The organism is Vibrio sp. Vb0598, assembly GCF_033338935.1.
Classification (GTDB): domain Bacteria; phylum Pseudomonadota; class Gammaproteobacteria; order Enterobacterales; family Vibrionaceae; genus Vibrio; species Vibrio alginolyticus.
Genome location: NZ_JAWOTP010000011.1, coordinates 73250 through 130920, shown reverse-complemented (window position 1 = coordinate 130920; position 57671 = coordinate 73250). Strand labels below are relative to the sequence as shown.

The 57671-nt window shown below is 45.2% G+C and carries 54 protein-coding genes, 4 tRNA genes and 1 other RNA gene (1 of these 59 cut by a window edge); 46 read left to right on the top strand and 13 right to left on the bottom strand.

Annotation, left to right across the window (positions count from 1 at the left end; all coding sequences use genetic code 11):
* The 5 genes from R7Q38_RS13185 to mscS form a co-directional block, all read left to right on the top strand.
* Positions 1–455, top strand: partial view of a ligand-gated channel protein gene (locus R7Q38_RS13185; protein ID WP_318114248.1) — the 3' end only. 1504 nt of this gene lie to the left of the window's left edge; the window shows 455 of its 1959 coding nt (coding positions 1505–1959); its start codon lies beyond the left edge, outside the window; its stop codon occupies positions 453–455.
* A gap of 135 nt (positions 456–590) precedes the next feature.
* Positions 591–1628 carry an erythrose-4-phosphate dehydrogenase gene (epd, locus tag R7Q38_RS13180; RefSeq protein ID WP_005384545.1) on the top strand — a complete coding sequence of 346 codons (1038 nt, stop codon included), beginning with the start codon at positions 591–593 and terminating at the stop codon, positions 1626–1628.
* A gap of 151 nt (positions 1629–1779) precedes the next feature.
* The gene (locus tag R7Q38_RS13175; RefSeq protein WP_005384547.1) at positions 1780–2940 is read left to right on the top strand and encodes a phosphoglycerate kinase; all 1161 of its coding nucleotides are present in this window, start codon (positions 1780–1782) and stop codon (positions 2938–2940) included.
* A gap of 154 nt (positions 2941–3094) precedes the next feature.
* Entirely contained in the window at positions 3095–4171 is a 1077-nt protein-coding gene (fbaA, locus tag R7Q38_RS13170; RefSeq protein WP_005380996.1) for a class II fructose-bisphosphate aldolase, read from the top strand.
* A 425-nt stretch (positions 4172–4596) separates the two neighbouring features.
* Complete coding sequence (mscS, locus tag R7Q38_RS13165; RefSeq protein WP_005384548.1) at positions 4597–5463, top strand: small-conductance mechanosensitive channel MscS; 867 nt, start codon at positions 4597–4599, stop codon at positions 5461–5463.
* Between the two features lie 47 nt (positions 5464–5510).
* On the opposite strand, the gene R7Q38_RS13160 is transcribed toward mscS, so the two are convergent.
* Together R7Q38_RS13160 and R7Q38_RS13155 are read right to left on the bottom strand one after the other, a co-directional pair.
* Complete coding sequence (locus R7Q38_RS13160) at positions 5511–5993, bottom strand: YbaK/EbsC family protein (RefSeq protein ID WP_042521288.1); 483 nt, start codon at positions 5991–5993, stop codon at positions 5511–5513.
* A gap of 26 nt (positions 5994–6019) precedes the next feature.
* On the bottom strand, positions 6020–6649 hold the full coding sequence (locus R7Q38_RS13155) for a LysE/ArgO family amino acid transporter (protein ID WP_031780897.1): 630 nt from the start codon (positions 6647–6649) through the stop codon (positions 6020–6022).
* 147 nt (positions 6650–6796) lie between these two features.
* On the opposite strand from R7Q38_RS13155, the gene R7Q38_RS13150 reads away from it, so the two are divergent.
* Positions 6797–7693 carry a LysR family transcriptional regulator ArgP gene (locus tag R7Q38_RS13150; protein WP_005380990.1) on the top strand — a complete coding sequence of 299 codons (897 nt, stop codon included), beginning with the start codon at positions 6797–6799 and terminating at the stop codon, positions 7691–7693.
* Positions 7694–7900: 207 nt separating this feature from the next.
* Positions 7901–8593, top strand: a complete 693-nt coding sequence (locus R7Q38_RS13145) for an oxidative stress defense protein (protein ID WP_042521284.1) — start codon at positions 7901–7903, stop codon at positions 8591–8593.
* A 71-nt stretch (positions 8594–8664) separates the two neighbouring features.
* On the opposite strand, the gene serA is transcribed toward R7Q38_RS13145, so the two are convergent.
* From serA to R7Q38_RS13120, 5 genes are all read right to left on the bottom strand, one after another.
* On the bottom strand, positions 8665–9897 hold the full coding sequence (gene serA, locus R7Q38_RS13140; protein ID WP_017821632.1) for a phosphoglycerate dehydrogenase: 1233 nt from the start codon (positions 9895–9897) through the stop codon (positions 8665–8667).
* Positions 9898–10171: 274 nt separating this feature from the next.
* Positions 10172–10828 (bottom strand): ribose-5-phosphate isomerase RpiA, encoded by a 657-nt coding sequence (gene rpiA / locus R7Q38_RS13135; protein ID WP_005380982.1) that lies wholly within the window; start codon positions 10826–10828, stop codon positions 10172–10174.
* Positions 10829–10881: 53 nt separating this feature from the next.
* On the bottom strand, positions 10882–11481 hold the full coding sequence (locus tag R7Q38_RS13130) for a 5-formyltetrahydrofolate cyclo-ligase (RefSeq protein ID WP_005384552.1): 600 nt from the start codon (positions 11479–11481) through the stop codon (positions 10882–10884).
* A 5-nt stretch (positions 11482–11486) separates the two neighbouring features.
* Positions 11487–11671: non-coding RNA, 6S RNA (gene ssrS, locus R7Q38_RS13125), on the bottom strand.
* 8 nt (positions 11672–11679) lie between these two features.
* Complete coding sequence (locus R7Q38_RS13120; protein ID WP_005384553.1) at positions 11680–11988, bottom strand: cell division protein ZapA; 309 nt, start codon at positions 11986–11988, stop codon at positions 11680–11682.
* 249 nt (positions 11989–12237) lie between these two features.
* On the opposite strand from R7Q38_RS13120, the gene R7Q38_RS13115 reads away from it, so the two are divergent.
* The 3 genes from R7Q38_RS13115 to R7Q38_RS13105 are packed head-to-tail and all read left to right on the top strand — an operon-like array spanning position 12238 to position 15258.
* Complete coding sequence (locus R7Q38_RS13115; RefSeq protein WP_005380976.1) at positions 12238–12816, top strand: YecA family protein; 579 nt, start codon at positions 12238–12240, stop codon at positions 12814–12816.
* Between the two features lie 23 nt (positions 12817–12839).
* On the top strand, positions 12840–14018 hold the full coding sequence (gene ubiH / locus R7Q38_RS13110) for a 2-octaprenyl-6-methoxyphenyl hydroxylase (protein ID WP_054575404.1): 1179 nt from the start codon (positions 12840–12842) through the stop codon (positions 14016–14018).
* A gap of 31 nt (positions 14019–14049) precedes the next feature.
* Complete coding sequence (locus R7Q38_RS13105) at positions 14050–15258, top strand: FAD-dependent 2-octaprenylphenol hydroxylase (protein WP_033907445.1); 1209 nt, start codon at positions 14050–14052, stop codon at positions 15256–15258.
* Between the two features lie 65 nt (positions 15259–15323).
* On the opposite strand, the gene R7Q38_RS13100 is transcribed toward R7Q38_RS13105, so the two are convergent.
* The 3 genes from R7Q38_RS13100 to ygfZ all read right to left on the bottom strand — a co-directional run bounded on the left by R7Q38_RS13100 (position 15324) and on the right by ygfZ (position 17604).
* A complete protein-coding gene (locus tag R7Q38_RS13100) occupies positions 15324–15530 on the bottom strand; it encodes a DUF1107 domain-containing protein (RefSeq protein ID WP_005380970.1) in 207 nt (68 codons plus the stop codon).
* A 639-nt stretch (positions 15531–16169) separates the two neighbouring features.
* Positions 16170–16643, bottom strand: coding sequence for an aminoacyl-tRNA deacylase (locus tag R7Q38_RS13095; protein WP_213867361.1), 474 nt, complete (start codon positions 16641–16643; stop codon positions 16170–16172).
* Complete coding sequence (gene ygfZ / locus R7Q38_RS13090; RefSeq protein ID WP_054577171.1) at positions 16636–17604, bottom strand: tRNA-modifying protein YgfZ; 969 nt, start codon at positions 17602–17604, stop codon at positions 16636–16638. Before ygfZ ends, R7Q38_RS13095 begins: the two co-directional genes overlap by 8 nt.
* Positions 17605–17793: 189 nt before the next feature.
* On the opposite strand from ygfZ, the gene R7Q38_RS13085 reads away from it, so the two are divergent.
* Both R7Q38_RS13085 and R7Q38_RS13080 read left to right on the top strand, forming a co-directional pair.
* Entirely contained in the window at positions 17794–18054 is a 261-nt protein-coding gene (locus R7Q38_RS13085; protein ID WP_005380951.1) for a succinate dehydrogenase assembly factor 2, read from the top strand.
* Positions 18023–18484 (top strand): protein YgfX, encoded by a 462-nt coding sequence (locus R7Q38_RS13080; RefSeq protein WP_224721353.1) that lies wholly within the window; start codon positions 18023–18025, stop codon positions 18482–18484. The genes R7Q38_RS13085 and R7Q38_RS13080 overlap by 32 nt, the downstream gene beginning before the upstream one ends.
* A 22-nt stretch (positions 18485–18506) precedes the next feature.
* Here the strand turns inward: R7Q38_RS13080 and nadB are convergent, their stop codons facing one another.
* Positions 18507–20120 carry an L-aspartate oxidase gene (gene nadB, locus R7Q38_RS13075; protein ID WP_005380947.1) on the bottom strand — a complete coding sequence of 538 codons (1614 nt, stop codon included), beginning with the start codon at positions 20118–20120 and terminating at the stop codon, positions 18507–18509.
* Between the two features lie 547 nt (positions 20121–20667).
* On the opposite strand from nadB, the gene rpoE reads away from it, so the two are divergent.
* From rpoE to acpS, 11 genes are all read left to right on the top strand, one after another.
* Complete coding sequence (rpoE, locus tag R7Q38_RS13070; protein WP_005380946.1) at positions 20668–21246, top strand: RNA polymerase sigma factor RpoE; 579 nt, start codon at positions 20668–20670, stop codon at positions 21244–21246.
* Between the two features lie 26 nt (positions 21247–21272).
* The gene (locus R7Q38_RS13065) at positions 21273–21899 is read left to right on the top strand and encodes a sigma-E factor negative regulatory protein (RefSeq protein WP_213969007.1); all 627 of its coding nucleotides are present in this window, start codon (positions 21273–21275) and stop codon (positions 21897–21899) included.
* Positions 21896–22855 (top strand): sigma-E factor regulatory protein RseB, encoded by a 960-nt coding sequence (gene rseB, locus R7Q38_RS13060; protein WP_005380941.1) that lies wholly within the window; start codon positions 21896–21898, stop codon positions 22853–22855. Before R7Q38_RS13065 ends, rseB begins: the two co-directional genes overlap by 4 nt.
* A gap of 2 nt (positions 22856–22857) precedes the next feature.
* On the top strand, positions 22858–23328 hold the full coding sequence (locus R7Q38_RS13055) for a SoxR reducing system RseC family protein (protein ID WP_005384575.1): 471 nt from the start codon (positions 22858–22860) through the stop codon (positions 23326–23328).
* A gap of 158 nt (positions 23329–23486) precedes the next feature.
* Positions 23487–25280 (top strand): translation elongation factor 4, encoded by a 1794-nt coding sequence (gene lepA / locus R7Q38_RS13050; protein WP_005380934.1) that lies wholly within the window; start codon positions 23487–23489, stop codon positions 25278–25280.
* Positions 25281–25384: 104 nt separating this feature from the next.
* A complete protein-coding gene (gene lepB, locus R7Q38_RS13045) occupies positions 25385–26284 on the top strand; it encodes a signal peptidase I (RefSeq protein WP_005380933.1) in 900 nt (299 codons plus the stop codon).
* Positions 26285–26305: 21 nt separating this feature from the next.
* On the top strand, positions 26306–26983 hold the full coding sequence (gene rnc / locus R7Q38_RS13040; protein ID WP_005380932.1) for a ribonuclease III: 678 nt from the start codon (positions 26306–26308) through the stop codon (positions 26981–26983).
* Complete coding sequence (gene era / locus R7Q38_RS13035; protein ID WP_239938374.1) at positions 26976–27938, top strand: GTPase Era; 963 nt, start codon at positions 26976–26978, stop codon at positions 27936–27938. Before rnc ends, era begins: the two co-directional genes overlap by 8 nt.
* A gap of 115 nt (positions 27939–28053) precedes the next feature.
* Positions 28054–28785, top strand: a complete 732-nt coding sequence (gene recO, locus R7Q38_RS13030; protein ID WP_005384578.1) for a DNA repair protein RecO — start codon at positions 28054–28056, stop codon at positions 28783–28785.
* Positions 28782–29516 carry a pyridoxine 5'-phosphate synthase gene (gene pdxJ / locus R7Q38_RS13025; protein WP_005384579.1) on the top strand — a complete coding sequence of 245 codons (735 nt, stop codon included), beginning with the start codon at positions 28782–28784 and terminating at the stop codon, positions 29514–29516. Before recO ends, pdxJ begins: the two co-directional genes overlap by 4 nt.
* A gap of 10 nt (positions 29517–29526) precedes the next feature.
* The gene (gene acpS / locus R7Q38_RS13020; RefSeq protein WP_005380927.1) at positions 29527–29907 is read left to right on the top strand and encodes a holo-ACP synthase; all 381 of its coding nucleotides are present in this window, start codon (positions 29527–29529) and stop codon (positions 29905–29907) included.
* A 69-nt stretch (positions 29908–29976) separates the two neighbouring features.
* Here the strand turns inward: acpS and barA are convergent, their stop codons facing one another.
* Positions 29977–32775 (bottom strand): two-component sensor histidine kinase BarA, encoded by a 2799-nt coding sequence (barA, locus tag R7Q38_RS13015; RefSeq protein ID WP_005383774.1) that lies wholly within the window; start codon positions 32773–32775, stop codon positions 29977–29979.
* A gap of 192 nt (positions 32776–32967) precedes the next feature.
* Between barA and rlmD the strand changes: the two genes are divergently transcribed.
* The 13 genes from rlmD to rpoS all read left to right on the top strand — a co-directional run bounded on the left by rlmD (position 32968) and on the right by rpoS (position 47393).
* The gene (rlmD, locus tag R7Q38_RS13010; protein WP_239938375.1) at positions 32968–34287 is read left to right on the top strand and encodes a 23S rRNA (uracil(1939)-C(5))-methyltransferase RlmD; all 1320 of its coding nucleotides are present in this window, start codon (positions 32968–32970) and stop codon (positions 34285–34287) included.
* Between the two features lie 123 nt (positions 34288–34410).
* Complete coding sequence (gene relA / locus R7Q38_RS13005; RefSeq protein WP_005380915.1) at positions 34411–36630, top strand: GTP diphosphokinase; 2220 nt, start codon at positions 34411–34413, stop codon at positions 36628–36630.
* Positions 36631–36838: 208 nt separating this feature from the next.
* Positions 36839–37642, top strand: coding sequence for a nucleoside triphosphate pyrophosphohydrolase (gene mazG / locus R7Q38_RS13000; protein ID WP_005383780.1), 804 nt, complete (start codon positions 36839–36841; stop codon positions 37640–37642).
* A gap of 205 nt (positions 37643–37847) precedes the next feature.
* Positions 37848–39488, top strand: a complete 1641-nt coding sequence (locus R7Q38_RS12995) for a CTP synthase (protein ID WP_021034029.1) — start codon at positions 37848–37850, stop codon at positions 39486–39488.
* A gap of 78 nt (positions 39489–39566) precedes the next feature.
* Positions 39567–40868 carry a phosphopyruvate hydratase gene (gene eno, locus R7Q38_RS12990; RefSeq protein ID WP_005383785.1) on the top strand — a complete coding sequence of 434 codons (1302 nt, stop codon included), beginning with the start codon at positions 39567–39569 and terminating at the stop codon, positions 40866–40868.
* A 549-nt stretch (positions 40869–41417) separates the two neighbouring features.
* Entirely contained in the window at positions 41418–41699 is a 282-nt protein-coding gene (gene ftsB, locus R7Q38_RS12985; RefSeq protein ID WP_005380907.1) for a cell division protein FtsB, read from the top strand.
* Between the two features lies 1 nt (position 41700).
* On the top strand, positions 41701–42408 hold the full coding sequence (ispD, locus tag R7Q38_RS12980; RefSeq protein WP_137282365.1) for a 2-C-methyl-D-erythritol 4-phosphate cytidylyltransferase: 708 nt from the start codon (positions 41701–41703) through the stop codon (positions 42406–42408).
* Between the two features lie 13 nt (positions 42409–42421).
* Positions 42422–42898, top strand: coding sequence for a 2-C-methyl-D-erythritol 2,4-cyclodiphosphate synthase (gene ispF / locus R7Q38_RS12975; RefSeq protein ID WP_005380896.1), 477 nt, complete (start codon positions 42422–42424; stop codon positions 42896–42898).
* 45 nt (positions 42899–42943) lie between these two features.
* On the top strand, positions 42944–43987 hold the full coding sequence (gene truD, locus R7Q38_RS12970; RefSeq protein ID WP_137282364.1) for a tRNA pseudouridine(13) synthase TruD: 1044 nt from the start codon (positions 42944–42946) through the stop codon (positions 43985–43987).
* The gene (surE, locus tag R7Q38_RS12965) at positions 43987–44763 is read left to right on the top strand and encodes a 5'/3'-nucleotidase SurE (RefSeq protein WP_005380894.1); all 777 of its coding nucleotides are present in this window, start codon (positions 43987–43989) and stop codon (positions 44761–44763) included. Before truD ends, surE begins: the two co-directional genes overlap by 1 nt.
* Positions 44763–45389, top strand: coding sequence for a protein-L-isoaspartate(D-aspartate) O-methyltransferase (locus R7Q38_RS12960; protein ID WP_005380892.1), 627 nt, complete (start codon positions 44763–44765; stop codon positions 45387–45389). Before surE ends, R7Q38_RS12960 begins: the two co-directional genes overlap by 1 nt.
* Before the next feature lie 13 nt (positions 45390–45402).
* A complete protein-coding gene (locus R7Q38_RS12955; RefSeq protein ID WP_005380889.1) occupies positions 45403–46326 on the top strand; it encodes a peptidoglycan DD-metalloendopeptidase family protein in 924 nt (307 codons plus the stop codon).
* Positions 46327–46406: 80 nt separating this feature from the next.
* A complete protein-coding gene (rpoS, locus tag R7Q38_RS12950) occupies positions 46407–47393 on the top strand; it encodes an RNA polymerase sigma factor RpoS (protein ID WP_005380887.1) in 987 nt (328 codons plus the stop codon).
* Positions 47394–47475: 82 nt separating this feature from the next.
* Here rpoS and mutS read toward each other — a convergent pair whose 3' ends face one another.
* Complete coding sequence (gene mutS / locus R7Q38_RS12945) at positions 47476–50037, bottom strand: DNA mismatch repair protein MutS (RefSeq protein WP_017633545.1); 2562 nt, start codon at positions 50035–50037, stop codon at positions 47476–47478.
* Positions 50038–50121: 84 nt separating this feature from the next.
* Here mutS and pncC point away from each other — a divergent pair, with 84 nt between their 5' ends.
* The 10 genes from pncC (at position 50122) to R7Q38_RS12895 (ending at position 57671) form a co-directional block, all read left to right on the top strand.
* Entirely contained in the window at positions 50122–50604 is a 483-nt protein-coding gene (gene pncC, locus R7Q38_RS12940) for a nicotinamide-nucleotide amidase (RefSeq protein ID WP_151515113.1), read from the top strand.
* Between the two features lie 200 nt (positions 50605–50804).
* Complete coding sequence (gene recA, locus R7Q38_RS12935; RefSeq protein ID WP_005380874.1) at positions 50805–51848, top strand: recombinase RecA; 1044 nt, start codon at positions 50805–50807, stop codon at positions 51846–51848.
* Positions 51849–51975: 127 nt separating this feature from the next.
* Positions 51976–52443 carry a recombination regulator RecX gene (gene recX, locus R7Q38_RS12930; RefSeq protein ID WP_005383799.1) on the top strand — a complete coding sequence of 156 codons (468 nt, stop codon included), beginning with the start codon at positions 51976–51978 and terminating at the stop codon, positions 52441–52443.
* 142 nt (positions 52444–52585) lie between these two features.
* Positions 52586–55168 carry an alanine--tRNA ligase gene (alaS, locus tag R7Q38_RS12925; RefSeq protein WP_318114247.1) on the top strand — a complete coding sequence of 861 codons (2583 nt, stop codon included), beginning with the start codon at positions 52586–52588 and terminating at the stop codon, positions 55166–55168.
* A gap of 212 nt (positions 55169–55380) precedes the next feature.
* On the top strand, positions 55381–56568 hold the full coding sequence (locus R7Q38_RS12920; protein WP_005383803.1) for an aspartate kinase: 1188 nt from the start codon (positions 55381–55383) through the stop codon (positions 56566–56568).
* A gap of 92 nt (positions 56569–56660) precedes the next feature.
* Positions 56661–56858 carry a carbon storage regulator CsrA gene (gene csrA, locus R7Q38_RS12915; RefSeq protein ID WP_004415691.1) on the top strand — a complete coding sequence of 66 codons (198 nt, stop codon included), beginning with the start codon at positions 56661–56663 and terminating at the stop codon, positions 56856–56858.
* Positions 56859–57192: 334 nt separating this feature from the next.
* Positions 57193–57284 (top strand) — tRNA-Ser (locus R7Q38_RS12910).
* A 31-nt stretch (positions 57285–57315) separates the two neighbouring features.
* Positions 57316–57392, top strand: a tRNA-Arg gene (locus R7Q38_RS12905).
* Positions 57393–57421: 29 nt separating this feature from the next.
* Positions 57422–57513 (top strand) — tRNA-Ser (locus R7Q38_RS12900).
* Positions 57514–57598: 85 nt separating this feature from the next.
* Positions 57599–57671 (top strand) — tRNA-Arg (locus R7Q38_RS12895).

Genomic DNA, 57671 nt, shown 5'->3' with positions numbered 1-57671 from the left:
ATCCAACGTACCGTATTAACGTGGATGAAGCCGTCACACAAGGTATTGAAGCGACCTTAGCATCGCCGTTAACGGAAACCATTTACCTTAGCTCGAGCTACACATTTACCGACTCAGAGCAAAAAACAGGTGAATACAAAGGCATGCCGCTGCAGCAGTTACCAAAGCATCTGTTTAATGTGGATGTGACTTGGCAAACGACAACAGATCTAGAGAGCTGGGCGAAAGTCACGTACCGAGGTAAAGAAATGGATCCGGTTACTGGCCCATCAAGAAACAGTATTGTAGAACCAGCTTATACCTTTGTGGACGCCGGTGTGACATACCAGTTAACCGACAATACTCGTATTAAAGGCGCTATCTATAACTTGCTAGACGAGGAAATCAGTTACGAAGAATACGGATATATTGAAGATGGTCGTCGCTACTGGTTAGGTTTAGACGTCGCATTTTAATTATCTATCGTTGTAATAAGGTCGAGCATAGTCTCGACCTTTTTTAATCCTGCTTTACTGTGATTCAACAGGTGCGTTTGTCAGCCTGATCAGGTAGTATCTGTGACACGAAATTTTTGGTAGGGCGAAGGATAAATGCTAAAGGTTGCGATCAATGGATTTGGACGTATAGGTCGTAATGTTCTGCGAGCGGTGTATGAAAGCGGAAAACACCAGCAGATCAAGGTTGTGGCGGTTAACGAACTAGCACAGCCAGAGGCGATGGCACACCTACTGCAATATGACACCAGTCATGGTCGCTTTGGTAAAAAAATTTCCCATGACCAAGAACATTTGCATGTTCATCATGACAGCGGTGAATATGATTCCATTCGCATTCTCCACCTCTCCGAAATCGAATTACTTCCTTGGCGTGATTTAGAAGTTGATATCGTCTTGGATTGCACTGGCGTATTTGGTTCGCAAGCGGATGGGCAAGCGCATATAGAAGCTGGCGCGAAGAAAGTACTGTTTTCGCACCCGGGCGCAAACGACCTAGATAATACGATTATCTATGGCGTGAACCACGAAACTCTGAAAGACGAGCACCGTGTTGTCTCCAATGGCTCTTGCACCACCAACTGTATCGTTCCCATCATTAAAGTATTAGACGAAGCCTTCGGCATAGAGTCTGGCACCATTACCACAATTCATTCGTCCATGAACGATCAACAAGTAATTGATGCGTATCATAACGACTTACGCCGTACCCGCGCTGCAAGCCAATCTATTATTCCGGTGGACACTAAGTTGCATAAGGGGATTGAAAGAATCTTCCCGAAATTTTCCAACAAATTCGAAGCAATTTCTGTTCGTGTTCCAACGGTTAACGTCACTGCAATGGATTTAAGTGTCACAATTAGTACAAATGTGAAAGTTAATGACGTAAATCAAACCATTGTTAACGCATCTCAGTGTACATTACGTAACATTGTTGACTATACTGAATCGCCACTCGTTTCCATCGACTTTAACCACGACCCCCATAGTGCGATTGTGGATGGAAGCCAGACTAGAGTGAGTAACGGGCAACTCGTAAAAATGCTCGTTTGGTGCGACAACGAATGGGGCTTTGCTAACCGGATGCTGGATACTGCCTTAGCAATGCAAGCTTCTTCGCAAGTGGAACAGTAATGACGAAGAAGTGATGGAGAATTTTTATTTCAAGCCTTGAAATAAATCCATAATATCTCCATATCTATAACCAGTTTGAAGAATTAACAGGCTTGGCAGGGTTGCCGAGTTTTCAAAAACTTTAATTATTAAATATTTGAGAGGACACATCATGTCTGTAATCAAGATGACTGACCTGGATCTTGCAGGTAAACGTGTATTTATCCGTGCTGACCTAAACGTGCCAGTAAAAGACGGTAAAGTAACTTCGGATGCACGTATCATCGCATCTCTTCCAACTATTAAGCACTGCCTAGAAGCAGGCGCTAAAGTAATGGTTACGTCTCACCTAGGTCGCCCAACTGAAGGTGAATACGCTGAAGAGTTCTCTCTACAACCAGTTGTTAACTACCTAAACGACGCACTAGATTGCGAAGTGAAGCTAGCAAAAGACTACCTAGATGGCCTAGAGCTAAATGCGGGTGAACTTGTTGTTCTTGAAAACGTTCGCTTCAACAAAGGCGAAAAGAAAAACGACGAAGAGCTATCTAAGAAATACGCAGCACTATGTGACGTATTCGTAATGGACGCATTCGGTACGGCTCACCGTGCTCAAGCATCTACTCACGGCGTTGGTATGCACGCAGACGTAGCATGTGCTGGTCCTCTACTAGCGAACGAACTAGAAGCGCTAGGCAAAGCAATGGACAAGCCAGCTCGTCCAATGGTTGCTATCGTAGGTGGTTCAAAAGTTTCTACTAAGCTAACGGTTCTTGAGTCTCTATCTAAAATCGCTGACCAACTCGTTGTTGGTGGTGGTATTGCTAACACATTCATCGCAGCTGCTGGCCACAACGTTGGTAAGTCTCTATACGAAGCAGACCTAGTTGAAACAGCTAAGAAGCTAATGGACGAGTGTGCAATTCCAGTAGCAACTGACGTTGCATGTGCGAAAGCATTCGACGAGAACGCAGAAGCTGAAATTAAGCACGTTTCTGAAGTACAAGACGACGACATGATCTTCGACCTTGGTCCAGATTCAACAGCTGAACTAGCTGAAATCCTTAAAAACGCTAAGACTATCCTATGGAATGGTCCAGTAGGCGTATTCGAATTCAAGAACTTCGAAGCAGGTACTAAAGGTATCTCTGAAGCTATCGCAGCTTCTGAAGGCTTCTCTGTTGCAGGCGGTGGTGACACGCTAGCAGCTATCGACAAGTTCGGTATCAAAGCGGATGTATCTTACATCTCTACTGGCGGTGGCGCTTTCCTTGAGTTCGTAGAAGGTAAAGTTCTTCCAGCAGTAGAAATGCTAGAAGCACGCGCTAAGTAATTAAAGCAAAGCGGGGGAGTGATTCTCCCGCTTTCTTGTTTGCTGCAACGTGTGAGGAACTCTGCTAGAATAGCCTCAGTTGTGAGCAAACGTTTGCAAGATTTTCAACTTAACAAGTTTTGTTTAAAAACGACAGATAAATAGGATTACATCCATGTCTAAGATCTTCGACTTCGTAAAACCAGGTGTTATCTCTGGCGATGACGTTCAGAAAGTATTTGAAGTTGCAAAAGAAAACAGCTTTGCACTTCCAGCAGTAAACTGTGTGGGTACTGACTCTGTAAACGCAGTACTTGAAGCAGCTGCAAAAGTTAAAGCTCCAGTTATCGTTCAGTTCTCTAACGGTGGCGCTGCTTTCTTTGCTGGTAAAGGTCTAAAACTTGAAGGTCAAGAAGCTCAAATCCTAGGTGCTGTTGCTGGTGCGAAATACGTTCACGCTGTAGCTGAAGCTTACGGTGTTCCAGTAATCCTACACACTGACCACGCAGCTAAGAAACTACTTCCTTGGATCGACGGTCTACTAGACGCTGGTGAAGAGTACTTCGCGCAAACTGGTAAGCCACTATTCTCTTCTCACATGATCGACCTTTCTGAAGAGTCTCTAGAAGAGAACATCGAAATTTCTGCTAAGTACCTAGAGCGCATGGCTAAAATGAACATGACTCTAGAAATCGAACTAGGTTGTACTGGTGGTGAAGAAGACGGCGTTGACAACTCTGATATGGATGCGTCTGAGCTATACACTTCTCCAGAAGACGTTGCATACGCATACGAGAAACTAAGCGCAATCAGCCACCGTTTCACTATCGCAGCATCTTTCGGTAACGTACACGGCGTATACAAGCCAGGTAACGTTGTACTAACTCCAACTATCCTACGTGATTCTCAAGCGCACGTTTCTGAGAAATTCGGTCTTCCAGCGAACTCTCTAAACTTCGTATTCCACGGCGGTTCAGGTTCTTCTCTAGAAGAAATTCGTGAATCTATCGGCTACGGTGTAATCAAAATGAACATCGATACTGATACACAGTGGGCTACTTGGGATGGTATCCGTAAGTTCGAAGCTGAAAACCACGATTACCTACAAGGCCAGATCGGTAACCCAACTGGTGAAGATGCACCAAACAAGAAGTACTACGATCCACGCGTATGGCTACGTGCAGGCCAAGCTTCAATGGTTACTCGTCTAGAGCAAGCATTTGCTGACCTTAACGCAGTTGACGTACTATAATCGTTACTGATTAAGTTACTTAAAAACCCGCTCTTTGAGCGGGTTTTTTTATGTCTATCATTTTCTTCCCCTCTGCTTTCTCCCGATATTTTTATGCGTTAGGTTGTATTTGCTAGTGAGATATCTCACCTTTAACGTTTTTTTTAAAGAAAACATGGGAATATCAGTCTTAAGAGTGGCGAAATCAGAGTGCATTGCGTAACCTGTAACAAGTCAGTGTCAGAAAGCTCTGATAAAGTCTTGTTTTGCATATCTTTGCGAAACTCTGACTTTGAAAAAAGTCAGAGTTGGGATATTGTGCCAAAAATCTGACACTGTTCAGTGGAGCAATAGGGATGTTGTTTTAGAAAAGAGCCTTTAAAAAACAAGGTTCATAAATTAACGGCAATTGGATTTATATCTCTTTATTTTTGAGGATAAGAATTATGGCAGGTGAATCGGTGGGTATCGATACCACTTTAACGGATGGTCTAACTCAGGCTGAAACTTGGCTGACAAACAATTCAGATCTACTGGTTCAGTACGGTGTGAACATTATCTCTGCGGTGCTTATTCTGTTTATCGGTAATCTTATCGTTAAGGCAGTCGCTGGTAGTGTTTCTAAAGTACTAGAAAAGAAAAACATGGATAAGGCCGTCGTTGAATTTATTCACGGTCTTGTTCGTTACTTGCTATTTGTAATCGTGCTAATCGCGGCTCTTGGTCGATTAGGAGTTCAAACCGCTTCTGTTGTTGCTGTGATTGGTGCGGCAGGTCTTGCTGTTGGTCTTGCACTACAAGGTTCACTATCAAACTTTGCAGCAGGCGTACTTATTGTTGCGTTCCGTCCATTCAAATCAGGCGACTACGTAGAAATCGGTGGTGTAGCGGGTAGTGTTGAAGCAATTCAAATCTTCCAAACCGTTCTAAAAACACCAGACAACAAAATGGTTGTTGTGCCTAACTCTTCAGTTATCGGCGGTGCCATTACTAACTACTCTCGCCATGCGACACGACGTGTCGACCTAGTGATTGGTGTTTCATACAAAGCAGACCTTAAACTAACGAAGAAAGTGATTCGTGAGACGCTAGAGAAAGATCCACGTATCTTGAAAGACCCAGATATCACAATTGGTGTACTTACGTTAGCAGACTCTTCAGTTAACTTTGTGGTTCGTCCATGGGTGAAAACTGCAGATTACTGGGGCGTATACTTTGATGCAATGCAAGGTATTAAAGAAGCATTGGATGAAAATGGTATCGAGATTCCATTCCCACAAATGGATGTTCACCTGAACAAAGTCGACGCTTAATCAAAAGCAGTCGATATTCAAAAGCGAGGCCAATAGGCCTCGCTTTTTTATATTTCGTAAAGGGTGTGATGACCAGCAAGTAAGAGGCGTTTTAGATGTTTACCTGCAAATCCAAATGTGAACTCAGGTAAGCCAGGCGTATAGAGCAACTCTTGATGTTGATAGAGATTGGTATCAACAATGATAGTGATGTATTCCGGTAAGCCTATTGGGCAAACCGCGCCGGGTACGCAACCTAACACTTCGACCATTTCATCATCATTACAAATAGAGGGACGTTTACCTGTAATCGCTTTAATCTGCTTGGCATCGAGGCGCGAGTCCTTATCTGTCAGATAAACCGCGTAACCTTGTCCTTTGAGTGTTAAAAAGAGGCTTTTGGTATGCGTACCCGTCCAACCAAGCTCTCTCGCAATGCGTATATCTGTCTCAAAGTCTAAGATGGCTTCGTGCTGCCATTCCCGAAAAGGAATAGAGAGCGCGTTGAATCGCTCTCTATTGTTGTTATAAATATGTTTTAGTGACTCCATGTCTTTGCTGCCTTACTACCTGGTGATTACCAATACTTATCAATAAGCTCACTCGCTAAGATATACGCTATTGTGAACATCATCATTGCGATTGCAATGTCGATGGTTTTTTTCACTTTTGGTTGAGAGAGTGTTGGACCTAGTTTGGCTGCTCCTATCGATAAAGTGTAGAACCAAACAAAGGAAGCCATAATCGTACCTAGTGCAAAAGCAATGCGATCATGGCCTTCAAATTGTCCACCGATCGAACCTAGAATAACGACTGTATCTAAATATAAGTGCGGATTAAGCACAGTGACAGCTAACGCACCTAGAATAACCGTTCGACGACCTCGAGCTACGATCTCCCCTTTTGATTCCGATTCACTCTCTGGCTTAAAAGCACTTTTTAGCGAGAGCAGTCCATAGAAGCTCAAGAAAGCAATACCACCAAGTGTCACCGACGTCAGTAAGATTTCATTTTGAGACAGAATTGCACCACCACCAAAGATACCTAGAGAGATGAAAATCATATCTAGCACGCTACAAATAGTGGCGGTTGTTAGGTGGTGGTTACGCTTTATGCCTTGATTCAAAACATACGCATTTTGCGCCCCGATCGGAATGATCATTGATGCTCCTAAACCAAAACCTTGCAATAGAACCCACAAGCTCACACTTCACCTCACTTCAAAATAACAAATACATTTACAGAAAGGGGAAAGATAAAGTGTTTATCTAAATAAGTGTAATTAATGATTTTAATCTTACATTAGATAGACTAATTTAACGGGAGGCGTTTGATCTGGAGTGAGAGGGAAGGTATGCGAGGGTTAGATTACAAATGGATTGAGGCATTAGACGCTATAGTTTATCAGGGTAGCTTTGAGCGTGCTGCTGAGCATTTATTTGTTTCTCAATCCGCCATTTCTCAACGTATCAAGCAGTTAGAGAAGTTTCTCGCGCAGCCTGTTTTAATTCGAAGCCAGCCACCTAAGCCAACGCCAATTGGTAAAAAATTGTTGGGTCTTTATCGGCGAGTACGCTTGCTAGAGCATGAAATTCTCCCCGAACTAAAGAATGATACCAGTACGCGACCTGTGCAACTCTCTTTAGCGACTAATGCAGATAGCCTTGCAACATGGCTACTGCCAGCGCTGCAAAATGTTATGAAGCAGCGTCAAGTTGAACTAAAACTGACTATCTATGGTGAATACCGCTCTATTGAAAAACTCAAAAGTGGCGAAGTGACAGGAGCGATCAGCTTGGAGTCCCAGCCAATCCCCGGATGCAGAGCAGACTATTTAGGTCGCATCGATTATGTTTGTGTCGCGAGCCCAGAGTTCTATCAGCGTTATTTTTCTAAAGGCGTAAATAATCAGACATTGGCAAAAGCACCGGCCGTTTCATATGACCAATATGATGATCTACATAAAACATTTCTTACCGAGCATTTTAACGTCAATCCTGACAGCGTTATTCATCACAACATCAGTAGTTCTGAAGCGTTTCTAAAAGTGGCGTTAGCTGGTGTTGCTTATTGCTTGATCCCCCGCTTGCAAATTACCGACGAATTAGACAGAGGTGTGTTGGTTGATGTGACTCCAGGTTTTTTAATGTCCCATCGGATTTATTGGCACCACTGGCAGTTAGAAACTGGGGTATTACAAGAAATCTCACACGCAATAGTGGGGTATGCGCAGCAGCATCTACCTCAATAAGTTTGTCAGAGCTGCATATCGTTAACTTAGTGTGTTTTGTTTAAAAATTACGCCAATGTTACATAGTCAAAGTTGTGTTAGAAGTCACTATGGGTGCTTGGATAATCGGCGGAAGTTTCTATTATGAAACCACACGCTTTCTCAGCCATGATAGTGATGTTGGAATCTGAGATTAAGTACTTAATTTTGTATGGATGGATTTATTGAATGAAATTGTATTCATTTTTGCTGGCTTCAGCACTCAGCCTTACCAGTGCTTCAGTTTTGGCGAATACGCCAGAGTTTGCTCATGTTACGACAACGGGGTATGGCGAAGTGACGGCCACACCTGATATGGCTACGTTTTCTGTAAAAGTAGTCGATACGACAATGACGGCCGAACAAGCGAAATTGTCCGTAGATAAAACCGTTGAAGAGTTTCTAAAAAGCTTGTCGGATGCCGGCTTGTCAAAAGACAATATTACTAGCTCGAATTTATACCTTGCTCCTCAGTACCATTACCCTAAATCAGGAAAAGCAGAACTTGTTGGGTATCGAGCATCTCGCAGTATTGATGTCACGGTGACGGATCTGAAAAACCTTAACCAATACCTAGATATGGCGTTAGAAGCGGGAATTAATCAGGTTGATAATATTCAACTTAAGGTAAGCAACCAAGTCGAGTATCAGCAAAAGGCACGAATGGCTGCGATTAAGGACGCAAGAGAAAAAGCAGGGTCATTAGCGACTGGTTTTGAGAAAAAGTTGGGCGATGTATGGCAGATCAATTACAGACAGATGCACGTTCAGCCTGTGTTAATGCGTTCAATGGCGATGGATAGTAAAGAAGGAGCGAATAGCTACCAAGATTCAACTATGATCATTCGCGATCAAGTCGATGTCATTTATAAGCTAAAGTAAGGCTTAGCAAACAGTAAAAAGCAAAAGGCAGGGAGTCATAACCCCTGCCTTTGTCGTTTCTGTTTCACTGTTTAGTGAAGGATACGAGCACGGATTGTGCCTTCAATGTTTTTGAGCTTTGTTAGAGCTTCTTCTGCTCGTTCAGTTTCAACGTCGATCACTACGTAGCCTATTTCAGCGGCTGTTTGTAGGTACTGCGCGGCAATGTTAATGCCTTCTTCAGCAAAGATGGTGTTGATCTGAGTTAGGATACCAGGACGGTTCTTGTGGATATGAAGCAGACGAGAGCACTCACCACTGTGTTCTGGCAATGACACTTCAGGGAAGTTTACGCTTGAAAGTGTCGATCCGTTATCAGAGTACTTAGCCAGTTTGCCCGCCACTTCTAAGCCGATATTCTCTTGTGCTTCTTGCGTTGAACCACCAACGTGTGGAGTGAGAATGACGTTATCGAATTTTTGTAAAGGAGACTCGAACGGGTCAGCATTTGTTTTTGGTTCAGTTGGGAATACATCAATTGCAGCGCCGGCAAGGTGACCAGCTTCTAAGCTATGGCAAAGTGCAGGAATATCCACAACGGTGCCACGTGCCGCGTTGATAAAGATGGAACCTGGTTTCATTCGAGCAAATTCAGCTTCACCCATCATGTTTTTCGTTTCCGGTGTTTCGGGAACGTGCAAAGAAATCACATCACATTTGTTCAATAGTTCACTCATGGTATGTACTTGCGTCGCATTACCAAGGGACAGTTTGTTCTCAATATCGTAGTAGTAAACGCGCATACCTAAGTTTTCGGCAATAATACCAAGCTGCGTACCAATGTGACCGTATCCGATAATGCCAAGGCACTTACCACGAGCTTCGTAAGAGTTGTCTGCACTTTTCTTCCAAATACCGCGATGTGCAAGTGCATTCTTTTCAGGAATACCACGCACTAGTAAAAGGATTTGCCCAAGTACAAGCTCTGCCACGCTTCGAGTGTTAGAGAATGGTGCATTAAAGACAGGAATACCGCGTTTTGCTGCTGCATCTAGGTTTACTTGGTTAGTACCAATACAAAAACAGCCAATTGCAACCAGCTTGTTCGCCGCATTGATTACCTCTTCGGATAGGTTCGTACGGGAGCGGATACCAATGAAGTGCACGTCTTTTACCGCTTCAATTAGTTCTTCTTCCGGAAGGGAACCTTTATGGTATTCAATGTTGGTATAACCAGCTGCTTGAAGAACTTCAACTGAAGAAGGGTGGAGTCCCTCTAACAAGAGGATCTTAATCTTTTCTTTTTCCAGTGAAACTTTGGCCATTTTTTCTCGTCCTTAAAATGGAAAGGTGGGCTAATGTGGCGCACATTGGGCAAAACTATTAAAAAGGGGATAATTAACAGTTTTGTAGGAAGAAAAACGTTTCCCTGTGCGTCTTCTGTTCAATAAAGTAACAAAAAAAAATTGCTTTGGGTAAGAAAATTACGGAATAAGAGATAATTTTCTTATAGAAAGGAATAAAAAACGGTGCCTTGCAGCACCGTATGTAATGAAATAACAGAAAAGTGAACCAGATAGGTTCATTTTGGGCTGTTACTTATTCTTCAATTTTTGCACCTTCTGGTGTGCCAGTGATCACTACGTCTGCACCACGATGAGCGAAAAGACCCACAGTCACCACACCAGCGATGCCGTTTATTTTGTCTTCCATTTCTTTCGGGTTGGTAATTTGCATATTGTGCACATCCAGAATCACGTTGCCGTTGTCAGTCACAACGCCTTCACGGTAAGCTGGATCACCACCTAGTTTTACCAATTCACGAGCCACGTAAGAGCGTGCCATTGGGATTACTTCAACAGGCAATGGGAACTGGCCAAGTACGTCAACTGCTTTAGTGCCGTCAACGATACATACGAACTTATCAGAGATTGCTGCGACAATTTTCTCACGAGTCAGAGCCGCGCCGCCGCCTTTGATCATTTCACGTGCTGGGTTGATCTCATCTGCGCCATCAACATACACATCCAGCTTCATTACATCGTTGCACTCGTATACTTCAATACCAAGCTCTTTAAGGCGCTCAGTTGAAGCGACAGAGCTAGACACTGCACCTTTAATATCATCTTTGATAGTGCCTAGTGCATCGATGAAGTGATTCACGGTAGAGCCAGTACCAACACCGACAATGCTGCCTTTCTCAACATATTTTAGTGCTGCCCAACCAGCCGCTTTTTTCATTTCATCTTGAGTCATGCCAATCTCCTGAATAGATGTTCGTTAACGTTTGCGGGCGTGATTATAGCGGCTTACTTGTCACTTTCCCATTGCCATATTTGGCTTGGGGTCACGATCTTAGGTAATGGAATATCCCAGCTTTCAATTGGTAAGCGTTCTACATGTTGGCAGTCATGAGCGATACCGACAGGTTTAGCACCCTCTCCAGTTATAAACCAACGTGACAGAGTACGATCGTAGTACCCTCCGCCCATGCCTAAGCGGTGTCCGATACTGTCGAACCCAACTAAAGGCGTGCAGATTAAATCAAGCTGGCGAACGGGTTTGAGGTGTCTGATATCGAGCTTGGGCTCTAAGATGCCGTACTTGTTGTAGACGAGCTGTTCATCACTTATATACTGAAGAAACAGTAACTGACCTTTAGAAAAGGGATGGATGACGGGCAGATAAACCGATTTTCCCTGTTGCCATAACCATTCAATGAGCGGTTTAGTATCAAGCTCACCGTCTGCAGAAAGGTAGATGGCAATATGTTGCGCCTGATCGATTTCAGGAAGTTGGGAAAATTGAGTAATAAGGTCGATTCCCGCTTGGTATTGTGTATCACTGCACAGAGCGTTGCGCTTTTCACGAATCAGTTTGCGGAAGTCTTGTCGAGAGAGGTCTGACATAGAGAGAATACCCCAGGGTGCCGTTGAGGATTGTGGCCCTTGAACCAGCTGGTTCAAGGCGGATCAGCAATGACAACCGTAGGCTTCTCGGTGCATGCCGAGCTTGCTCAATAGTTACCAAATACTAACCCTTAGGTATTGCTTATCGGCTCAGGGACTTAAATCCTGCTGACGCACACCCCAGGGTAAATTTTGTATTTACTGCTGTCCTTGCGTAACTTTGCTTAGTGCGTTCTCTAAAGACGCGGTGAGCTTTTCCATTCGCTCAGTAATTTCTTGCTGTTGACCATTGGATTCGTATGACTTGGTGTGCAACTCATAGCAAATATTCAATGCAGCAAAGGTCAGCAGTTGGATTTCATTGGTTACCTTAGTACGTTCGCTCATTTCTTTCAATCGGCGATCCAGATCTTTTGCCGCTGCAACAAGAGACTCTTCTTGTCCTGTCGGACAATTCACACGTGTAAGTTTGCCTAATATTTCAACGTCGATCGCTTGATTGCTCATGATGAATAAACTCTATATTCGCGCTATCTAAGGTGTTGCTTCATACAACTACCGAGGAGCAAACTATAGGAAAACCGCTATTAAGATTCAAGCATTTCCCATCACAGAAAGAGAAATGATGACGAGATCACACAGGAATTGGGCAAATTGAACAAATGCTGTCCAAAATTGAATTTGATAGCCGTTTCAGACCACTAACCTTGATGGTAGGATATACCAATACATTATTACGCAAGAATGAGCCAAGTTATGAGTGAAATCACCCTTCCTGAATACCAATCTATTGCTGCTGAACTGCAATCGGCAAGCCTGGCTGTGACACCGGCGGAGTTACATGGCTTATTTGTTGGCATGTTAAGTGGTGGATTGGCGATCAATGATCAAACTTGGCAGCCGATTCTTTTTGACTACACCAATGATGGGATGGGGTGGCCCTCGACAGCACTCACTTTTGCTCAGAGCATATTCAACGTTACTGTTAATGAGCTTACTGGCACATCAATGGAGCTGTCTTTACTATTGCCAGATGAGCCGGGCGAAGAAGGCTTATTCGCATTAGCCGACAGTGTGTCCGACTTTGTAAACCACTTTATTTCTGGGCTAGGTCTAGCAGGCGTTGCGCTTAACAAAGCATCTGATGACGCTAAAGAAGCACTGGCTGATCTAGAAGAGATTGCCAAATTAGGCATTGATGAAGATGACGATCTTGGTGAACAAGCGCAATTGCTAGAGCAAGTGATTGAGCACATCAAAGCTTGCGTACTAACGATTCATGCTGAATTTGGTGTTCGTCCTGAAAGCAGCGACAAAAAACCTACTATTCACTAATCGTAGACCGTCCAGAGGTTAGTATGAAGCAATATGATGTAGTCATTGCTGGTGGTGCCATGGCTGGTGCAACGTTAGCATTGGCGATTGACCATTTGTCTCAGGGAAAGCTCCGCATTGCCGTCGTTGAGCCTTTTAAAGCACAATCAGATATGCACCCTGGTTTTGACTCTCGCTCAATCGCATTGTCTTACGGTACTGTCAATCTGTTGCGTCAACTACAGCTCTGGACGTCAGTAGAACCGTTTGTCACCCCCATTGAACATATCCACGTTTCTGACCGTTCTCATGCTGGGATGACGGAGATTACCAAGCAAGAGGTTGGGGTGGGAGCTCTAGGGTATGTTGTAGAATTAGCCGATGTTGGGCGTGTATATCAAGAATTATTAGACAGCAGCGAATCAATTACGCTGTTTTGTCCTGACTCGGTTACTGATATCGAGCGCGAGCAAAACTGTACCCATGTGACGTTGAAAAGTGGTGAGCAACTTGAAGCAAAACTGTTGGTGGCTGCAGATGGTGCTGTTTCGACCTGTTGTCAGAAAATTGGTCTAGAACTTTCTGAGCAAGATTTTGAACAAGTGGCTGTCATTGCCAATATTGTGACTCAAGAATCTCATCAAGGTAGAGCCTTTGAACGTTTTACTGAAAATGGCCCTGTTGCTTTATTGCCAATGAGTGACAATCGAATGTCCTTAGTTTGGTGTTTGCACCCTGAAGAAGCCCAAGCCGTTCTTGAGTTATCTGATCAAGCATTTCTCCAGCGTTTACAGAACGATTTTGGTTGGCGTTTAGGCGCGATGAAAAAAGTGGGGCGCCGTGCAAGTTACCCATTGCTTCTTCGCCATCGAAAGCAAAATATTTCACATCGCTTTGCGATTGTTGGAAATGCGGCGCAAACGCTGCACCCGATAGCTGGACAAGGCTTTAATCTCGGTATTCGCGATGTAGTCTCACTAGCAGAAGAAATTGTGCAGCAAAGTGAGGATGTGGGTCTTTATCAAGGCCTGATGCGCTTTAGTCAACGTAGAGAAACAGATCGAAGCGAAACTATTTGGCTAACCAGTGCCTTGGTGCATGTTTTTTCAAATGATTTACCCGCGATGCGAATTGGCCGAAATACTGCCTTAGCAGCGATGGATAACCTTTCTATTTTTAAGCAGCCGCTACTACGCCATACACTTGGCTTGGTAAAACGATGAACGGCCGCACTGAATTAGGTAATAAAAAGCAATGATGCAAAGTGTAGATATCGCCATCATCGGCGGAGGGATGGTTGGGTTGGCACTTGCTGCCGCGTTCAAAGACAGTGATCTGCGTGTCGCCGTTATTGAAGGTAAAGTGCCAGATGATTCGTTGAAAGAATTGCCCGATGTTCGTGTGTCTGCGCTGAGCCGCTCTAGTGAGACGATTTTGCGTAAACTTGGTGCTTGGCAGGGCATAGAACAGCGCCGAGCTTCGCCTTACCATGGCATGGAAGTATGGGAACAAGATAGCTTTGCCAGCATTGAATTTAATGCACAAAGTATGGCACAACCTGATTTAGGACATATTGTTGAGAATCGTGTGATTCAACTTGCACTGCTTGAACAAGTCCAAAAGCTCGATAACGTCACGATGTTTATGCCTGCACGTTGCGCGACTCTCGCGGTCGGTGAGCAAGAAAGCTGGCTGACGCTCGATAATGGCCAAGCCATGACCGCTAAATTAGTGGTCGGAGCCGATGGGGCGAATTCGTGGCTTCGCCATCAAATGGATATTCCATTAACGCATTGGGACTATGGTCATCATGCTTTGGTCGCGAATGTCAAAACTGCTATGCCACACAACAGCATTGCGCGCCAGATATTTACTCCTCACGGACCGTTGGCATTTTTGCCAATGTCGCAACCAGATATGTGCTCTATTGTTTGGTCCACGGAGCCAAATCGAGCAGAGCAGTTAGTGGCAATGAGTGAACATGATTTCAATAAAGCGTTGACGAGTGAGTTTGATGCTCGACTTGGTCTATGTGAAGTAGTGGGAGAGCGTGCTGCGTTTCCTTTGAAAATGCGCTATGCGCGAGATTTTGTTGTCGAGCGAGTCGCGCTGGTTGGTGATGCGGCCCATACCATTCACCCATTAGCGGGGCAGGGTGTGAATTTAGGTTTATTAGATGCGGCCAGTCTTGCTCAAGAGGTATTAGCACTTTGGAAGCAGGGTCAAGATATCGGCAGTAAACGCAACCTAAGAAGCTACGAGCGTTGGCGAAAAGCGGAAGCGGCAAAGATGATCGCTACTATGCAAGGGTTTCGAGATTTGTTCTCTGGCGAGAACCCTGCTAAGAAGCTCGTTCGTGGCATTGGTTTAAGTTTAGCGGGGCAACTGCCGGGAGCGAAAGATGAGATCATGAAGCGCGCGCTTGGTTTAAAGGGACACTTGCCGGATCTGGCGCGTCAGTAAGTGCAAAGCAAACTTCAAATACACAAAAGGCTGGTTAATCCAGCCTTTGTTTTATCAACATTTTGCTAAGCATATGCGCATCGGAGTTTCATTATTTCTTGATTGATCTCTTTGACCGCTCGGAAATGGCGTTGCTCTGCTTTCTCCGGCAGTATTAACTTACCGTTATCAAACTCGAATCTACCGACCCCGTAAATATAAATTCTTCCTTTAAAAAGACGACTTATATGTTTAGCAATCATACTTGGTGTATAGCGCTTAAACAGTCTCATATTTACTTTCCTTTTATCTAACCTAGCCTAGGTATTCTACGTTCTGGACGCGAAAATTATTGTGACAGCAATAGTATTAAATACAGATGTAGGGTGTTGCGTCAGAGAATTGTGTTGTCTTAGACAATTTGACAGTGTCATCTCTTAAATAGCGTGAGGATTACCCCAAAAATAACCTCTCTAAAGGAACCCTTACGCCAATACACTCCTTTTTACGTGACGCATTAAGCAATAGTTTTGTTACAGAATTAAGAATAGAACGAAAACGGTTGTTTGCTAGTTGTTTCTATTAAGGTCGTGCTTCGCGTAACACACTTTACGTTCTAACGATTAGAGGAAATGAAAGAGAAAAAGTTCCACGTAAAAAAAAGCCCGCTTCAGCGGGCGAATAGTCACAGATGCATTACACAAAAGTGGATAACTAACTGCATGAATGCTGTCACTCAGCTAGCTGACTCACTTTATATTGGTTAAGTGCTTGTTTGAAACTTAACCAACAAATTCAGCATATACGAGTTTTATCTTTGTGACTATTTATGTTTTATATGTGATTAAAAATTCTCATGTCTATTTTTGTAGATATGAGCGAGATCACGCAGTGATAGAAACACTACGTGTCATTACATTGTTTTTAGACGATTAACGACAGATCTCAGCTACGGTAGGCTGGCACAATTGGATAAGATCTTGAATAGAAAGCGCCAGCCCAGCCATTCGATCGCCACTGCTGATCGTGACTTCCTGTTCTTCTAGTAAGCTGGGGTCGAACACGATTGGCATATGACGTTTGAGTAACAGAGGAGTGACAGTACCAACTTTGTAACCAGTGATGGACTCAACGTCGGCTTGATCAACACAAGTCATCCGGCGACATTTCAGTAACGAGCGCACTTTTTTGGGATCAACGCTACGATCACCTGGCGCACAGGCGAGTGCATATTGATCACCCATGTCTCGTAGCAAGATTGCTTTCACCATTTGAGAAGGGCGAATGCCGCGTTGGTGCGCGGCATCCTCAATGGTGGTTGCTGGTCTTTGATGCGGTAACAGACGAAACGGAATGTGTTGGTCTGTGAGAAATTGCATCAAAGGAGTATTGATTGTATTACTCATCATCAAGACTGTAAGGCAGTGATTCGATTGTCCATTCACATTCTGGTTGCGCAACCAAACGAAGACGAGTGTCTTCATCGAGATTATTAGGCAGTACGATCAGGCCAATCGCGTGATTGTCACTGAACTGGTAGTGATTTAACAAAGCACCTACTGAACGCCAGTTTTCACCTACGCTGCGTTCGAGCTCAATTGGTTCGTCACTGAATGGAGCAGAAGTTGCACCTTTTACGATATACATCGCACGTTTATTGGTACCGCGATACTTCGCTCGTGCTACCGTTTCTTGTCCCGTGTAGCAGCCCTTTGTGAAGCTTATGCCTCCTAAAGCTTGCACGTTAAGTGCTTGTGGAATGTGAGCATTCTGCGCGGATGCAGAGACAAATGGTAGACCTGCCTCAATATCGAAACGATTCCAAAGCTCATTTGTCGTAAAGACAGCGTCGGTAGTTTCAACGATTTGCTGTGCTTCTGGCGCACTTAATATCAGTAACCAGCGATCTTGTGCAACTTGCACTGCTGTGCCACCGTCAACTGGGCGAACGCTGCCAGTTGTCTTGCTCATTGTTGAAATGAATTCGTCGGCTTTGACGCCAGCAACACCTAAGATAACGTCATCAGAAGCTTCAATCGTTACTTTAGAGAAAATGGCGTATTTCTTTATTTCATTAAGTTCTACGTCAATCGCCGATTTTGGTTGGATCATGCCGTAGCCATCATGATGATGGAAAAGGCGGAACACGCTCCACACTTTGCCTTTTGCATCACAATGTGCGCCCAGTGTTGATTGGTCTTGTTCTAAAGAAACAACATCGCAGGTAACCTGACCTTGTAAGTATGATTTTTTATCGTCACCGATCATGGTGATCATGCCGAAGTTATCCAGCAGTGAGATAGATAACTCTGGAAGTGCGTCTTGAGTTGAGAGAGGTAATGCTGAAAAACGAGTTTGCCATTCCATAATTACAATGCCTTTTGAAGATATTTTTCCGCTATGTTATACCCAAATAACCTTGAGATACTAGGGGAGCGATTTACGAATCAACATTTGTCTGCTTTCACTATCGTATTGTGACCCGCACACTAGTGACGTAGCACATCCCTTGTTACACTCCGCACTAACAACAAGACATCTATGAAGGAATAGTGAATGTACACTCCGGAAGAAAAAGCGCGTATTAAATGGGCTTGTCGTCGAGGCATGCTTGAGCTTGACGTAGTAATTATGCCGTTTTTTGAAGAGTGCTTTGATACTCTGAGTGAACAAGAGCAGCGTGACTTTGTTTCTTTACTTGAATGCGATGATCCTGATCTGTTTACTTGGGTAATGGGGCATGGCCGTAGCGAAAATTTAGGTCATGCAGCAATGGTTGATAAAATTGTCGCCCATAACCTCAGCAAAGTTCGTTAATTTTACTGCTTCTCCCTCTCTGACTGCCCGAGTCCTCAATGTTGTACTTTTCTTATTGATGACTTGGGCTGTTATCCTCTCTAGCATTCCGCTCGTATTATCGACTTATTTGTTATTACTGATTGTTAAGGCTCTCTCAAGCCAAGGCCTTGTTCAACCTACAAGTCATGGGCATTGGTATGTGCACTGCGATGGCTCGGTTAGGTTTGATGCCCTTGAGTATGGCGAATACTCGGAAGATATTGAGTCCGAAAAGGGTCATTTACAGCGAGTCGATACATCGGCATCACCATTCAAGATAACATTCCAATTGCAATCTGGCCGTAGTGTTACGATTTGGCGTGATAGCTGTGACGATGAGCAGTATCGTCAATTATCTTTGGTATTACGCCAATGGGAAATGAAACAGGGAGCTAATGCTCCCTGCTGATGTAATAGTTGACTCGGTAGAGTTAAAGCTGTTTAGCTGGAACCAAAATCGTTGGTCCGCTGTTTTCCAGTTGGTTCGGATAATCAAGCGTGTAGTGCAAACCTCGACTCTCTTTACGCTGCATCGCACAACGAACCATCAACTCTGCGACTTGTAAAAGGTTACGCAGTTCTAATAAGTTGTTCGACACACGGAAATTGCTGTAGTACTCGTGTGTTTCTTGTTGCAACAGTTGGATACGGCGTAAGGCGCGCTCTAAACGCTTGTCAGTTCGCACAATGCCCATGTAGTCCCACATAAACAGACGAAGCTCGTGCCAGTTGTGCTGAATGATCACTTCTTCATCACTATTGGTTACTTTGCTTTCATCCCAACATGGCACCTGTGAGGGTAGCTCAACGTTAGTGTGATGTTTTAGAATATCTTTTGCCGCAGACCAAGCATAAACCACGCATTCGAGAAGTGAGTTTGATGCCATGCGGTTAGCACCGTGCAGCCCGGTGTAGCTAACTTCACCAATCGCATACAAATTTTTCAGATCGGTGCAGCCATTTCTATCCACCATGACACCGCCACAAGTGTAGTGTGCAGCAGGTACGATTGGGATTGGCTCTTTAGTCATGTCAATGCCCAAGTCCATCAAACGTGAATAAATGGTTGGGAAGTGTTTCGTAATAAAGTCAGCAGGCTTATGACTGATGTCGAGATACATACAGTCGGCGCCTAAACGCTTCATTTCGAAGTCGATAGCACGAGCCACCACGTCACGCGGAGCAAGCTCTTTACGTTCATCGAAATCTGGCATAAAGCGAGAGCCATCTGGACGACGCAGGTAAGCACCTTCGCCACGCAACGCTTCAGTCAGCAAGAAGTTACGTGCTTCTGGGTGATATAAACACGTCGGATGGAACTGGTTAAATTCCATATTCGCCACACGACACCCTGCACGCCAAGCAATCGCAATACCATCACCAGACGACACATCTGGGTTAGAGGTGTATTGATAAACCTTTGAAGCACCACCTGTAGCGAGAACCACAAATTTGGCTCGCACGGTTTCGACATGCTCTTCGTTGCGGTTCCAAATATAAGCACCGATAACTTTGTTTTTATCACCGCCAATTTTGTCTTCGGTGATTAAGTCCAGAGCATTGTGACGTTCGAGAACATGAATGTTTGGATGGTTATGAGCGTTATCTTGCAGGGAGGTTTGCATCGCCATACCTGTCGCATCTGCCGCGTGAAGAATACGACGACGGCTATGACCACCTTCACGAGTTAAGTGGTAGCGAGGTTCATCGTCAGAGTCATCTTCTTCACGATCAAATGGGACACCACCGTCAATCAACCACTGTACGCACTCTTTTGAATGCTCAGCAATGAACCTTACGGTCTCCTCATCGCAAATACCATCCCCGGCGATTTGCGTGTCTTCAACGTGTGAATCAATGGTGTCTGACTCATCAAATACGGCAGCGATACCGCCTTGAGCATAGTATGTCGCCCCTTCGCTGCGTGGTCCTTTACTCAGCACCATCACCTTACAGTGGTTAGCAACGCGCAAAGCCAACGACAAACCTGCCGCGCCACTCCCTACCACTAATACATCACACTCATGTTCACGATTTGTGTTCATATAACTTTTATAATCCCAAGCTAAGGTAACAAAGTTACCTTGTGTATTATTTGCACACCATGTGCATTCCATTATCGCGACATCTGTCGCTAAGGGCTAAGTTGGGAGACCTATCGACGTCCGTGTTACGGCGGTGACTGAGCCACTCTTCTTTTTCATGCAGAGCATGAGCATGCTTCCTAATTTGTAACGCGGTGTTCAGATAGCCATTAGCCATGCAAATGAAAAGTAATAGTTTGTCAATGCCATTGCTTTTCCATGCTCGACCCAGCACAATCTGGGACAGAGATCATTCATTATACCCATTTCCCTCCAAGATGCTCGCTTGTCAAACTTAGACTAAAGTCAGGCAGCGGTGGTCATTTGGGTACAGACATCACACTGTGAAAAAACAATGACAAAAAACTTGAGAAACCATGGAACTTTCTCATTCACGTTAGGGTCACAATAGTGCTCAAGTAAGCAGTGGTGTCAATACTACGTTTTGCATAATTAGTACCCATATCTGAGAAGAGTAGGGGCATAACAAATAGGAGTATCCGCTCGAATGAACGAGCAGCTGACCGATCAAGTATTGATTGAGCGAGTTCAGAATGGCGATAAGCAAGCATTCAACCTGTTGGTAACAAAGTACCAGAATAAGGTATGTAATCTTATTTCCAGATACGTTAGTAATCCTGGCGATGTACCAGATGTAGCACAAGAAGCGTTTATTAAAGCTTACCGAGCTATCCCTAGCTTTCGTGGGGAAAGTGCGTTTTATACGTGGCTGTATCGCATTGCAGTGAATACTGCGAAAAATCACATTGTTGCTCAAGGGCGTAGACCTCCAGCGACAGATGTCGATGCTGAAGATGCTGAATTTTACGAAACAGGTAGTGCACTTAAAGAAATATCGAACCCTGAGAACTTAACGTTGTCCAAAGAATTGCAACGGGTGGTGTTCAGTGCAATCGAAGCTTTACCTGAAGATTTAAAAACCGCAATGACATTACGAGAGCTCGACGGCTTGAGTTATGAAGAAATTGCAGAAGTGATGGATTGCCCGGTAGGAACGGTACGATCGCGTATCTTCCGTGCTCGTGAGGCGGTGGAAAAGAAAATCAGACCTCTTTTGCAACGCTAGTACAAGTAATAACTATGGTGAAAATAATGGCTGACAAAGAAAAACTTTCAGCTCTCATGGATGGAGAATTGGTCGATAAGGCTTTAATTCAAGAGTTAGAGCAAGACCAAGAGAGCCGTGATGCTTGGCAGAACTATCACCTGATTGGTGATGTGATGCGAGGTGAAGCGCCAGCAAAACCTGAGTGGAATATTGCTGAAAGCGTGGCGTTAGCGTTAGAAGATGAACCTGCATACCGTGCGTTTGATTCGCACAGTGCAAATGTTATCTCAATTGCGGATACGCCAAAAGAGTCGCAACCAGAACCGCAAAAAGCAAAACGTCAGTTGCCAGGTTGGTTGACGCAGTTTGGTCAAGTTGCTGTTGCTGCATGTGTATCGCTTGTTGTTATTTTAGGTGTACAGCAGTACGGTGGTAGCGATTCAATGTCGCCGCAAACAGATCAATTACCTGTATTGCAGACGGTTCCGTTTGCTGGCAGCGCAGAACCAGTGAGTTTGACTCGTGAGTCTGTAGAACGTTCTGTAGGCGAGGCAAATATGCAAGAGCAGCGCAAGCGTGTTCATGCTATGCTGCGAGACTACGAATTGCAGTTACGAATTAACAGTGATGCATCTCAACAAGATGCAAATCTGAATCCGGATATTGAATGAAAAAATTTCTGATCAGCGCTTGCGCTCTGTTCAGTATGATGTCTTCTCAAGCCTTTGCTGGTGATAAGCCAGCGGAGGCTTTATTGCATCAAATGAGCGAGGCGAGTAAGAATTTAAGTTACGAACTCTCTTATATCCTTATCAAAAAGAACAGCATTGAGCCGTTGCTGTATCGTCATGCCACGCATGGTGACGATCAATATGCTCATCTTGTCTACTTAAGTGGCCCTGTGCGTGAAGTGATTCGTCGCGGAACTGAAGTAAGTTATATCGAAACGGGTTTAGAACCATTCACCATCGAGTCAGGTAAAATGGTCGCTCCGACTATGCCTATGCTCAACACCAATATCGATGAGCTAAACTTGTATTACGACTATGTAAAAGTGGGTAGAGCTCGTGAAGCTGGTGTGGCAACACAAGTGCTGCGTATTGTTCCTAAAGACGGTCTGCGCTATTCATACGTACTATGGATCGATGAGAAGAGTAAATTGCCGTTACGTGCCGACCTTGTGGACCGCGATGGTGAGATGCTTGAACAATATCGCACTATTTCTTACACGGTAAACCCAAAAATCGCAGAGTTAATGAGTGGCCTGCAAGATGTTCAATTACCTGCTGTTCTCACCATGCCAAAAGGCGATATTGGGACCAGTAATTGGCAGGTTGGTTGGATCCCTGAGGGTTTCGAGCCGAACGAGCTCAACCGCTATCGAATGGCCGTTACTAATCAAATGGTGGAGAGCCAGCTGTATTCTGATGGTCTGTTTAGCTTCTCTGTTTACGTAGCAAACAAAGATGAGCATTCGTTAAAAGGGCAGTTGGTTCGCCAAGGCAGAAGAACGCTACACAGTTTTGTGAGCGGTCAACATGAAATCTCTGTTGTAGGAGACATTCCACCGACCACAGCACAGCGTATAGCCCAATCTGTCACATTTAATGTAACAAAGAGTAAATAACAATGATGACCGCGTTGGCTACCGTGACAGACGTGCATCGTCGCGGCAAGCAATACGAAATTGATTTAAGTTGCGAACAGCAGACCAGTTGCAGTAGTTGCTCTTCACAGAAAAGCTGTGGAACGGGCGTTGTTACTAAAGCCATTGGTAACAAGAGTTTATCTTGGCACCTGCGCACGGATAAATCGGTGAAAATAGGTCAAGTCGTCGAGATTGGTTTTCCTGAGTCGAGCCTAATAAAATCAGCAATGGCGGTTTATTTACTGCCATTGTTTGGTTTGATTATCGGTGCGATGTTTGGTCACTTCCTATTAGCGCCGCTGACAGCCGGCGGGGAAGGCATCATCATATTGGCATCGGTATTGTTTGCCGCTGGTGGAATGTGGATCGCAAAACGTGTTTCTCGTCCGTTAGAAGATGAATCTAAGCGCCAAGTTACCCTCGTTCGGGTACTTGGAGAGCCAATCCAGTAAGTGCTGTCCCCCTCCACTAAAGGTTATTTGGGTATGTACTTTAAATTACGTGCGCCCGTTAACGAAATTCGGTAGAATCTGCCAACTTGATTGAAATGCCGTCAGTAGATGGCGTTTCTTACTGTCCCTATTTGTAAAGAGTTAGTCACCCTAAATCTATGAAGCACATTCGTAACTTTTCGATTATCGCCCACATCGACCATGGTAAGTCGACCCTATCAGACCGTCTAATCCAAGTTTGTGGCGGGTTAACCGATCGTGAAATGGCCGCACAGGTTCTGGATTCAATGGATCTTGAACGTGAGCGTGGCATCACCATCAAATCTCAGAGTGTGACGCTAAACTACACCGCTAAAGACGGTGAGACGTATCAGCTGAACTTCATCGATACTCCGGGGCACGTTGACTTTGCATATGAAGTATCACGTTCTCTAGCGGCTTGTGAAGGTGCGCTATTGGTTGTGGATGCGGGTCAAGGTGTTGAGGCTCAAACACTGGCTAACTGTTACACCGCGATCGAAATGGATCTAGAGGTTGTGCCAATCTTAAACAAGATTGACCTACCTGCAGCTGATCCTGAGCGTGTAGCGGAAGAAATTGAAGAAATCGTTGGTATCGATGCAATGGAAGCAACCCGCTGTTCTGCGAAGACAGGCATCGGTGTTGATGACGTTCTAGAGAACATTGTGTCAGCGATTCCAGCACCGGAAGGTGATCCAGATGCGCCACTACAAGCGCTGATCATAGACTCATGGTTTGATAACTACCTTGGCGTTGTTTCTCTAGTGCGTATTAAAAACGGCGAACTGAAGAAGAACGATAAGATCAAAGTGATGAGTACGGGCCAAGTTTGGGGTGTAGACCGCCTTGGTATCTTTACGCCAAAACAAGTAGATACCGATACCCTTCGTACAGGTGAAGTAGGTTGGGTTGTTTGTGGTATCAAAGATATTCTTGGCGCCCCTGTTGGTGATACGCTGACTCTAGCGAAGAATGGTTGTGATAAACCGCTACCTGGCTTTAAGAAAGTTAAACCTCAGGTTTACGCAGGTCTGTTCCCTGTATCTTCTGACGATTACGAGAACTTCCGTGACGCACTAGGCAAACTAAGCCTAAACGACGCATCGCTATTCTACGAGCCAGAAAACTCTGCGGCACTTGGCTTTGGTTTCCGTTGTGGTTTCCTTGGCATGTTGCACATGGAAATCATCCAAGAGCGTCTAGAGCGTGAATACGACTTGGATCTTATTACCACAGCACCAACGGTAGTTTACGAAGTTGAGAAGACGGATGGCGATCTGCTGTATGTTGATAGCCCAGCAAAACTACCAGCGATCAATGATATTGAAGAAATTCGTGAACCGATTGCGCGTTGTAATATCCTTGTGCCTTCAGAGTACCTAGGTAACGTAATCACCCTGTGTGTTGAAAAGCGAGGCAGTCAAGTTGATATGGTTTACCACGGTAACCAAGTCGCTGTGACTTACGATATTCCAATGGCCGAAGTGGTACTGGATTTCTTCGACCGTCTGAAATCAACATCACGCGGTTACGCATCTTTGGATTACAACTTCCAGCGTTTTGAAGCTTCGAACATGGTACGTGTAGACGTTCTTCTTAACGGTGATACTGTTGATGCATTGGCGATGATTACACACAAAGATCAGTCTCAGACTCGCGGTCGTCAGTTGGTAGAGAAGATGAAAGAATTCATCCCTCGCCAAATGTTTGATATCGCAATCCAAGCGGCAATTGGTAACCACATTATCGCTCGTTCAACTGTAAAACAGTTGCGTAAGAACGTTATTGCGAAATGTTACGGCGGTGATGTAAGTCGTAAGAAGAAACTTCTGAAGAAACAGAAAGAAGGTAAGAAACGCATGAAGCAGATCGGTAACGTTGAGCTGCCTCAAGAAGCGTTCCTAGCCATCCTTCACGTAGGTAAAGACTAAAGTTGAACTTTGTCTCACACTTGTCGGTCTTAAGACGTTAGATATTAAAATAAGTGAAAGGGTTTCGGCTCTTTCACTTTCGTATTTTTAGATAAGGGAATTTAATGGCGAATACATTCTCACTGATGTTGGTTATTGCGACTTTGGTAACTGGCGTGGTTTGGCTATTGGAAAAGCTGGTTTTCGCGAAAAAGCGTCAGGAAAAACTGGCTGAGATTCAAGCTCAGACGTCTAATGGTTTGGATGCAGTGACCTTGCAAAAAGTTGAGCGTCAGCCTTGGTGGGTTGAAAATAGCGTCTCTATTTTTCCTGTGATCGCGTTCGTTTTAGTATTACGTTCTTTTATCTACGAACCATTTCAAATCCCATCAGGCTCAATGATGCCTACCTTGCTGGTTGGCGATTTCATTTTAGTTGAGAAGTACGCGTACGGTCTAAAAGACCCAGTATGGCGTACTCAGCTAGTGGAAACTGGTAAGCCTGAGCGTGGTGATATCGTGGTCTTCAAATACCCACCACAACCAAGTGTGGACTACATTAAGCGTGTAGTTGGTTTACCTGGTGATATCGTGCGTTATTCAAGTGATAAGCAGCTTTGCGTGCAAAGCCAAGGCGAATCGGCATGTAAGCCAGTTAAACTGAGCAATGTTGAAGAAAGTCAGTTTAGCTCGAACGGTATTCCAATGATCCAACTGGATGAAAAATTGGGTAACGTTGAGCACAATATTTTGGTTAACCCTCTTGTGCGTAACCGCGTGGAGCAATATTTCCCACGCAGCGGCACGACAGAGTGGGTTGTACCACAAGGTCAGTATTTTGTGATGGGTGATAACCGTGACAACAGTGCTGACAGCCGTTACTGGGGCTTTGTTCCAGAAGCAAACTTAGTCGGTAAAGCTGTCGCGATCTGGATCAGCTTCGAGTTTGATCGTGGCGCAGATAGTGTTCTACCTTCATGGATTCCAACTGGTGTGCGTTTTAACCGCATCGGTGGCATTCACTAACCATTCAAATATCGAGAGAGTATGAATTCTCCAATTGATAAACTAGAGAGAAAGCTCGGCTACCAGTTTCAAGATGCCGGGCTTATCAATTTGGCGCTGACGCACCGCAGCGCCAACAGTAAGCACAATGAACGTCTTGAGTTTCTGGGCGATTCAATTTTAAGTTTTGTCATCGCTGATGATCTGTACCATCGTTTCCCAAAAGTGAACGAAGGTGACATGAGCCGCATGCGTGCTACTTTGGTTCGCGGACATACATTGGCGGAACTGGGTCGTGAATTCGATCTAGGAGATTATTTAAAATTAGGTCCAGGTGAATTGAAGAGTGGCGGTTTTCGCCGAGACTCTATTTTAGCCGATGCGGTTGAAGCCATTATTGGCGCAATTTACCTAGACAGTGATCTTGAAGTTGTGCGAGGCATTGTACTGAGTTGGTATCAGTCACGCCTTGAAGCCATTAAACCAGGCGTTTCACAGAAAGATCCGAAAACTCGCCTACAAGAGTTCCTACAAGGCAGAAGAAAACCGCTGCCTGTCTACACAGTGACTAATATTAAAGGTGAAGCGCACAACCAAGAGTTCACGGTTGAGTGCGAAGTAGCAGGTGTGGATAAGCCTGTAATCGGTAAAGGCACCAGCCGCCGCAAGGCAGAACAAGCGGCTGCTGAAACAGCACTTGAGCAATTAACAAATGGCTGATAACGAATTCGATATCGATGCGTTTTTCGCATCACAAGGTGAGCCAAGCTCGCCAGAAAACCAACACTGTGGCTTTATTGCTATTGTTGGTCGTCCAAACGTAGGTAAGTCGACACTTTTGAACAAGATTTTGGGTCAGAAGATTTCGATCACCTCTCGTAAGCCGCAAACGACACGCCACCGTATTATGGGTGTGGATACGGACGGCGATTACCAAGCGATTTACGTTGACACGCCTGGACTTCACATTGAAGAAAAGCGTGCGATTAACCGTTTGATGAACCGTGCAGCTAACTCGTCATTGAGTGATGTAAACCTTGTGTTCTTCTTAGTCGATGGTACGCATTGGACTAAAGACGATGAGATGGTGCTGACCAAACTTCAAAAATCGAACTTCCCAGTTGTGCTTTGTGTAAACAAAGTCGACAACGTACAAGATCGTAACGACGTGATGCTACACATGGCGGATATGTCTAAGAAGATGGACTTCGTGGATGTTGTGCCAATCTCTGCCAAGCAAGGTAAGAACATTGACGTACTGCGTAAGCACGTGCGTAATCACTTACCTAAAGCAACGCATCACTTCCCAGAAGAATACGTGACTGACCGTTCTCAGCGTTTTATGGCGTCTGAGATTGTGCGTGAAAAGCTGATGCGCTTTACTGGTGAAGAGCTGCCATACTCAGTAACGGTTGAGATTGAACGTTTTGATTACAACCCAGAAACCGACGGTTTCCACATCAATGCATTGATTCTTGTTGAGCGTAATGGCCAGAAGAAAATGGTGATTGGCAAAGGCGGCGAGAAGATTAAAACCATTGGTCGCGAAGCGCGTTTAGATATGGAAGAATTGTTCGGTCGTAAGGTTTACCTAGAAACTTGGGTAAAAGTGAAATCTGGTTGGGCAGACGACGAACGAGCGTTGCGATCGTTGGGTTATATAGACGATTTATAATCTTGGCTGCGAAGGTGCTTCGCTCCAACATCGATGAAACATCAGTATCGATTAAAATAAGGAGCCGCTCGGCTCCTTATTTTTTATTTCACACTTTTTAGGCACAATGACTTAGATGAGTAATCTGTCTTCCGAAGGTTTACAGCGCTGTTTTGTATTGCACCGACGCCCTTACAGTGAATCGAGCTTAATCCTTGATGTATTTAGTGAGGAATATGGCCGAATGACTTTAATGGCCAAAGGCGCGCGCAGTAAGCGTTCGAACTTAAAAGGCGCATTGCAACCTTTTACCCCGCTATTACTTAAATGGTCGGGGAAAGGCTCAATGAAAACTTTGCGTCAAGCCGAGCCGATAAGTCTAGGTTTGCCGTTAACGGGCATTAATCTCTACTCAGCCATGTACGTCAATGAACTGATTGGCCGTATTTTGATGGCTGAAGTGCCGATGCCAGCACTATTTCATGATTATTTGCATGCGTTAACCGAGTTGGCGCACAACGAGAACCCTGAGCCTGCACTGCGTCGTTTTGAGTTAGCCTTGCTGTCTGCGATGGGGTATGGCGTGGATTTTTTGCATTGTGCAGGTACCGGCGAGCCCGTCGATCCAGAAATGACCTATCGTTACCGGGAACAGAAAGGGTTTATTGCTTCGGTTAGGCGCGATAACCTCACGTTTTTAGGGAATGAACTGATTGCTATCAGTGAGCGGCGGTTCGTCACTAAAGAGCAGCTAAAAGCGGCAAAACGCTTTACACGTATAGCCTTAAAGCCGTATCTTGGCGGCAAACCTTTAAAAAGTCGTGAATTTTTCATTCAGACCCCCAGAGCACGGAGTAACGGAAAATGAGCTCAATTTATTTAGGCGTCAATATCGACCATATTGCCACTCTACGTAATGCACGTGGTACAAAATACCCAGATCCTGTTCACGCTGCTGAAATTGCAGAGCGTGCAGGCGCGGACGGTATCACTATCCACTTACGTGAAGACCGTCGCCATATTTTGGATCGTGATGTACGTATTCTGCGTGAAACCATTCAAACGCGTATGAATCTAGAGATGGCAGTGACGGACGAAATGGTTGAGATTGCGCTGCAAACTAAACCAGAGTTTGTGTGTCTAGTGCCTGAAAAGCGTGAAGAACTGACGACGGAAGGTGGCTTAGATGTTGTAGGGCAGCTTGAAAAAATTAAAGCTGCGACGAAAAAGCTGACAGATGCCGGCATTAAAGTTTCGCTCTTTATTGATGCTGACCGTCAACAGATTGAAGCTGCGAAAAAGTGTGGCGCTCCGTTTATTGAGCTACATACTGGCCACTATGCAGATGCGACGACAGAAGACGAACAGCAAGCTGAACTGAAGAAGATTGCTGCTGGTGCGAGTTATGCACATGACCTAGGTATTATTGTTAATGCCGGGCATGGCCTGACTTATCACAATGTCGCACCAATTGCTGCATTACCAGAAATTTACGAACTCAACATTGGTCACTCAATCATTGGTCGCGCAGTATTTGATGGTTTAAATAAAGCGGTTGCTGACATGAAAGCACTGATGATTGAGGCTCGCCAGTCATAGGGCTATCTAGATGGCGATTATAGGGTTAGGGACCGACATTGCAGAAATTGAGCGTATTGAAAAAGCGTTAGCTCGTAGTGGTGAACCTTTTGCTCAGCGGATTCTTTCAGAAGAAGAAATGGCCAAATTCTCACAGCTTAAGCTGCAAGGTCGTTATCTTGCTAAGCGCTTTGCAGTTAAAGAAGCGGCCTCAAAAGCATTGGGAACAGGGATCGCAAAAGGGGTCACGTTTCACGACTTTTCCATCTCGAACGATGAGCTTGGAAAACCAGTGCTCGCATTGACGGGCACAGCCAAGCAAATAGCGGATGCGATGGGCGTTAACCACATTCACCTGTCCATTTCCGATGAGCGTCATTACGCTGTGGCGACGGTCATTTTTGAATCCTAGCTTGTAAGTCTTAAACAAAATACTAAAAAGCCAGAGCATTTGCTCTGGCTTTTGTTTCTCTTCAATAGATCACTGTTCAAGGTATAACTTTGCGGTTGTTGTTACTTTAATCATTTCATCTTGCAGCTCGAACATTTCAGGCTCAACTTCCTCAAGACTGACCCCTGAGCGCAGTGCTTGCTCAAGCGTCGCACAGAGTGACTTCAGTCTTGGAACGCCACAATATGAACTACTGCCGTGCAGCTTATGGATGACATGAATTAGGTCATCACGGGAGATATCTTCTTGCTCCAGAGCTTGGTCAACGACTGCTTCTACTTCAGGGATGAACTCAATCAACATGCGCAGCATGTCTTTAGCGAGATCCTCTTTATTCGCGCTCTGTTTTAAGGCTGCTTGCCAATCAATAATCACATCCTGCTGAGGCGAAGAAACGGGTTGTGGTGCGCTTCCTTCAGGTTCATCAACGTATGAAGGGGCGACTTTGCCAATGCTCTCTGTACAAGCATTTGGGTTCCAGTGAACCAAAACCTGTTGCAGCACATGCTCTTCAATAGGTTTGGTCAAGTAGTCATCCATTCCTGCTGAGAGCAAGCGGTCTCGTTCCCCTGCCATGGCATGCGCCGTTACCGCAATCACTGGCGTGTCTTTATTTAACTCCAGCTCTTTAATGTGCTTACAAGCGGTCACCCCATCCATTTGTGGCATTTGGATATCCATAAAGATTAAATCGTACTTTTTCTCTGTCGCCAGGTTCACCGCTTGCTGGCCATTGCTACAGGCGGTGACGGTTTCTACTCGTTCGCGGAGCAGTGCAGAGATCAGCTTCAAGTTTGCAGGGTTGTCATCCACTGCTAGTACAGTCAGAGGTAAACGGTCCCCTTCGCTTGGCGTAATTGGAGCGCTTAATACAGGTGGCGATTCTACATGTTCGCTAATCAGGCTTTGTAGCAACTTACGGCGAGACAATGGCTTCGTCAGGCACTGGACGTGATGCTCTGTCATTATTTGGTCCGCAAGCGCCAATTCGGTACTCGGTGTCCCTAGGAGAACACTCGGAGCCATACGTTTCGCTTGTTCTATCCAAGGTGTAATAACTTCCGCATCGTGAGTCTGGTTGGCCGCTAAATTCAACAATACATAATCATATTGTTCTTCGTTGTTTGGTAGCGAAGAGCGGTAGGTTACTAAAATACCCTCCTGACTCAGAATCTGTTGGGTTACGGATGCGGCTTGCATGTTTGGTTCAATCAGCAGTAACTGCTTCCCAGTCAGAAGTTCCACTTCAATCAGTTCGCTCATTGGCATCTCGGTTGAGTGCAAGCGCACCGTAAACCAGAAGGTTGAACCTTGGTGTAGACGGCTGGTTAAACTGATTTCGCCGCCCATCTGGCTCACCAGTTTCTGAGTGATAACCAGACCAAGACCAGTACCGCCGTAACGACGTGAAATACTTGCATCTGCTTGGCTAAAGGCTTGGAACAACTGCGCTTGCTGACGCTCAGAGATACCAATACCTGTATCACGCACCATGAATTGCAGTTCGACGGAGTCTCCTGATTGAGAGCGCATTTCTACGCTAACATCAATGTTGCCTCGCTCGGTAAACTTGATTGAGTTACCGACTAAGTTCGTCAAAATTTGCTGAATACGTAGTGGATCCCCAACTAAACCCGGTGGAATTTTAGGGTCCACTTTTAGGGTAATTTCTAACCCTTTCTCATGTGCACTTGTGGCTTGTAGGTTAATTACCTCTTCTAAACTTTCTCGGAAATCAAAAGGAATGTTTTCCAGCGCCAGCTTACCCGCTTCAAGTTTCGAGAAGTCGAGAATGTCATTGATGATATTCAGCAGGTTGTTCGCCGACTTCTCAATCGTCTGTAGGTAATCCGTTTGGCTGTTAGAAAGCTGCGTTTTAAGCATTTGACGAGTAAAGCCAATCACCCCATTGAGCGGAGTACGCAGCTCGTGCGACATGTTTGCCAAGAACTCTGACTTAACCCTGGCCGCTTCTTGCGCGCGTTTCTTCGCGATATCCAGCTCAACGTTCTGAATTTCTAGCTGCTCAAGCGTTTCACGTAAGTCGGACGTGGCTTGGTCTATACTGTGCTGCATCTCCACGTGATATTCTGATAACGATACCGCCATGGCGTTGATGCCATTTTTTAGCTGGTCTAACTCCCCGTGCATTTTGCCTTCGATACGCACATCAAGATGACCGCGGCGAATGCGGTCAACGACATTCTTCATGTGGGTGATAGGTTGGGTCACATCGTGCATTAGACGTGAAGCAAACACACTTGCTAAGCCAAGACCGAGAACCAGAACTAAAAACGCAGAGAAGACTTCTTGATACTGTTGCAGCCTCAAGGAGGAGAGATCTAACTCGACGGCGATGTAACCAATCGCTTTTGTGCCTTGGCTTTCGTTCGACAACTCCGCTAAGTAGTGACCTTCTGACAAAATGGGGACACGCAATATCAGTGAGTTTTCGTAGATTTCCGAATTACCCAGTTGCGGGATCGGTTTATCTTTGGGAAACATCAAGGCTTCAAAATTAGGATGAAAGTTAGAGGTCACAAAGAGCTCATGATGTTCATCAAATACCGCGATACTACGAACCAGTTTGGAGTTTTTGCGGTGCGCGTAGCTTATCAAGCGACGTACCGCCTCTCGGCTTTCTGATAGTAGATGAGTTTCACTGGCAATCGCCAGCGGCTCAATAATGCTGTTACCAGTGGTGATAACTTGTTTCTCAAGGTCTTGGTAGCGGTTAAATGAGAAAAAGCCGCTCAGTAATAAACCAATAATGAGAGTGGGAGCGAGAGTTAGTGTAATTACACGTGCTCGTAAGCCATATCTGGTCATGTTATCTAATTACATCGGAGTCTGGATATGGGAAAATAACGCATTATTTCTCAAGCGCACGATAAAGCCTTGAGCAAAGAAGTGACGTCACCGAATAAACGGTAAGCATAATCAAGTCACTCGAATCACACAACGGCTGCAATCAAGAATAGTGAAGCCGAAGAGCAATTACACATAAATCAGGCATAGAGCATGGCACGCATCTTTCAACCGAAAAAGAAAACCCAACTCAATACTCGGCACCAAGCAGTGCAAGTAGAGCGTTTAGATCACCACGGCGCAGGCATTGCTTACCTCAAAAAGAAGCCATTGTTTATCGATGGAGCACTGCCGGGTGAGGAGGTGGTCACTCAATTGGTGGAAGAAAAGAGCAAATACGCTCGCGGTAAGTTGATTAAAATCCTTAAGCCGAGTGAAGCTCGTGTGGAGCCATTTTGCCCACATTATCATGAGTGCGGTGGCTGTGATTTGCAGCATCTAGATTATGACCAACAATTGACGTACAAACAGCAAACGTTGCGTCAGCTAATGCGAAAATTTTCAGGCAGTGACATTGAACTAGATGCCCCGTTATTGGGATATTCGCAGGCCTACCGTCGCCGTGCGAGAGTGAGCTTGTTTGTTGATAAAAAAACACGTCAGCTACATTTTGGTTTCCGTAAAAAGCAGAGTAAGCAAATTGCGCAAGTGACCGATTGCCCAGTGCTGGCACCGGAACTGAATGTTTTGCTGCCAGAGATTTACTCAGCCCTAAAAGCGTTCAAAAAGCCTGAACAATTGGGTCATGTAGAGCTGGTACTTGGTGATAATGGGCCGTGTATTACGCTGCGCCACTTGAGCGCTCTGACAACGAGTGAAACTCAATCTCTAACGGAGTTGGCAAAACGTCATGGCGCATCGTTGTACTTGATGCCATCGACAGAACAATTAGACCTTATCGAAGGCGATATACCTTTTTATCAAGAAGCTGGAGTGAAAATCCCTTTTGCACCAAATAACTTTATTCAAGTAAACCAAGGTGTAAACCAACAAATGGTCAAGCAAGCGGTTGAGTGGTTAGACCCACAAAAGAGTGACCGAGTGTTAGATTTGTTCTGTGGTTTAGGCAACTTTAGTTTACCAGTTGCGAAATTAGCTAAGCACGTGGTTGGAGTAGAGGGTGTTGCAGAGATGGTAGAAAAAGCCACAAACAATGCATCTTTGAACCAAATCAATAACGCGCAATTTTATCACGCTAACCTTGAGCAAGATTTTGAAGGCCAAGCCTGGGCCGCAGAGCGGTTTGATAAAGTATTATTAGACCCGGCACGCGCGGGAGCGAGTGGGATCATCGATCAAGTTTCTGAGCTTGGCGCACAGCGTGTAGTTTATGTTTCTTGTAATCCTGCTACCCTTGCTAGGGATAGTCAAAGCTTGATAGAGCAAGGCTATAAATTAACGAAATTAGGTATGCTGGACATGTTCCCTCATACCAGTCATCTAGAATCGATGGCATTGTTTGAAAAGTCCTAACTTTAGGACTTTGACCCCTTATTTGTGGTGGGTGGTCATAAAGCCAGCGTGTACGCGCGGTAAAAAGAACTAACCTGGACGGTGTTAGTCAAACCACACGAATATAATAATTAGGATGATGAGATGGTTGCGGTAAGAAGCGCGCATTTAAACCAAGATGAACAGTTTGAACTCGAAAACTGGGTGGCTAGCCTAGGACAAGAGAAAAACACAGCCTCACGCTTAATCGAAGTATATCGAGATTGCCAGACGGTATTAGCTGATAACGAGCAAGCGGAGCTGTTGTTGTGGCGTGGACGAGAAATGATCGAAATTTTGATCACCTTGTCTATGGATCAAGCCACTTTAGTGGCTGCTCAACTGTTTCCTTTGGTTTCAAGTGGTGCTTTTAACAGAGAAATTCTGGAAGAGAAATACAGCAAAGAAATCATAAAATTAATCGACGGCGTTGAAGAAATGGCTGCTATTGGCCAACTCAACGTCAACATGGAAGGCAGTGCAGCGTCATCTCAGGTAGATAACGTACGCCGTATGCTGCTTGCCATGGTGGATGACTTCCGCTGCGTAGTTATCAAGCTCGCGGAACGAATTTGTAATCTTATTGAAGTTAAAAAAGCGCCAGATGAAGTTCGACGTGCGGCGGCAAAAGAGTGTGCCAACATCTATGCGCCGCTAGCAAACCGATTAGGCATCGGTCAGCTGAAATGGGAAATTGAAGATTACGCTTTCCGCTACCAACAACCGGAAACTTACAAACAAATTGCCAAACAGCTTTCTGAGCGACGCATTGTTCGTGAACAGTACATCAAAGACTTTGTTGAAGACCTCACGCACGAAATGGAAGTGTCGGGCATCAATGCCGAAGTGAGTGGTCGACCTAAGCACATCTACAGCATTTGGCGAAAAATGCAGAAAAAGAGTTTGGCCTTTGATGAGCTGTTTGATGTGCGAGCAGTGCGTATCATCGCGGACAAACTGCAAGATTGTTACGCGGCTTTAGGCGTAGTTCACACCAAATACAAGCACCTACCGAGCGAGTTTGATGACTACGTTGCTAACCCTAAACCAAACGGTTATCAATCGATCCATACAGTAATTCTAGGGCCAGAAGGCAAAACCATCGAGATCCAGATTCGTACCAAGCAAATGCATGAAGAGTCGGAGCTGGGTGTTGCAGCGCACTGGAAATATAAAGAAGGGGCAAGCAGCCGAAGCGGTTATGATGAGAAGATCACGTGGCTGCGTAAGCTACTGGATTGGCAAGAAGAAATGTCTGACTCTGGCGAAATGCTCGATGAGCTGCGTAGCCAAGTCTTTGATGACCGTGTTTATGCCTTTACACCACGTGGTGATGTTGTCGATTTGCCAATGGGGGCAACGCCGCTAGATTTTGCCTATCACATTCACTCCGAAGTGGGACACCGTTGTATCGGTGCCAAAGTCGGAGGTCGTATTGTGCCGTTCACGCATAAATTACATATGGGTGACCAAGTCGAGATTATCACTCAGAAAGAACCTAACCCATCACGTGACTGGTTAAACCCATCATTAGGCTTCGTTCATTCTGGTCGTGCGCGTGCCAAAATTAACGCCTGGTTCCGAAAACAAAGCCGTGAGAAGAACCTTGAAGCAGGTCGTGAAATCCTTGAGCATGAGTTAGCCAAAATTGGCGCAACGTTAAAAGATGCAGAGCATTACGCCCTCAAGCGGTTTAACGTCAAAACACCAGATGAATTGTATGTTGGGGTAGGTAGCGGTGATTTGCGCATCAACCAAATCATTAACCATATCAACGCGTTAGTTAACAAGCCAACGGCAGAGGAAGAAGACCAGCAAGCACTGGAAAAACTGCAAGAAGCAGAGCACAAATCACCAGCGCAAAGCCGACCGAAAAAAGACGCCGTCGTTGTAGAAGGTGTCGATAATCTAATGACGCACCTAGCGCGTTGCTGTCAGCCGATTCCAGGTGATGATATCTCTGGTTACATAACGCAAGGTCGTGGGATTTCAGTACACCGTAGTGACTGTGAACAGCTAGAAGAACTGCGCCATCATGCGCCAGAGCGCATCATCGATACGGTCTGGGGCAGCGGCTTTGTGGGGTCATACATCCTCACCGTGCGTGTTGAAGCGATGGAGCGAGGTGGTCTACTCAAAGACATTACGACACTGTTCGCCAACGAAAAGATCAAAGTGACCAGTATGAAGAACCGAGTCGACTACAGACGTCAACTTGCCATCATGGACTTTGACCTAGAAGTCACCAATATTGAGGTGCTTTCGCGGGTTTCGAAGCGTGTGGAACAGATTAAGGATGTCATGACGGTGAAACGCCTTGGCTAAAACTCTCGTCATAGTTATCGTTGTAGCGTTGTTGACTGTACGCACTTGCTCCATCACATGGTGAACCATGCTCAGGAGTCGCGAAAACTTGTTGCCTTGTCAAAGTAACAATTACTTAGTGAAAGCTGCTGAGAAAATATAATGTAGAAGGTGAGTGGTTTTGGCTGCTCACCTTTTTCTTTAATAGAAAGGTTTAAAGGAACAAAAAATGAGTCATCCAATTGAACAATTAGAACAAATCATGGCGAAGCTGCGTGACCCCGAAAACGGTTGCCCTTGGGACTTAAAACAAACCTTTGACACCATCGTTCCGCATACAATAGAAGAAACCTACGAGGTGGTGGACGCGATTCAAAATCGAGATTGGCCCAATCTAAAAGAAGAGCTAGGGGATTTGTTGTTTCAGGTGATTTTTTACAGTCAGCTAGCGAAAGAGCAAGAGCTGTTCGACTTTTCGGATGTCGTCGAAACCGTGAACGAAAAACTGACTCGTCGCCACCCGCATGTTTTTTCAGATGTTGAGTTTGAATCTGACGAGGAAATTAACGCGAACTGGGAAGCGGAAAAAGCAAAAGAAAAAGCCCTAGTAGGCAAAGCGGAAGAAAGTATCCTAGACTCAATACCAAACTCTTTACCGGCACTTTCTCGTGCTACAAAAATTCAGAAAAAATGTGCAAAATTTGGGTTTGATTGGGATTCACTTGGCCCGGTTGTCGATAAAGTACGAGAAGAAATTGACGAAGTCATGGAAGAGGCACTGCAAGTTCAGCCCGATGAAGAGAAAGTTGAGTTGGAGCTCGGTGATTTGCTATTTGCGACTGTCAATTTGGCTCGCCACCTTGATAAAAACCCAGAAGTCGCGCTAGGAAAAGCAAACGTAAAGTTTGCGCGACGTTTTAAACAAGTTGAAGGCAAGGTCCAGCAGTCAGGCAAAGTACTTACAGATTGTTCTTTATCAGAACTTGACCATTTTTGGGATGAAGTAAAACAAGAAGAATCGAGGCAGAGGTAAACTGGCAGAATACATAATATAAGGTCAGCTTGTTTGGTTACACGAAAACGGACTTTGGTTTGTCTTTGCTCACTTTGATTTGAAGCAAAAAATAAAAAATTACGGTGTGATAGATTTCACGTTGTGGCGGTAAGGAGCTTCTGGTATATTTATCTCCCGTCCAGAAGCACTCCATTTCCCTCATTCAACCAATTTCAGGTTAAACATGACGACAAATTACATTTTTGTTACTGGCGGGGTTGTATCCTCTCTAGGTAAAGGTATTGCAGCAGCATCTCTTGCGGCTATTCTAGAAGCTCGTGGTCTTAAAGTGACTATGATGAAGCTTGACCCTTACATCAACGTTGACCCGGGCACAATGAGCCCTACTCAGCACGGTGAAGTGTTCGTTACAGAAGATGGCGCAGAGACTGACCTTGACCTTGGTCACTACGAGCGTTTCATCCGTACCAAGATGACCAAGCGTAACAACTTCACTGCAGGTCGTGTTTATGCCGACGTACTTCGTAAAGAACGTCGTGGTGACTACCTAGGCGCAACTATTCAAGTTATCCCTCATATCACTAACGCAATCAAAGATCGCGTTATTGCAGGTTCTGAAGGCCATGATGTGGCTATCGTTGAAGTTGGCGGTACTGTTGGTGATATCGAATCACTACCATTTATGGAAGCGATTCGTCAGCTAGCTGTTGAGCTAGGCCGTGAGCGCGCAATGTTCATGCACCTAACACTTGTTCCTTACCTAGCGGCAGCGGGCGAAGTGAAAACTAAGCCGACGCAACACTCTGTAAAAGAACTTCTATCTATCGGTATTCAGCCAGATATCCTAGTTTGCCGTAGCGATCGCGTTATTCCTGCGAATGAGCGTAAAAAAATCGCACTGTTCTGTAATGTTCCAGAAAAAGCAGTAATTTCAATGAAGGATGTAGACTCTATCTACAAGATCCCTCAGTTGATTAAATCTCAAGGTCTAGATGACCTTGTGTGTGCTCGCTTTGGTATTACTGCTCCGGAAGCAGACCTTTCTGAATGGGAACAGGTTATCTACGAAGAAGCAAATCCTACTGGTGAAGTAACCATCGGTATGGTTGGTAAATACATTGAATTACCAGATGCATACAAATCTGTGAACGAAGCGCTTAAACACGCTGGCTTGAAAAACCGCCTAAGCGTCACAATTAAGTATGTAGACTCACAAGATATCGAAACAAAAGGCGTTGAACTTCTAGAAGGTTTGGACGCAATCCTAGTACCAGGTGGCTTCGGCGATCGTGGTATTGAAGGCAAGATCCGTGCGGCTCAATATGCACGTGAAAATAACGTGCCTTACCTAGGTATTTGTTTGGGTATGCAAGTTGCACTAATCGAATACGCGCGTAACGTTGCGGGTATGGAAGGTGCACATTCAACAGAATTTAACAAAGAGACTAAGTACCCTGTGGTAGGTTTGATCACAGAGTGGGTAGACGAATCAGGTAGCGTAGAAGAGCGTACTGAAAAGTCTGACCTAGGCGGTACGATGCGTCTTGGTTCACAGCTGTGTCACCTAGAGAAAGGGACTAAAGCTCGTGAACTGTACGGTAGCGCGACGATCCATGAACGTCACCGTCACCGTTACGAAGTGAATAACGTGCTTCGTCCGCAAATCGAAAAAGCAGGCCTAAAAGTATCAGGTCTATCTGCGGACAAGAAGTTAGTGGAAATGATTGAGAACCCAGCTCACCCATGGTTTGTAGCGGCTCAGTTCCACCCAGAATTCACCTCGACTCCTCGCGATGGACATCCATTGTTTGCAGGTTTTGTTAAGGCTGCGGGCCAAAACGCACGCGGCGAATTCGAGAAGTAAAAGGATACGGGCGGCGGCGAAGGTTGTGCTGCTGCCCTTTAAGATTGACATTTATATTTGAAACGAGAGGAAACATTAATGTCTAAGATCGTTAAAGTTCTAGGTCGTGAAATCATCGACTCACGTGGTAACCCAACTGTAGAAGCTGAAGTACACCTAGAAGGCGGTTTCGTAGGTATGGCGGCAGCTCCATCTGGCGCATCTACTGGTTCTCGCGAAGCTCTTGAGCTACGTGACGGTGACAAAGCCCGTTTCCTAGGTAAAGGTGTTCTTAAAGCAGTTGAAGCTGTAAACGGCCCAATCGCTGAAGCTCTAGTTGGCAAAGACGCTAAAGACCAAGCTGCAATCGACGCAGTAATGATCGAACTAGACGGCACTGAAAACAAATCTAAATTCGGTGCTAACGCTATCCTAGCTGTTTCTCTAGCAAACGCTAAAGCTGCTGCTGCTGCGAAAGGCATGCCTCTATACGAGCACATCGCTGAGCTAAACGGCACTGCAGGTCAGTTCTCTATGCCTCTACCAATGATGAACATCATCAACGGTGGCGAGCACGCAGACAACAACGTTGACATCCAAGAGTTCATGATCCAACCAGTTGGCGCTAAGACTCTTAAAGAAGGTCTACGTATCGGTGCAGAAGTATTCCACAACCTAGCTAAAGTTCTTAAGTCTAAAGGCTACAGCACTGCAGTTGGTGATGAAGGTGGTTTCGCTCCTAACCTTAAATCTAACGCTGAAGCTCTAGAAGTTATCGCAGAAGCTGTTGCAGCTGCTGGTTACGAACTAGGTAAAGACGTTACTCTAGCTATGGACTGTGCTGCATCTGAGTTCTTCGACAAAGAAGCTGGCATCTACAACATGAAAGGCGAAGGTAAAACTTTCACTTCTGAAGAGTTCAACCACTACCTAGCTGAGCTAGCTAACCAATTCCCAATCGTTTCTATCGAAGACGGTCTAGACGAGTCTGACTGGGATGGCTTCAAGCACCAAACTGAACTACTAGGTGACAAGCTTCAACTAGTAGGTGACGATCTATTCGTTACTAACACTAAGATCCTTGCTGAAGGTATCGAGAAAGGCGTAGCTAACTCTATCCTTATCAAGTTCAACCAAATCGGTTCTCTAACTGAGACTCTAGCTGCAATCAAGATGGCTAAAGACGCAGGTTACACAGCAGTAATCTCTCACCGTTCTGGCGAAACTGAAGATGCAACTATCGCTGACCTAGCGGTAGGTACAGCTGCAGGTCAAATCAAAACTGGTTCTATGAGCCGTTCTGACCGTGTTGCTAAGTACAACCAGCTAATCCGTATCGAGGAAGCTCTAGGTGAGCGCGCTCCTTTCAACGGTCTTAAAGAAGTTAAAGGTCAAGCTTAATTCTTAATTGAATTAACCGCTTAACTTAAAGCTTTTGAAAACGCCTCGCACTTGCGGGGCGTTTTTTATATGACGGAAGCTCTAAGTGAGCGCGCTCCTCCATGTTTCAAGGAAGCGGTCTCAAAGAAGTTAAAGGTCAGGCTTAATTCTTAACTGAGTTAACGGCTTATCTTAAAGCTTTTAAAAACACCCTGCCTTGGCGGGGTGTTTCTTTATATAACGGAAGCTCTAGGTGAGCGCGCTCCTCCATGTTTCAAGGAAGCGGTCTTAAAGAAGTTAAAGGTCAAGCTTAATTCTTATTGAGTAAAGTTTCGCTAAATAGCTTTTTGAAACCATCGCTACGGCGGTTTTTTTGTATTTATAAGTTTGTATTTTTGGCTCTTACTTTGGTCATGGGTAAGGAGCGCTTCCTATGAGCTTGTTTCATTTTGCTGCTTATTTCTTGTAAGGAGCGTGTGAGTCTCCCTTTCTCCCCTAGAGGCAACCTCGCATTTATGCTATATATGTCACCTTATCTAATTCCTTCCGGTACAGAATGTTAGCAGCGATATGCGAATCTTTGTTATAGCCCTTACGCTACTGTTTGGCTTGCTTCAATACACTCTATGGTTTGGTAAAAACGGAGTGTCTGACTACTACACAGTAAAAGATGAAATTGAAGTTCAGCAACAAGTGAACAGCAAGCTACAAGCTCGCAACAATGAAATGTTCGCTGAGATTGATGACTTAAGGCAAGGTCTTGATGCGATTGAAGAACGTGCGCGTCATGAGCTCGGTTTAGTTAAAGATGGCGAGACTTTTTACCGCATTATAGGTGAGGAAAACCATTAAAATGTTGGATATGAACTCATCGCATATCGCAATTGTGCCTGCTGCTGGTGTGGGTAGCAGAATGAAGGCAGATCGCCCTAAGCAATATTTATTGATCGAAGGTAAAGCGGTACTGGAACATACCGTAGAGAAACTGCTTTCTCACCCAAATATTTCTAAGGTTGTCGTTGCCATTACTTACGGCGACCCATATTACCCAGAATTGTCCATTGCTAAGCACCCAGATGTGATTCGTGTAGCTGGTGGTAAAGAAAGAGCAGACTCTGTGTTATCAGGGCTAAACTATGTCAATGAGCATCTGGAAAGCGAGTGGGTATTAGTTCACGACGCTGCAAGGCCATGTGTATTAACATCCGACATTGACCGTTTGATTGATGTTTGCTGCGCTCACTCAACGGGTGGCATTCTCGCATCTCCTGTGAGAGATACAATGAAGCGAGCAAACGCAGTACAAGATATCGATCATACGGTAGATAGAGAAGCATTGTGGCATGCACTGACTCCACAAATGTTTAAAACTCAGCAGCTTACTCAAGCACTGGCTGACGCATTAGAACAGGGTGTAACCATTACCGATGAAGCCTCGGCTTTGGAATGGCTAGGCGAGAAGCCAGCCTTAGTTCAAGGGAATGCGAACAATATAAAAATCACTCAGCCAGAAGATCTTGCGTTAGCCGAGTTTTATCTAAGCCGTGAGCGCGGCGAATAAGAAAGGATAGAAAATGATTCGAATTGGTCATGGTTTCGACGTACATAAATTCGGCGGTGAAGGTCCGGTAATTATCGGTGGTGTAGCGATTCCTTACGAACAAGGTTTGATTGCTCACTCAGATGGCGATGTAGCGTTGCATGCGTTAACGGATGCTCTGCTGGGCGCGATTGCTGCCGGCGATATTGGTCGTCATTTCCCAGATACGGATGATAAATGGAAAGGCGCAAACAGTCGTGAATTACTGAAAGACGTTTACCGTCGAGTTAAAGAGCAAGGCTACCGTCTTGGCAATGCTGATGTAACCATCATGGCACAAGCGCCTAAAATGGCACCACACATTGACGCAATGTGTGCGGCGATAGCCGAAGACCTAGAAACCGACATTAGTAACATTAACGTAAAAGCGACGACGACAGAACGTCTCGGTTTTACTGGACGCAAAGAAGGCATTGCAACGGAAGCCGTTGTACTTCTGTTTAAGCAATAACTAGCAATTTGCTCCCCTAAGCTGTGATATCAGCGGAAACACATCATGTCAGACATTTTATCTTCATTGGCTTACCTAACGGGTAAGCCAGTTGCATCGGCAAAAATTAAAGCGCAGCCAGAGCATTTTCAGGTTCGCGAAGATTTAGGTTTTGCCTTTACGGGCGAAGGCGAGCACCTAATGGTTCGTATCCGTAAAACGGGCGAGAACACCAGCTTCGTTGCTAACGAGTTAGCGAAAGCCTGTGGTGTTAAGTCGAAAGACGTTAGCTGGGCGGGTCTTAAAGACCGTCATGCGGTGACGGAACAGTGGTTAAGTGTCCATTTACCGAAAGGTGAAACGCCAGGTTTTTCAGCGTTTTTGGCTCAATACCCAAGTATCGAAATCCTTGCAACAGATCGTCACAATAAAAAACTGCGTCCTGGTGACCTAGTAGGGAACGAGTTCGTGGTTACTTTGTCTGAAGTGACAGATATAGCGGATGTAGAGCAACGTCTTGAAAAAGTGAAACAAGTTGGCGTGCCAAACTACTTTGGTAGTCAGCGTTTTGGTAACGATGGCAACAACCTTGAAGAAGCACGTCGATGGGGACGCGAAAACGTTCGTACCCGCAATCAAAACAAGCGCAGTATGTATTTATCAGCGGCTCGTTCGTGGATTTTCAACCGTATCGTTTCAGCTCGTCTAGAGAATGGTGTGTTTGATAAGTTCATTGATGGTGACATTGCGCAGACGAATTCTGGCACTCAGTTGATTGATGCAAACAACATTGCGGCTCTGCAAGTGCAATTTGCGCAAGGTGAAGCGGCAATTACCGCTGCGCTTGCTGGCGATAATGCACTGCCTACTCAAACTGAGGCTCTGGCATTAGAGCAACCGTTTTTAGACGAAGAGCCTGACCTCATGGCGCTGATTCGTGGTAATCGCATGCGCCACGACCGTCGCGATATTGCGCTAAAGCCAAAAGATTTAGCTTGGACGGTTGAAGGTAACAACATTACGCTGACTTTCTCACTGGATGCGGGATCTTTTGCGACCTCTATTGTTCGTGAGTTAGTTAATGAGGTTGAAGTAGAAAGAGAATACTAATGGAACAGGATTCACGAAACCCGAAGCCCTTAAGAGTCTTAATCAGCAATGATGATGGTGTTCATGCTCAAGGGATTCATGCCCTCGCTGATGAGTTGAGAGATATCGCTGAAGTGACCATTGTCGCACCTGATCGAAATCGTTCAGGTGCTTCGAATTCACTCACATTAGAACAACCATTACGCGTGACTGAAATTGCCCCAAATATCTACTCAGTGCAAGGCACGCCCACGGATTGTGTGCATTTCGCGCTGAATGAGCTAATGAAAGATGATTTGCCTGATCTTGTTCTGTCAGGAATCAACCATGGCGCTAATTTGGGTGATGATGTTCTTTATTCTGGAACAGTAGCAGCCGCCATGGAAGGTCATTTCCTTGGCGTTCAGTCGGTGGCTTTTTCACTAGTGGGTAAGCGACATTTCGAATCCGCCGCTAAAATTGCACGTCAAATTGTACAACAGCATTTAGCGTCGCCGATTCCAACGAATCGTCTACTGAACGTAAACGTGCCTGACTTACCATCAGAGAATTTAGGTGAAATTGAAGTTACGCGTTTAGGTGCACGTCATCACGCAGAGAATATGATCAAGCAGAAAGATCCGAGAGGCCATGACATTTATTGGTTAGGGCCACCAGGAAAGGAGCAAGATGCAGGAGAGGGCACGGACTTTTATGCAATTGAGCATGGCCGAGTTTCAATGACGCCTCTGCAAGTTGATCTCACCGCTCACGAGTCGCTGCGTGCTATGGATAGTTGGTTAAAGGAAGAGAAGTAATGAGTAACCCACATGCTGACAGGTTGATAGCGTTTCTTATCTCCAGTGGCATCAAAGACCAAAGAGTTCTGGATGCTATCCAACGCTTGCCACGAGAAAGCTTTGTTTCTCAAGCGATGATGCACCAAGCCTATGATAACAATGCGTTACCAATTGGTCAGGGACAAACTATTTCTCAGCCTTATATCGTTGCTCGTATGACCGAGTTGCTTGAGCTAGAACCGGCGAGTCGTGTTCTGGAAATCGGAACGGGATCGGGTTATCAAACTGCGGTACTGGCGCAAATTGTTGATCATGTATACTCCGTTGAGCGAATTAAATCGTTGCAATGGGAAGCAAAGCGTCGCCTGAAGCAATTGGATATTTACAATGTTTCAACTAAGCATGCTGATGGGTGGCAGGGCTGGGAAGCGAGAGGTCCTTTCGATGCTATCATTGTTACCGCTGCCGCTGAAGTGATTCCCCAAGCTCTTCTCTCACAATTAAGAGATGGCGGCAAAATGGTCATTCCTGTTGGAGATACGGAACAACAGTTATTAAAAATAGAGCGTAAGGGAGACGAATATCTCTCTACCGTTGTAGAAATGGTTCGGTTCGTACCTCTGGTTGCGGGTGATTTAGCTTAAGGGTTAGGGATAGGTGAATAAGTTACTACGTCATATTGGTATTAGCTTTGTGTTTGCTGCAGGACTAGTTGGTTGTGCAGCGCATTCCCCTGCACCTGTCTCTAGCCTAAAAAAAGACTATTCAAGCCTTGAAAGAGGGAGTTACAGAGGGAGTTATTATGAGGTAAAAAAAGGCGATACGCTTTACTTCATAGCTTATGTCACAGATAAAGATGTAAATGATCTTGTTCGTTACAATGAGTTAACTCAGCCTTACACTATCTACCCAGGACAGAGGCTAAAACTTTGGGCTCCGAAATATGTCGCCCCTAAATATGGTCAAAAAGTTGAACCCGTTGTGGCTCCTGTTGTTACGCCCCCCCCAGCTCCAGTGACGAAAACATCAACAGCCTCTAAACCTAAACCTTCGAGTAAAAACTCTAGTCAAAAACCTACAGAGACTAAGCCTAAAGTCGTACAAAAACAGCCTCCAAAGAAGGTTGAACAATCGAAAACAAAGGAGTATGTTGGTTCAAAAGATAACCAAAAAGTGAAGCAAAAAGCGCCAACTACCACAGCAAAGAGTGATAAAGTCTCAAAGTGGTTGTGGCCAACAAAAGGGAGAGTAATCAAGAACTTTTCGGCGGGAGAACAGGGAAATAAAGGTATCGACATCGCAGGACAGCGTGGTCAACCTATCGTTTCAACCGCAGCCGGCACAGTCGTTTATTCAGGCAATGCGCTACGAGGTTATGGCAACTTAATTATAGTAAAGCATAACGACAATTATTTAAGCGCATACGCACATAATGACAAACTGCTGGTCACAGAAGGACAAAGCGTAAAAAGCGGACAAAAAATCGCCACCATGGGTAGTTCAGGTGCAAAGTCGGTCAAACTACACTTTGAAATTCGCTATCAAGGTAAATCAGTGAATCCAAAACGCTATTTGCCTTAAAACTTTGAAAAACAACTTGCGACATCATTTAGCGACATATTGAGTTGTCATGTCTTGCTAACTCGCCAGGGGGAGGCGTTATGAGTATCAGCAACACAGTAACCAAAGTTGAAGAGTTTGCATTTGACAATGCGTCAGTGAAGACCATTGATAACGAACTCGAAAGATCATCATCCACAGAAAGCAAAGCGACTGCGCGTGAAGAATTTGACGCGAGCAGTAAAAGCTTAGATGCAACTCAGTTGTATTTGGGCGAAATTGGCTTCTCACCTTTACTTACTGCCGAAGAAGAAGTGCTTTACGCAAGACGCGCCCTACGTGGCGACGAAGCGGCACGCAAACGTATGATCGAAAGTAACCTACGTTTGGTTGTTAAGATTTCTCGTCGATACAGTAACCGTGGTCTAGCACTACTCGATCTGATTGAAGAAGGTAACCTCGGCTTGATCCGAGCGGTCGAAAAATTCGACCCAGAACGTGGTTTCCGTTTCTCTACTTACGCAACGTGGTGGATCCGACAAACGATAGAGCGAGCGTTGATGAACCAAACTCGCACGATCCGTCTACCTATCCATGTAGTGAAAGAGCTGAACATTTATCTGCGTACTGCGCGTGAACTTTCTCAAAAGCTCGATCACGAACCGACCGCAGAAGAAATTGCTGCTCAATTAGATATTCCAGTCGAAGACGTAAGCAAAATGTTACGCCTTAATGAGCGTATTAGCTCTGTCGACACGCCAATCGGTGGTGACGGTGAGAAAGCGCTGCTGGATATTATTCCTGATGCAAACAACTCTGATCCAGAAGTTTCGACTCAAGATGACGACATCAAATCATCGTTGATTCATTGGTTAGAAGAGTTGAATCCGAAACAGAAAGAAGTGCTTGCACGTCGCTTCGGCCTACTAGGCTACGAGCCTTCGACGCTGGAAGAAGTTGGTCGAGAGATTGGTCTGACACGTGAGCGAGTACGTCAAATACAAGTGGAAGGTTTACGTCGTCTTCGTGAAGTCCTAATCAAACAAGGTTTGAATATGGAAAACTTGTTTAACGTAGAAGACGATTAAATAATCCGTATTTCACTAGATACGCAAAAGGCTATGGTTCCCCATAGCCTTTTTTCTTTTTTGCTCGTTGGTGTGAGTCTGTTTACAGCATCTTCTTCAAGCGATACAGCTCTTCAAGAGCTTGGCGTGGCGTTAAGTCGTCAGGATCAATACCTGACAGAGCTTGTTCGACCTCGCTAGGCTCTGGAATCAGGCTCAACTGGTTAGCCACATCTACTGCACTTGGACGCGGTGTGTCACTGTTTTGCCCCAGTTGCTCTAGCTGAGATAGCTTGTTACGCGCATTTTTGATGACCGTTTTTGGTACGCCAGCTAAGCCCGCAACAGCCAAGCCGTAAGACTTACTTGCCGCACCTTCTTGAACTGCGTGCATAAAGGCAATGCTATCTCCATGTTCTACGGCATCCAAGTGAACGTTCGCTAAGCTTGGCAGTTGGTTCGGTAACTCTGTTAATTCGAAGTAGTGAGTTGCAAATAGGGTCATCGCACCAATTTGTGTTGCGAGCCATTCCGCACTTGCCCAAGCTAAAGACAGACCGTCGTAAGTACTAGTACCGCGTCCGATTTCATCCATTAGCACCAAACTGTTCTTAGTTGCGTTGTGAAGAATATTGGCTGTTTCGGTCATTTCTACCATGAAGGTCGAGCGGCCAGATGCAAGATCATCTGATGCACCAATACGAGTAAATATACGATCTAAAGAACCAATCTGTGCGGATTCTGCCGGTACATAAGAGCCGATATGTGCCATCAATGCAATCAGCGCAGTTTGACGCATGTAGGTTGATTTACCACCCATGTTTGGACCGGTGATGATCAACATCTTCCGGGCTGGGTTAAGCTCAATTGGGTTCGCGATGAACGGCTCTGTTGTTACTTGTTCTACGACTGGATGACGGCCAGCTTGAATGTGAATTCCTGCGTCTTTCACAAGCGTTGGGCGGCAGTAATCTAACGAATCTGCACGCTCTGCTAGGTTTTGTAATACATCTAGCTGAGACAGAGCAGAAGCTAGGTTTTGCAGCTTCTCAAGGTTTGGCATCAATAGATCAAACAGTTCTTCCCACAACTGTTTCTCAAGTGCTAACGCTTTAGACTTCGAGTTAAGTACTTTGTCTTCGTGTTCCTTAAGCTCTGGGATGATGTAGCGTTCAGCGTTTTTGAGTGTTTGGCGACGTACATAATGCGGTGGAACCAAATGGCTCTGGCCACGGCTTACTTGGATAAAGAAGCCATGAACGTTGTTATAGCCTACTTTAAGCGTATCGATACCGTGTCGTTCACGCTCATCTCGCTCAAGCTGCTCAAGATATTCTGTTGCACCATCTGCCAATTTTCGCCATTCATCGAGCTCCGCATTGTAGCCTTCAGCGATGACGCCACCATCACGAATAACAACCGGCGGATTTTCTTTAATCGCGCGCTCTAACAGGTCACATACTTCGTCAATCGGAGCTGCATACTTCGCCAATTTCGTTAGGTACGGATGGGTCAAAGAAGCGGTGACAGATTCTAGCTCTGGTAGCTGTTGCATTGCATTGCGAAGTCTAGCCATATCGCGAGGGCGAGCAGAGCGTAATGCAAGGCGCGCTAAGATACGTTCAATATCACCAATTTGCTTTAACGTTGGTTGAAGATCGGCAAACAGAGCTTGTTCTTTAATCTCACCAATCGCATCAAGACGATTGTTTAACGTTTCAATGCAACGCATAGGCTGATGCAACCAACGCTTCAGCATTCGGCTGCCCATCGGAGTAGCACAATGGTCGAGTACTGCAGCGAGCGTGTTATCGGTTCCGCCTGCTAGATTTTGAGTAATTTCCAGATTACGTCGGGTAGCAGCATCAAGGATGACGGATTGATCCTGATGATCAAACGTTAAAGAGCGAATATGAGGTAAAGCCGTACGTTGAGTATCTTTTACGTACTGGATCAAACAACCAGCAGCACATAACCCTAAGGACGCATGTTCTACACCAAAACCAACCAGATCTTTTGTGCCAAATTGTTGATTGAGTTGTTGCTTAGCCGTATCAAGCTCAAATTCCCAGACTGGGCGACGACGGTTACCATTGCGGCTCGCCATTAAATGTACAGGTTCAAAATCTTCTGGGAACAGTAGCTCACGTGGTGCAGTGCGTTGAAGCTCGGCTGTCATCGCTTCTTCAGTTTCTGGTTCTGTCAGTTGGAAGCGACCAGAGGTGACATCCAGCGTCGCATAACCGAACTTACCGTTGTGATGGTAAATTGCTGCGATTAAGTTATCGACACGCTCAGAAAGCAGCGCTTCATCCGTCACAGTACCTGGTGTCACGATACGCACAACTTTACGTTCTACCGGGCCCTTGCTGGTGGCCGGATCGCCAATCTGTTCACAGATCGCCACAGACTCACCAAGCTGAACAAGTTTTGCCAGGTAGCCCTCTACGGCGTGAAATGGCACACCCGCCATTGGGATAGGTTCACCTGCAGACGCACCACGTTTGGTCAATGAAATATCAAGAAGCTGAGAAGCTCGCTTGGCATCATCGTAAAAGAGTTCGTAGAAATCGCCCATGCGGTAGAACAGCAAAATCTCTGGGTTCTCAGCCTTTAGCTTGAGGTATTGCTGCATCATCGGAGTGTGTTTTTGTTCAGCTTTCACAGGTAAGTTCTTTTGTTTATTTCCGTAGCGGCTTAGGATACGTGAATCCCTATCAAGTAAAAAGAGACAAAGGGCATTTTGGCTATGGAAAAAACAACAAAATTGAGTGCCGATTTAGGCGCATTATTGGCTAAACACGGGCATGTTTTAACAACCGCAGAATCATGCACAGGTGGTGGTGTTGCAACCGCCATTACTGACATTGCTGGTAGTTCAGCGTGGCTTGACCGTGCGTTCGTCACCTACAGTAATGAAGCGAAAATGGAGATGCTTGGTGTGCAAGCTTCAACGTTAGAAGCGCATGGTGCAGTGAGTGAGCCAGTTGTGATTGAAATGGTACAGGGTGCAATTAAAAACTCAAATGCCACCATCGGTGTGTCCATCAGTGGTATTGCAGGGCCGGGTGGTGGCAGTGAAGAGAAACCAGTCGGCATGGTCTGCTTTGCTTTTGCTGATAACCAAAGTTGGCAGCAAGTCGAAACCATGCATTTTACTGGTGACCGTGCAGAAGTTCGCAAAAAAGCGGTCGAGCATGCGCTGACTCAATTGTATCAACATCTACTCTAGAATTTCTTAAATTGTTTTAGCCCAGCATTGATAAGGGCTAGAGCAAATCACGACTTTAGGTCAGCCAAATTTTTTTCATACAGGTATGGACACTGTATGAATCAACAGTATAATAACTTTCATTGCTGAGCAGTTCTTCTGCTTAAGAAAAATGAATTACTATTCGTCGCCCAAAGAAGATGAATAAATCGGAGAAAGTAATGGACGAGAACAAACAGAAAGCGCTCGCCGCTGCGCTAGGTCAAATTGAAAAGCAATTCGGTAAAGGCTCTATCATGCGCCTTGGTGATAACCGCGCAATGGACGTAGAAACCATCTCAACGGGTTCTCTTTCTCTTGATATCGCTTTGGGTGCTGGTGGTCTACCAATGGGTCGTATCGTAGAAATCTACGGCCCAGAATCTTCAGGTAAAACAACATTAACCCTTGAGCTTATTGCTGCTGCGCAACGTGAAGGCAAAACGTGTGCGTTTATCGATGCAGAGCACGCTCTAGATCCTGTATACGCGAAGAAACTTGGCGTAGATATCGATGCATTGCTAGTTTCTCAGCCAGACACAGGTGAGCAAGCGCTAGAGATCTGTGACGCACTTGCACGTTCTGGTGCTATCGATGTTATGGTTGTCGACTCTGTTGCAGCGCTAACACCGAAAGCAGAAATCGAAGGCGAAATGGGCGATAGCCACATGGGTCTGCAAGCACGTATGCTTTCTCAAGCAATGCGTAAGCTAACGGGTAACCTAAAGCAGTCTAACTGTATGTGTATCTTCATCAACCAAATCCGTATGAAGATTGGTGTGATGTTTGGTAACCCAGAAACAACAACAGGTGGTAACGCACTTAAGTTCTACGCTTCTGTTCGTCTAGATATCCGTCGTACTGGCGCAATCAAAGAAGGTGACGAAGTCGTAGGTAACGAAACGCGCATCAAAGTTGTTAAGAATAAGATTGCAGCACCATTTAAAGAAGCAAACACACAAATCATGTACGGCCAAGGCTTTAACCGCGAAGGTGAACTTGTCGATCTAGGTGTGAAGCACAAGTTAGTTGAAAAAGCCGGTGCTTGGTATAGCTACAATGGCGATAAGATTGGTCAAGGTAAAGCGAATGCATGTAACTACCTGCGTGAGCACCCTGAAGTGGCTAAAACTATCGATACAAAACTGCGTGAAATGTTGCTAGCGCCAGCACTTGCGGAAGCGCCTGAAGCTGGTGAAGCGCCAGAGCAAGCTGAAGAGTTTTAATCTCTCATAGATTAATAAATGACAAAGCCCTGCAATGCGGGGCTTTGTTGTATCTATTGAAATCAAAAATCGAATTATCACAAAGGCCATTGAGAGCCTGTACAGCAAAAATACTTTTAGGATCATCATGTACCAAAAACGCCAGGCGCCAACATTATCGAGCAAAGAGGCTGCTATACAATTGCTTAGCCGTCGCGATCATGGTCAGTATGAGCTTTACCAAAAATTATCGATGAAGGGCTATGAAGAATCAGACATCGACATCGCAATTAATTTTTGCCTAGACCATAACTATTTAGATGATTTACGTTACGCGAAGAGTCAAATTAGACAGCATGTATACAAAGGACATGGAGAGCGTCGAATTCGTCAAGAGTTAAACCAGAAGCGTGTTGCGGAATCGGTGATTGAGCAAGCTATGGCTGAAGAGCCGCAAGATTGGTTTGAACTGGCTAAACAGGCGGCAGAAAAGAAATTCAAAGGTATTAAAGCCAAAGACCAAAAAGAGTACGCAAAACAAGTTCGTTTTCTGCAGTATCGCGGCTACAGTTTTGACCAAATCAGCTACGCGCTGAACTTTGAGGACGAAGATTAACGGTCAGTCGTCCGCACTGATTTTTGTTTTGCTTCAAATTTTTTCTCCTACTCCCTCTTTTCCTCAAGAAAACTAGTCTCAGCTGTTTGCATGATCTACAATACGGCAAAATTCTAACTCGACTATTTTCAGGAAGAGCTGCATGTACATGAGCACTGATGAGGTTCGTAACGCGTTCCTCAAGTTCTTTGAGAGCAAAGGACACCAAATCGTAGAAAGTTCATCGTTAGTTCCACATAACGACCCAACCCTGCTGTTCACAAACGCAGGTATGAACCAATTTAAAGATTGTTTCTTAGGCTTAGAAAAACGAGCCTACACTCGAGCGACTACGGCTCAGCGTTGCGTACGTGCTGGTGGTAAACATAACGACCTAGAAAATGTTGGCTTTACTGCTCGTCACCACACATTCTTTGAAATGTTAGGCAACTTCAGCTTTGGCGATTACTTCAAAGAAGATGCGATCTCCTTTGCTTGGGAATTCCTAACCGAAGTTCTTAAACTGCCAGCGGATCGTTTATTGGTAACTGTTTACGAAACCGATGACGAAGCGTTTGACATCTGGAACAAGAAAGTTGGCGTACCCGCTGATCGTATTGTTCGCATTGGTGATAAAGAAGGCGGCAAGCCGTACGAGTCTGATAACTTCTGGCAAATGGGCGACACTGGCCCTTGTGGTCCATGTACTGAAATCTTCTACGATCACGGTGAGCACATCTGGGGTGGCCGTCCTGGCACGCCTGAAGAAGATGGTGACCGTTTCATCGAGATCTGGAACAACGTATTCATGCAGTTCAACCGTCACGCAGACGGCACTATGGAACCGCTACCAAAACCATCGGTAGATACTGGTATGGGTATCGAGCGTATCTCTGCAATCATGCAGGGCGTTCACTCAAACTACGAAATCGATGTATTCCAAGCTCTTATCAAAGCAGCAGCAGAAGTGATCAGTTACGAAGACCTATCAAACCAATCACTACGCGTTATCGCTGACCACATCCGTTCATGTTCATTCCTGATCGTGGATGGTGTTATGCCTTCAAACGAAGGTCGAGGTTACGTATTACGCCGTATCATCCGTCGTGCAGTTCGTCACGGTAACAAGCTGGGCGCACAAGGTGCATTCTTCCACAAGTTGGTTGGCGTTCTAGCTGACATCATGGGTACGGCTGGTGAAGAACTGAAGCGTCAACAAGCTGTGGTTGAAAAAGTACTGCGTATCGAAGAAGAAAACTTTGGTCGTACACTTGAGCGCGGTATGGCGATTCTAAACGAAGCACTAGATAACCTAGACGGTAAAGTACTAGACGGCGAAACCGTATTTAAACTTTACGATACTTACGGCTTCCCAGCTGACTTAACTAACGACGTAGCACGTGAGCGTGAGTTCGCAATCGACGAAGAAGGTTTCGAGAAAGCGATGGAAGCGCAGCGTCAACGTGCGCGTGAAGCGGGTAACTTCGGTACTGACTATAACGCAGCAATCAAAGTTGATACGCAAACAGAATTCTGTGGTTACACAGGTACTAAAGGCTCTAGTTCTGTAGCAGCGATGTTCGTTGAAGGCAACGAAGTAGATTCGCTATCTGCGGGCGACAAAGCAATCATCGTACTTGGTGAAACACCATTCTACGCAGAGTCAGGCGGTCAGTGTGGTGACGCTGGTGAAATCCGTACTGAGTCTGGTGTATTCCGCGTTGAGGACACTCAAAAACTAGGTAACGCAATCGCGCACCACGGTGTAATGGCAGAAGGCGTTCTAGCGAAAGGTGATGAAGTAGCAACTATCGTTGACGCAGAGCGTCGCGCAGCTATCTCTCTAAACCACTCAGCAACGCACTTGCTACACGCAGCACTACGCCAAGTTTTAGGTGAGCACGTAACGCAGAAAGGCTCATTGGTGAAGGCAGACAACCTACGTTTCGACTTCTCACACCTAGAAGCCGTAACTGCAGCAGAACTGAAAGAAGTTGAGCGTCTAGTTAACGCGCAAATTCGTCGCAACCACACGATTGAAACCAACGTGATGGACATTGAGTCTGCTAAGAAGAAAGGCGCAATGGCACTGTTTGGTGAGAAGTACGATGACGAAGTACGCGTACTGTCTATGGGTGACTTCTCGACAGAGCTTTGCGGTGGTATTCACGCATCAAGCACAGGTGATATTGGCCTATTCAAAATCACTTCAGAAAGCGGCATTGCTGCAGGTATTCGACGTATTGAGGCGGTAACAGGCGAGGCTGCATTAGACGCGATTGAAGCTCAAAACGCGAAGTACGAAGAGAAACTGGCAGAATCTGCACAGAAAGCAAAAGCGCTAGAGAAAGAAGTGCAGAAGCTAAAAGATAAGATGGCGGCAGCAGAAAGCGCTAACATCATGGGCAAAGCGGTTGAAGTCAATGGTACAAAAGTTCTAGTCGCAGCTCTTGAAGGCGCTGACAGCAAGAACCTACGTACTATGGTTGATGACATTAAGAACCAAATGGGGTCTGGTGTCGTACTGCTTGCTAACGTAACAGGTGACAAGGTTGGCCTGATTGCTGGTGTGACTAAAGATCTAACTGGTAAAGTAAAAGCTGGTGATCTAGTTAAGATGATTGCTGAGCAAGTCGGTGGTAAGGGCGGTGGTCGTCCTGACATGGCTCAAGCTGGTGGTACTGATGTAGCCGCACTACCAGAGGCAATTAAAACAGTTCAGCCTTGGTTAGAAGAGCGCTTATAAGCTTTTAACTACTAAAATTACGCTCAATCAAGTTTCTTTGATTGAGCGTAATTTTTTTTAGCAGCCAAGTGGTTTAATTGACTAAAAGTTAACCGAGTCATTTAGGCTATTTGGTTTTTGTTGTAACTACTGCTTATATAATTTTTCTAAAAGGAAATACTGACGATGTAAGCAGTTCTAAAGAGACTTCGGTCTTGGGAAGGTGAAGACTGGTGAAAAAGCCCCTTATCGTGCAAAAGTTTGGCGGAACCTCTGTGGGTTCAATTGAAAGAATCCACCAAGTTGCTGAACACATCATTAAGGCGAAAAATGATGGCAATCAAGTTGTTGTTGTCGTGTCTGCAATGTCAGGCGAAACAAACAGACTGATGGACCTCGCTAAACAGATAGATAGCGTGCCTACAGCTCGAGAACTTGATGTTTTGCTCTCTGCTGGTGAGCAAGTGTCAATGGCACTGTTAGCAATGACACTCAATAAATTGGGTCATGCTGCACGCTCGCTTACCGGAGCACAGGCGAATATTGTGACGGATAATCAACACAATGACGCAACGATTAAACACATTGATACTAAGACAATTCTGGGATTGCTTGAGCAAGACCAAATCGTGATTGTTGCAGGCTTTCAAGGTGTGAATGAGAACGGGGATATCACCACATTAGGTCGAGGTGGCTCAGATACGAGCGCAGTGGCACTGGCAGGCGCATTGCGCGCTGATGAGTGTCAAATCTTTACCGACGTTGATGGTATTTATACTTGTGACCCACGTGTAGTGAAAAACGCGCGAAAATTGGCGGTTATCGATTTTCCTTCCATGGAAGCGATGGCAAGCCGAGGCGCGAAAGTATTACATTTACCTTCAGTGCAATTTGCATGGAAGAATAATGTGCCACTGCGCGTGCTTTCGACATTTGATGTTAATGAAGGCAGTCTGGTAAAGGGGGAGTTAGGCAATCAAGCCGTCTCTGGTATAGCCATTCAACGTGACCTTGCCATAATCGAAGTCGATAAAGAACATTTATCTAGTGCTACAAAACAATGTCAGATGTTGGGTATCGACATTTGGAATGTGATCGAGGAAACAGAACGGGCAGGTATCATGATAAAACAAGATGCATGTGCCAAGTTCGATCTGGTGTTCAGCGACAAAATCCGTAATAGTGAAGTGGTAAGCCTGTTGACCGCAGTGGGGCTTGAGGCCAATGGAATGGTAGAGCACGCATGCGATTTGTTGGCAAAGCGAGATATTGAGATCAATTTCAGCGCAACGAATGCACTCACTATGATGCTAGTTTTAGCACCCGAATGTGTGGATACAGCAGCAAACATTCTGCATGATGCTTACATTACGTCTAGTGAAGCATTAAACATTCAACAAAAACATGCCTTTTTAGGCTGATTTTCGCTAACAAGGTAGTTTACGAAAATATAACTTTTGTTGGATAATAGCTTTGTAGCAAGAAAATTTAGAGATTACTCAAGGAGCAAAGAATGCTAATTTTGACTCGCCGCGTAGGCGAAACACTGATGATTGGTGATGAAGTGACTGTAACTGTACTAGGTGTTAAAGGTAACCAAGTGCGTATCGGCGTTAACGCTCCGAAAGAGGTTTCAGTTCACCGTGAAGAAATCTACATGCGCATTCAAGCTGAAAAAGGCAATGGCAACGTTGCTTCAGGTAACTACTAAGTCGCTCCTGTTTACAGAGCTTAGTTTGAATGAAAAAGGCTAACCGAAGGGTTGGCCTTTTTAGTTTTTACTGTTTTTGAAAATTTGCAGAAACTATTGTGTTGAGTATGGCTGTGAATTCATCAATAATGTTGATTCGAACTTCAGAAAGTTATTTGAAAATAAATGTCTTTTTTTCAGAGAAGACTCTCTTTTTTTCATCATAATAGAGTGATAAAGTTCGTTTAATAGTCACTTTGATTAAATCAGCAACGGTTAAGCCAGTTTCGTAGATTTTTTCAAAGAAAGTGTTTGACATATTTTCGGTAAAACGTAATATGTGCCTCCGCAAGACGGTGAGGTGGCCGAGAGGCTGAAGGCGCTCCCCTGCTAAGGGAGTATACGGTTTATCCCGTATCGAGGGTTCGAATCCCTCCTTCACCGCCATTCTTGCAACGTTGATTTATCAACAAAAAGTGCGTCCTTAGCTCAGCTGGATAGAGTACCTGGCTACGAACCAGGCGGTCGGAGGTTCGAATCCTCCAGGACGCGCCATATCTCTTTTGAGATATAACAATGAAAACGGTGAGGTGGCCGAGAGGCTGAAGGCGCTCCCCTGCTAAGGGAGTATACGGTTTATCCCGTATCGAGGGTTCGAATCCCTCCTTCACCGCCATTCATTGACTGGCCCGATGGCCTTTTTTTTGTTTCGTAAGAAATGAATGTGATTTACTTCACAACTTCTTAGCAAGAAGATCTGCGCGTCCTTAGCTCAGCTGGATAGAGTACCTGGCTACGAACCAGGCGGTCGGAGGTTCGAATCCTCCAGGACGC

Coding starts and splice junctions, on each gene's coding strand:
- epd (WP_005384545.1), top strand. CDS start 591: ATGCTAAAGGTTGCGATCAATGGATTTGGACGTATAGGTCGTAATGTT.
- R7Q38_RS13175 (WP_005384547.1), top strand. CDS start 1,780: ATGTCTGTAATCAAGATGACTGACCTGGATCTTGCAGGTAAACGTGTA.
- fbaA (WP_005380996.1), top strand. CDS start 3,095: ATGTCTAAGATCTTCGACTTCGTAAAACCAGGTGTTATCTCTGGCGAT.
- mscS (WP_005384548.1), top strand. CDS start 4,597: ATGGCAGGTGAATCGGTGGGTATCGATACCACTTTAACGGATGGTCTA.
- R7Q38_RS13160 (WP_042521288.1), bottom strand. CDS start 5,993: ATGGAGTCACTAAAACATATTTATAACAACAATAGAGAGCGATTCAAC.
- R7Q38_RS13150 (WP_005380990.1), top strand. CDS start 6,797: ATGCGAGGGTTAGATTACAAATGGATTGAGGCATTAGACGCTATAGTT.
- R7Q38_RS13145 (WP_042521284.1), top strand. CDS start 7,901: ATGAAATTGTATTCATTTTTGCTGGCTTCAGCACTCAGCCTTACCAGT.
- serA (WP_017821632.1), bottom strand. CDS start 9,897: ATGGCCAAAGTTTCACTGGAAAAAGAAAAGATTAAGATCCTCTTGTTA.
- rpiA (WP_005380982.1), bottom strand. CDS start 10,828: ATGACTCAAGATGAAATGAAAAAAGCGGCTGGTTGGGCAGCACTAAAA.
- R7Q38_RS13130 (WP_005384552.1), bottom strand. CDS start 11,481: ATGTCAGACCTCTCTCGACAAGACTTCCGCAAACTGATTCGTGAAAAG.
- R7Q38_RS13120 (WP_005384553.1), bottom strand. CDS start 11,988: ATGAGCAATCAAGCGATCGACGTTGAAATATTAGGCAAACTTACACGT.
- R7Q38_RS13115 (WP_005380976.1), top strand. CDS start 12,238: ATGAGTGAAATCACCCTTCCTGAATACCAATCTATTGCTGCTGAACTG.
- ubiH (WP_054575404.1), top strand. CDS start 12,840: ATGAAGCAATATGATGTAGTCATTGCTGGTGGTGCCATGGCTGGTGCA.
- R7Q38_RS13105 (WP_033907445.1), top strand. CDS start 14,050: ATGATGCAAAGTGTAGATATCGCCATCATCGGCGGAGGGATGGTTGGG.
- R7Q38_RS13100 (WP_005380970.1), bottom strand. CDS start 15,530: ATGAGACTGTTTAAGCGCTATACACCAAGTATGATTGCTAAACATATA.
- R7Q38_RS13095 (WP_213867361.1), bottom strand. CDS start 16,643: ATGAGTAATACAATCAATACTCCTTTGATGCAATTTCTCACAGACCAA.
- ygfZ (WP_054577171.1), bottom strand. CDS start 17,604: ATGGAATGGCAAACTCGTTTTTCAGCATTACCTCTCTCAACTCAAGAC.
- R7Q38_RS13085 (WP_005380951.1), top strand. CDS start 17,794: ATGTACACTCCGGAAGAAAAAGCGCGTATTAAATGGGCTTGTCGTCGA.
- nadB (WP_005380947.1), bottom strand. CDS start 20,120: ATGAACACAAATCGTGAACATGAGTGTGATGTATTAGTGGTAGGGAGT.
- rpoE (WP_005380946.1), top strand. CDS start 20,668: ATGAACGAGCAGCTGACCGATCAAGTATTGATTGAGCGAGTTCAGAAT.
- R7Q38_RS13065 (WP_213969007.1), top strand. CDS start 21,273: ATGGCTGACAAAGAAAAACTTTCAGCTCTCATGGATGGAGAATTGGTC.
- rseB (WP_005380941.1), top strand. CDS start 21,896: ATGAAAAAATTTCTGATCAGCGCTTGCGCTCTGTTCAGTATGATGTCT.
- R7Q38_RS13055 (WP_005384575.1), top strand. CDS start 22,858: ATGATGACCGCGTTGGCTACCGTGACAGACGTGCATCGTCGCGGCAAG.
- lepA (WP_005380934.1), top strand. CDS start 23,487: ATGAAGCACATTCGTAACTTTTCGATTATCGCCCACATCGACCATGGT.
- lepB (WP_005380933.1), top strand. CDS start 25,385: ATGGCGAATACATTCTCACTGATGTTGGTTATTGCGACTTTGGTAACT.
- rnc (WP_005380932.1), top strand. CDS start 26,306: ATGAATTCTCCAATTGATAAACTAGAGAGAAAGCTCGGCTACCAGTTT.
- era (WP_239938374.1), top strand. CDS start 26,976: ATGGCTGATAACGAATTCGATATCGATGCGTTTTTCGCATCACAAGGT.
- recO (WP_005384578.1), top strand. CDS start 28,054: ATGAGTAATCTGTCTTCCGAAGGTTTACAGCGCTGTTTTGTATTGCAC.
- pdxJ (WP_005384579.1), top strand. CDS start 28,782: ATGAGCTCAATTTATTTAGGCGTCAATATCGACCATATTGCCACTCTA.
- acpS (WP_005380927.1), top strand. CDS start 29,527: ATGGCGATTATAGGGTTAGGGACCGACATTGCAGAAATTGAGCGTATT.
- barA (WP_005383774.1), bottom strand. CDS start 32,775: ATGACCAGATATGGCTTACGAGCACGTGTAATTACACTAACTCTCGCT.
- rlmD (WP_239938375.1), top strand. CDS start 32,968: ATGGCACGCATCTTTCAACCGAAAAAGAAAACCCAACTCAATACTCGG.
- relA (WP_005380915.1), top strand. CDS start 34,411: ATGGTTGCGGTAAGAAGCGCGCATTTAAACCAAGATGAACAGTTTGAA.
- mazG (WP_005383780.1), top strand. CDS start 36,839: ATGAGTCATCCAATTGAACAATTAGAACAAATCATGGCGAAGCTGCGT.
- R7Q38_RS12995 (WP_021034029.1), top strand. CDS start 37,848: ATGACGACAAATTACATTTTTGTTACTGGCGGGGTTGTATCCTCTCTA.
- eno (WP_005383785.1), top strand. CDS start 39,567: ATGTCTAAGATCGTTAAAGTTCTAGGTCGTGAAATCATCGACTCACGT.
- ftsB (WP_005380907.1), top strand. CDS start 41,418: ATGCGAATCTTTGTTATAGCCCTTACGCTACTGTTTGGCTTGCTTCAA.
- ispD (WP_137282365.1), top strand. CDS start 41,701: ATGTTGGATATGAACTCATCGCATATCGCAATTGTGCCTGCTGCTGGT.
- ispF (WP_005380896.1), top strand. CDS start 42,422: ATGATTCGAATTGGTCATGGTTTCGACGTACATAAATTCGGCGGTGAA.
- truD (WP_137282364.1), top strand. CDS start 42,944: ATGTCAGACATTTTATCTTCATTGGCTTACCTAACGGGTAAGCCAGTT.
- surE (WP_005380894.1), top strand. CDS start 43,987: ATGGAACAGGATTCACGAAACCCGAAGCCCTTAAGAGTCTTAATCAGC.
- R7Q38_RS12960 (WP_005380892.1), top strand. CDS start 44,763: ATGAGTAACCCACATGCTGACAGGTTGATAGCGTTTCTTATCTCCAGT.
- rpoS (WP_005380887.1), top strand. CDS start 46,407: ATGAGTATCAGCAACACAGTAACCAAAGTTGAAGAGTTTGCATTTGAC.
- pncC (WP_151515113.1), top strand. CDS start 50,122: ATGGAAAAAACAACAAAATTGAGTGCCGATTTAGGCGCATTATTGGCT.
- recA (WP_005380874.1), top strand. CDS start 50,805: ATGGACGAGAACAAACAGAAAGCGCTCGCCGCTGCGCTAGGTCAAATT.
- recX (WP_005383799.1), top strand. CDS start 51,976: ATGTACCAAAAACGCCAGGCGCCAACATTATCGAGCAAAGAGGCTGCT.
- alaS (WP_318114247.1), top strand. CDS start 52,586: ATGTACATGAGCACTGATGAGGTTCGTAACGCGTTCCTCAAGTTCTTT.
- csrA (WP_004415691.1), top strand. CDS start 56,661: ATGCTAATTTTGACTCGCCGCGTAGGCGAAACACTGATGATTGGTGAT.